Here is a 45180-nt window from a genome sequence, read left to right on the forward strand (position 1 = left end):
GCGATCCGCATCGGTCTCAAAGACGCGGCCCGCCTGGAACTCGGTTATCAGGTACCCGCCGTCGCCAGTGATCTCATGCTTGCCCCTAACGACCGTGCCGAACTCTTCGCCGTCGCGGTCACCGAATACGACCGACGTCGCTCCTTTTGACGGGTCCACTTTCAGGATATTGCCAACCAGCGGGGCATCCAGATCGATCGAGTTATCTGGACGGTAATCCAGCTGATAGGTATTGTTGTTGAATACCGAGAAGGTGCCATCCGCATCGAACTCGGGATCGTGCTGGCGCCGCCACGGACCGGTCTGATGCCATTTCACCTTCCAGGTATCCGGATCGACGACGAACAGAAGGTTGTAGGTCCGAAGCGACAGCAGCAGATCGCCGGCCTCGAACTCCGGAAAACTGTCGGCATACGCTGCGGGAAGTTCTTCAATCTTGTTTACGTGGACGAGCTCGACGTCGCGGCGGGCTCCGTGGCCAAAACTGTAGCCTGTTGCTGTCAGCAGCGCATCGAGCCCGTTCTCGAAGAGGATCTCAGGAACGGACTTCTGGATTACAATCTCTCCGTCATCCGACACTTTCAAAACCAGGTCTTCCAGGAAGTATTTACCCGGACCCGGACGGGTCATAGGCCGGAAGTGATCATATTCCGGGGGTCTTAGATAGTGGCGTCCGGGAACCCAGAATCCGCCCCCTTCGGCCACTTCGATCGAATGATGCGTCGGATGCGCGAGTGCCCACACGACCTCTCCGCAACGCGAGAGTTTGACCGTGCCGCCATAGTCGTAGTTGAAGACGACCGATCCATCCGGAAGGATGAGCGCTCCGTGTGTGTCGATGTTGTGGTCCGTCGCCGGCGGATTCTCGATGTGGGAGGTGTCAGGGAAATGTTCGGAAAACCGAACCGGCCATCGTGCCATCAGCGTTCCGTCGCGCTGTATGAGCCGTAATTCGTTGTCGTCGCCAAAAAAACCGGAAATGAGGATCAGGCTTCCATCATTCGGACGTTCGTTGACGGTAACCTCACTTCCCGGGTTTCGTGCAGGTTGCAGAAAATGAATCGGTCGGCCACCAGGCACCCAGTTCTCGCGCTCATCAAAAACCAGAAACATGTTGTCTTGGAATTGTTTGGCCGATCTGTAGGCGAAGTTCTTTTTCACACCCGAATACATCCCGGCCCCGAAGGCCAGGCCGACGACCAGCAGCGGTAGCGCTACGAAAAACGCGATCTTGTCCAGATGCTTCAACATGGTTTCCTCATCATGCCGGGGCCCAGACGCGGGTACTGGAATTCCTTGATCAGGCTGGCCGTGTCATTGGCGCCGGAAATCGCGTTCCAGACCTTTTTGGTGTAACTGTGGAAGAAATGCATATCGAGCCGCCCGCCAAAGCGGTTGTTCACCCATTCTTCAAAGGCGTCTTTCCGCGGTTTGGGCTGGATCTTCCATTTGATGAAGCTGCCGATAATAACTACGGGAACAATATCTTTTTTCAAATGACTAACATCCGCACTAAAACCACTGCCGTCAGGCTACAGGAGGTTACCTGAGATTCACAACAAAATCATGTTGGCGCGCAGGAAATGGAACCCGGTTCGTCCTCGCTTTTTTCTCTGAATCCATGAATGCGTGTTGGGCCACCGCCCAGAGCGCGCGATTTAATCTGACGCATGAACAGGTATGCAGACCTGGCTTTGCACCCCGGGAAAGAGCCTGAGCCCTGTGGAAAGCCAACCGCTTTCCCCTTTGATGGCAGTGCAAGTTTCGCCCTAAAATTTTGAATAATAGATATATTTCGACGCAATTAAGGGCGTCCTCATGGCTGTCGGACAGCCGAAGGCAAACCCCGGACACTTTCATGGCAGAGGCAAAATATCCGGTCCGCGTTGCCTTGATCTGAACTCTTGCGGGCGGTGTGGCCCGAATGCTCTTTGGGCATGTGCGGACAAGTCAACAATTTCACCTCACAGGGCATATTGTGTACTCTTTGGCACGAGAGCATCGGGAAATCAGGAGCGTCACGACTCGTGGCTTTGTGAATCTTGACAGGGGGCCAACGCTTCCGCCCTATTGCCCTTGAGTGTTTGGAGAAACAGAGCCACGTCAGGTCTAGGTTATAGACCGGCTAATTAGTGGCTGACTTCGTGGTTAACGAGGGAGCAATTTTATGAAGTGCGTTATTCTGGCCGGCGGCTTAGGGACTCGGCTCAGCGAGGAAACCGTACGCATACCCAAACCCATGGTCGAGATCGGCGGAGTGCAGAATAGGGCGCTAAGCTAAGCCAAGGTTTTCGGAGTGGCACGTGACAGCAGTATTGTTTAACAATCTTGATGATTCCGCTCCGGGCATGTTGGTGGTCGATCTTGATGGAACGCTCCTGCGCAGCGACATGCTCCATGAGAGCTTCTGGTCGGCCTTTGGTCGGGACTGGCGCAGCCCGTTCCTCTCCGTTGCGGCGCTGGCTGGTGGCCGGGCATCTCTCAAGCGCCATCTGGCCGCAGCCTCGGCAGTCGAAACCGCTACCCTTCCGTATGACGCCAAGGTGATAGCCTTTGTCGAAGCCTGGCGCGAGGCTGGAGGAAAAACGGCACTCGTCACAGCCAGTGACAGTGATTTTGCCGAAGCAATCGCTGGGCATCTGGGCATCTTTGACGAAGTCCATGGCTCTGATGGCAAACTGAACCTGAAGGGCGACCACAAAGGGCAATTCCTGACAGAGCGGTTCGGGTCGAGGGGCTTCGCCTATATGGGGGATGCCAAAGCCGATCTGCCAGTCTGGGAGCGGGCCGCCAAGGCCATCACCGTGAACGCCCCTGCCGCATTGCGCCGGGAAGCTGAGCGCGTCTGTGAAAACGTCGAACATCTCGTCACCGACGCAAAATCGGTCAAACCCTACATCAAGGCGATGCGGCCCCACCAGTGGCTGAAAAACGTGCTGGTCTTCTTGCCCATGCTGGCAGCGCATCAGCTGGACAGCCAGACCTTCCTCCTTTCATTGCTCGCCTTCGTCTGCTTCAACCTGGTGGCGTCGAGCGTCTATGTGTTGAACGACCTGCTTGATCTCGCTGCAGATCGAGCCCACCCGTACAAGAAGAACCGCCCGTTTGCTTCTGGCAGCATCCCGATTGCCCACGGCACATGGATGGCGGCGGGGCTGCTTATTCTCGGCGGCCTGCTTGCAATCAGCCTCAGCCTGTCATTCCTGCTGGGGATGGCGACCTATTATCTGTTGACCACCGCGTATTCCCTGCATCTCAAACGCAAAATCGTCATCGACATCTTCGTGCTGGCAGGCCTGTACACGACCCGGATTATTGTGGGCGGGGTCGCCACCGGTATTCCGCTGTCAGTCTGGCTACTTGCATTCTCGGTGTTTTTCTTCCTGTCGCTGGCTGCGGTCAAACGCCAAACCGAGCTCATCGACAGCACCGATCCCGGCAGCCTCAAGGCCAGCAGGCGGGGATACCACGTGGACGACCTGCCGATCATATCGATGATCGCGATCGGCTCGGGGTACGTTTCCGTGCTTGTGATGATGCTTTACGTCAATTCGCCCGCTGTGGTCGAACTTTACGCGCATCCCGAAGCCCTGTGGGGCGTCTGCGCCGTCCTGCTTTACTGGATCACCCGGGCAGTGATGGTCGCGCACCGTGGCCATATGCATGACGATCCCGTGGTTTACGCGGCAAAGGACCGCATCAGCCAGATGTGCCTGCTGATCATTCTGGGTTTTGTTGTCGGAGGGGCGCTGGCATGACGCGGCAGACGCTCATCTTGAGATACGCGGCCTTCGCCATTGTGGCGACTATTGCCAATCTTGCCACCCAGCGTTTGGTTCTGCAGTTCGGGGATACTGGTGGCCATTTCGCTGCCGCCGTGGGCGGGGGAACCATCGTTGGCCTCGTAATCAAGTATGTCCTCGACAAGCGCTGGATCTTCTACGACATTGAGACTGGCGTGAAAAATCATGGCCGGAAATTCTCGCTCTATACGTCCATGGGGCTCATCACAACGGCGATCTTCTGGGGCACCGAAACAGCGTTCTGGCTGATCTGGCAGACGGACCTGATACGCGAGTTGGGCGCAATCCTGGGGCTTTCGGTCGGCTATGTCGTGAAGTACAGGCTCGATCGGCGCTTCGTGTTCACCGATCGGCAAATGGCGGCGTCGGCATGAAGCTGTCAGGGTGGGGGCGATATCCTGTGCTGGAGGCAAAGACCCATCGGCCGCGCAGCGTGGACGCACTGCGGAGCCTGGTCCTCTCCGAGCCGACTCTCATCGCCCGTGGCAATGGTCGCGCCTATGGCGACAGCGCCATCAACACGTCCGCCACCATAGAAACGCGGCACATCAACCGAATGATCGCCTTCGATCCCGCCTCCGGTCAGCTGATCGCGGAGGCCGGAGTACTGCTTGGCGACATCATTGCCGCCTTTCTGCCCCGCGGCTGGTTCCCGATGGTCACGCCCGGGACCAAGTTCGTCACGCTGGGCGGTGCCATCGCGGCGGACATCCATGGCAAGAACCACCACAAGGACGGGAGTTTCCGATCCTGCGTCGACTGGATCGATGTTATGGGGCCGGATGGTGGAATCCGCCGTTGCTCTCCACAGGACGATGCAGCAATGTTCGACCACACTTTGGGAGGCATGGGGCTGACCGGCGTCATCCTGCGCGCCGCCATCCGTCTGCGGTCAGTCGAAACCGCCTGGATTCGCCAGACCACCATCGCTGCACCCAATCTTAAGGCTGCCATGGCCGCTTTCGAGGCAACGCAGGACGCGACCTATTCCGTGGCCTGGATCGATTCCCTCGGCACCCGCGGCAATCTCGGTCGATCCCTGGTAATGCTCGGAGAGCATGCAACCCACGGCGATCTGCCGACGGGTAAGGCGCAGGCCCCTTTCCAGACCAAGACCAAACGGAAGCTCTCGGTCCCGGTCGACTTTCCGGCCTTTGCGCTGAACAGCCTGACCGTGCGTGCCTTCAACGCCCTTTACTATTGGGCCGGCGCGCGAAAGACGGCCGAGCATCTCGTAGATTGGGACAGCTACTTCTACCCGCTCGACGCGATCCTGGGCTGGAATCGCATCTATGGCCGCAAAGGCTTTGTCCAGTTTCAATGCGCTTTGCCGCTGGACCAATCCGAGGCCGGGCTGACGGCACTCTTGGCCGAGATCGCAAAGGCCGGTTCCGGATCCTTCCTTGCGGTGTTGAAACGCTTCGGCAAGCAGGACAGCGCTTTCTCCTTTCCGATGGATGGCTACACGCTCGCGCTGGATTTTCCGGTCACGAGGAAAACCCTGGCGCTGCTGGAGCAACTGGACCAGATCACCATTGAGCACGGCGGCCGCTTTTACCTTGCGAAAGATAGTCGGATGCGCGCCGAGACGCTGCGTGCCTCAGACATCCGCGCCGCTGATTTCCGCGCCCACTGCGACAGCCATGGGTACACAAGCCGGTTCAGATCGGCCCAATCCGAAAGGCTGGCCCTATGACAAAACCTCCCGTGCTCATCCTCGGCGCTCGATCCGACATCGGCAAGGCAGTCGCCCACAAGTTTGCCTCGCTTGGCCATCCCGTCCAATTGGCTGCCCGCAACGCCTCTGCCCTCGAAGCCGACAAGACCGATATGGAGTTGCGCCACGAGGTTTCGGTGACCCTGCACGAATTCGATGCACTGGCGACTGAAACCCACGAAGCCTTTGTCGCGGCGCTTCCACAGCTGCCCCAGGTCGCGGTCTGTGTCGTCGGCCTTATGGGCCAACAAGCGGAAAACGAGCGCGATATCCAGGCGGCTTGCCGTGTGATGCGCAGCAATTACGAAGGCCCGGCGAGCATCCTTGCGGTCCTTGCCAACAGCTTCGAGGCGCGCGGCAGCGGCACCCTCGTTGGCATCAGTTCGGTCGCAGGGGACCGTGGTCGGGCGACGAACTACGTTTATGGCTCAGCAAAGGCAGGCTTCACAGCCTTCTTGTCAGGTCTGAGAAATCGTCTCGCCAAACGCGGGGTTCATGTCTTGACGGTCCTTCCGGGCTTTGTCTCGACGCAAATGACCGAAGGTATGGACCTGCCGGCCAAGCTGACCGCTGAACCAGACGAGGTCGCGGATGCCATCGCACGTGCTGTCGCAGGCCGGAAGGACGTGATCTATTTTCGCCCGATCTGGCGGCTGATTATGCTGATCATCCGGAATATTCCCGAGCGGGTTTTCAAGAAGCTGAGGATATGACGATGCGCGAAGAAGCAAGAGCCGAGGCGTTACGCACGTTCCAAAAATTCGTCCCGTGGCTGCTAATTGTTGGGGGTCTATTAATTGCCGCCTTTCGCTCAGCGCGCTTCGGCGGCTATTTCCCGGACGATGCCTACATAACGATCCGCTTTGCCGAACACCTCAGTCAAGGCCTGGGGATCGTTTGGAATGTTGACGGACCTCCAGTGGAAGGCTCCACTTCTTTCCTGCAGACATTGCTCTACGCGGCGGCCTTCAAACTCGGCCTGTCCTTGGCCGCCAGTTTTTATGTCATGAACACCCTTGTCCTCGCGTCCCTGGTCGCCATCCTTTACCTCACGATCAGAAACCTAACCGGCCGCTTTGACGTGGCGGCTGCGCTTCCGCTCGCGATGTTCTTTTCCGGCGTGGCCTTCTCTGTTCACTTGAACTCGGGGATGGAGACGCTGATTTTTCTGACCCTGATTTCCGCCAGCTTCCTGACCAGCTTGATCTTGCTAAATCGCCGGACCTGGACCGCAGCTTTGGGGCTGGCGGTGGTGAATTTCTTTTGTCTCTTGTGCCGACCGGATGCGGCTCTCTTCATCATGGGCCAAGGGCTTGTTTTGGGCATCGTTGCGCTGCGGGCCTGGCTGACGCAGGCGAACACACTCTTCATTCGGCAACTTGCCGTCTCGTTTGTGGTGCTGGTCGCAATGGGGCTGACCTTCCTGGCATGGAAGTACAGCTATTTCGGATATGTCCTGCCCAACTCCTTCTATGTGAAGTCATCGGATCCTCTGGCGTTTAACGGAATTCAACCGGTCGCGAGATTCCTCAACGATATGCTTTGGCGCATAGGGCTGCTGGTCCCGTTGCTGATATTCGTCGATTGGCGTTTTCGGGGCGACCACGGCAATCAAGGGCCCGCTCGCGTCGCGCTGCTCGTCGTTCCTGTTGCAGTCTTTCTGACATACTACACGACCACGCTTCATCTCGTGGGCTTCTTCAATCGGTTCGAATACCCCATGGCCGTGTTCTTCTGGATCGGGCTGGGTTGGCTGCTCTCCTCGGGTCGTTCCACCGAGCGGCTGCAAGAGTTTGCCGGACGAGCATTAGGATCAGCGGGCGGGCGGGTTCTGGTTGCAGGGGTGGCACTCTGTGCTTTGGCGGTTCAATTTGAATTCGACCGCTCGCGTCATCGGAAGTGGTTCAGCGGGATTCAGACACTGCACTATGAGCCGATTGCCGATGCGCTCACGCGCTCCGAGGCGGGGCCCGACGGGACGCTTGTCTTCGATTCGGCCGGTTACATTCCGTATGCTAGCGGGTTCTCGCTGATCGATCCGGTCGGGCTGACGGACAACGTATTGTCCGGGCGCGAGCCGATTACGCCGACGGAGCGTGAACAGTATATCTGGGGGTCCGATCCGGACGTCTATCTCGGCCCGGTGCCGGCGGCTAGCGCGGGTGCGGAGAGTGGCCGCGACGACCCGCTGGTGCAGTCCGAATACGTGCAGAAGATCCTGCTGCAGCCGGTGATCTTTGCCGGATACGACCGCTTCATGGGCAAGATGACCTACGACGAACGGCTCGAGATGTTACACATCCGGATGCGCGAGCTGCGCGATCGCTGGATTGCGGTCGGAGAAATCCCCTATCCTTACCCCTCCCCGGAGGAGTACACGCATTTCCTTTATGTGCGTCGGGACTCTCCTCACGCTGACAGGCTGGTGGACGAACTCAGGCGGGTTACCACCCGTCCGATTGAAAACATCGACTTTGACAACCTTCTGGATGGGCAGCGTCGGCATAACCAGCAAAGTCTGCGGCTGCTTGCGCAAGAGCGTTGATGCTGTGCGCGACGGGTGCAAGCAATGCCCGGCGCAATTTCGCAAATGTCGAAAACCAACACGCTGCCGAATAAGCCCTTCGCCTATTCGGCAGCCCTCAGATAGATAACCTCGCGTCCGGGGAAGGCCGCGATTACGGCTGCGTTCTGTTCTGGCCCCAGATCGCGCAGGAAAATTGGCTGACCTGACGGCAGGAACGGATCGTTGAGATAAAGCGCAGACCCGATTTCCCCTGTCGTAGAGACAAAGACCAGCGCATGGCCCAGACCTGCGGCCTGAGCCTGCCGTCTGATGTCACCGGTATAGCCGCCGTATCCGCTGTATTTCGACACACCCCGCCATGAGGTGAAACTGACAACCGATACCGCACAAAGCAGCAGGACGACGCAGCGCAGGCGGCCCCAGTATTGTTCGGGCAACCGGTTGTTGATCGCCTCAATACCTGCGGCCGAGAGAACCAGGATTGGCAGCAAGGCCGTATGCCAATAGCGCGGCCCGACATAGAACGTGCCCGTGAACCAGTAGAAGAACAGCACCCCCACAAGCGCCACAAAAACCACCAGCATTGCCTGGTCAAACCCGGTCAGCCGTTCGCGCCAGATAAAGACAATCCAGAGCGGCACCAGCGAACCGAATGTCCAGCCCAGAAGCTCAAGATTGAGCGATGCGATACTGTTGAACAGGTTGAGCAGACCTTCGGCGGGGCTGTGACCGACCCAGATGTCAAGCGAACCCCAGCTTTTGGCGGGCGGTCCCACTTGCGCCCCAAATCCGAACGCATTCTTCGTGTCGGGCCACAACCGGCTCAGATAATCGGATTGCGGGGTCAGCAGCGCATCACCGGTGATCCCGTAGTTGAACAGGAACAGAGCTGATCCGGCCAGGATACCGCCCACCGCGCAGGCCAGAACCTGACCAAAGCCAGCGGGCAGTCGCCGCAGCAACCACAGGCCCGTCAATCCGCCTACAATCAGCGCATCCAGCGGCCGGGTGACAAAACTCCACCCCAGCGCCAGTCCGGCGACAAAGGCCAGTATCACCGCGTTGCGGGTTGAACCCCCTCCGGCCCGGATCAGACACCACCAGGCCAGAAGCACCGTAGTCAGCATCGTGGAATGCGTCATCAGCGAGGCCCCTGTGGCCAACATCCAAGGCGAAGTCGCCATGAGCAGAGCAACCAGGTCCGCGCGCTCTCGGCTGACGGCACGACGGACGATGTCATGAGCCAACCAGACAGATATGCCGGTCAGGATTGGGTTAACCAACCAGGGCACCCCGGCCAGAACACCCAGACTCAGAACGACACCCCAACCCTGTGCCGGAACACCAAGCCACCTATCGCCAACGACGTCGAAAAGGTAATATTCCAATGCAGGCTGCGCCGCTTCGGGCGGGGCCGGAGCCCAGAGCGCCCAGGCCGCAAAGGTGCGGGCCTGAAAGAGATAGGCCAGTTCATCCTGAACATGCGGGACTCGGTCAAACGCCGTCCAAGCCAGTACAGCACTGACCAACGCCGCAAACACCGCCAGAGCACCAACCGGAATGCGAGGTACGCGGTCCGGTCCCGCCACAGCGAAAATGGCTACCAGCGTGGCCATTTGGATAAGAGACAGCGCACCCCCCACGCCAATCTGCAGCCCAAAAGCCACATGATGACCATAGGCCACATAAGGCGTCGCCGAGAGACAGAAGACCCCAACCAGAACCATCAGCAGAAACAGGCGAAAAATTCCTGCGCCGGCAACAAGGCCACGGATCATTTCCCGCCCGGCAGGTCGCATCAGGACGAAACCTGTCAACACCGCCTGCGCTGCCAGTATCGCCAGCATGATCAAGTTTTCGGGCGGATCGGGCGAGATCTCAAGCCGTGGAAACCAAAGCGGCTGTGTCAGCCACAACCGGGCCGAGCTGCCCAAAAGAATGGCCGCGCCCAAAAGGCCAAAAAGAAACTTCCCACGCACCCAGAAAATCCCCAGCAAAAGCGCAGCTGAGGCAGACATGATCGCAAACCACACACGCAACTCGGGCAGGGTGGCATTGGTGGCGGATGTATCTGCCGCCCAGACAGAGCTGGCAGACAAAACCAACACAAGCGCAAGACAGCATCGCTGCGCCCGGCCTGAAAGGGTCATCATGCCAGGTGCTCTTCTCGGGTCAGGGCCGGATCCAGCGCGGGGCCTTCGATATTGATGCGTTCCTGTTCGGTCACGATAGGTCCGCCGCGCACCTGATTGTGGATCGAGGTGATGTATTCCCCCAGCATTCCGATGAACAGCATCTGAATACCCGACAGGAAGAACAGGGATACGATGATGGTCGTTGTCCCGCGGGGCGCTTGATCGGGATTGATGAAAAACAGCACCACGGAAAAGAGCGAAAACAGAATACAGGCAATCGCGATCACCAGCCCGCTGATCGTGCAGAAGCGCATCGGAGCCCGCGTAAAGGAAAAGATCGCATTCAATGCCTGATCGATCAGCGCCATCAGGCTGTGTTTTGACAACCCCTTTGCCCGAGCCTTCCAGACATAGGGTTTGATGATCCGGCGAAAGCCACAGCTTGCGATGATGCCGCGGATGTAAGGATAATGATCCTTGTGCGCCAGCACCGCCTTGAGAACCTTACGGTCAATCAGCTGAAACTCTCCGACCGAAGGCTCCAGCCAGACATCCGACAGCCCGTTCACGATCCGATAGAACAGCCCGCGCGCATTGCGCATCACGAAACCTTCTTCGCGGGCACTGCGCGCGCCCGCCACCACGTCATATCCGTTTTCCCATAATTCGACGAATTCCGGGATCAGTTCGGGCGGGTCCTGTAGATCAACCGGCAACATGACGACAACCCCGTCACCGGTCGCATAGCGCAATCCGTTGAAGGTTGACCGGAAAACCCCAAAATTGCGGGCGTTGACCACGACCTTCACGTCCGGATCCTTTTCTGCAATCCCACGGAGGATTTCCACGGTCCGGTCAGTCGAAGCATTGTCGATGAAGATATGCTCGCGCTTGTAGCCCGGCAGTTCCTTGTCGAAAATCGACTTTACGGTCTCATAGCAGTTCGCCACGTTGTCTTCTTCATTGAAGCACGGCGAGACAATGGAAATTGTTTTCATAACTTTATTTAACATCAAAAAGCACCGCTTACCCCACCAACACTCGGGTATAGTCACACCATCCCGCGAAGTCCGGGATTCGCACAACACCTAACCTGCAGAAATATCGCACAATACCCCATGCCAGCCGTCAAACAGACGGCCAAATCCATTCACATCCGGCAACGAAATCTTACAACTATTGTTTCCCATGCAATTACTCCGTTTAGTATGCTTAGGAATTGTAAACCGGCAGCAATTTAGATGAACCGCAAGGCCCGCAACACACTCTTTAAACTGCACACTTGGCTGGGCCTGCATCTGTCGCTGTTTTTTACGTTCATGTTTCTGACAGGCACGTTGCTTGTCGCCGGTTTCGAGCTGGAATCAGTCGGTCGTCCAGAAATCTGGACCACCATCGCCAAAGATGACCGCACCGCCAGCTTCGGCCTGATTTATGACAGCATCAAAGAAACTCACCCCGAGAGCAAAATTTCTCTGACAATCAGACGCCCGGCCCCATGGTTCGCGGACCGCACATTTGTCCGCATGGGCTGGGGGGAAAAGGTAAGCTTGTGGACAGACCCCGAAAACGGCGCGATCGTCGGTGAAACGCGACCCAAGGGGTTTCGCAACATCCTGCGCGATTTGCATGACACATTCCTGACCCAGCAACGGATCGTCTTTCTGCTGATTTGTGCCACGTCGGTCCTGCTGCTGTTTCAGGTTGTCAGTGGGCTCATCACCTATCGCAGGTTCTGGAAAGGATTGTTCCGCTGGCCCAGCAAATCGGGTGGCTACCGGTCCTGGGCTGGCGGCGCGCATCGGCTGACCGCCGTTTGGGCCGCACCACTGCTGATACTGATCTCGGTGACCAGTTTCTACTTTCTACTGGGCGGTCTGGGGCTTGAGGGCACGAAGCCGAAAGCGCAACTGCCTGTCCCACGCGAGTCGGTTCTGCCGGCCAATTTCGATTCAGCCCTCATCGATCGGGCCGAAGCGCGGGCCCGTGATGCTCTGCAGGGGTTCGAACCATCCATTATCATCTTCCCAGACAAAAAGACGGACAGCCTTCGTTTCGAAGGCCCTGTAGAGGGCGTTTCCAAAATCTTCTCGAACGCCAGTGTGGCAATCGATCCGGTGACACTGGAGGTTCTTGGCGCGTTCACGCCGAATGACATCCAGGGCTTTTCTTATTGGAAGCCCCTGATGAACAAGTTGCATTTCGGCACCTGGGGCGGCGGGTTTTCGATGGCGCTCTGGATTGTGCTCGGGCTTACAGCCACCGGTCTTGCGTTTACCGGTGCTCTGATTTTCGCCACCCGGCTGACGTCTGATACCACGCCTCGCGGTCCACTACGGCGGATTTGGCATGGCATGGGATGGACCCGGTGGGGTTATATCCTGCTGCTGGCAGGCATTCTGGTCACTGCTTTTTACCGATTTGGCCCCACGTCTCATGAGAAAACCAGGGCGATTCCGATCGACGCAGCCCCCTTGGAGGTACGGCTGGTCATAAAGACCCCTGTCGGGCATTGACCGCATAGACAGTAAATAGCGATCGCCTTCTATCCCCCGACTTCCCGTGTGCCAGTTTCGCCATGAGGTCGAACCATCGAAAACAGCAGACGCAATCTGTTGCGTTGAAACAAAACGGCCAGAAGGCCATAAACTGCGATTCCGATCACGGTACCGACGAACAGGGTCAAAACCGGTGGCCTCCCGTCGAATTGCCACACGACCCCCTGCACTGCCGCCGCCATACCCGCCGACAACAGAAGCGGCGCAACATGCGGCCACATCAACTTCGGGCCGGGCACCCCCACGATATGCCCCAAATTGGCGAACCTGAATGGCCAGCCAAGCAGAAAAACCGCCACAAAACATGCCGTTGCCAGCGGCAACCCGTAAGGAGCGGCGACTGCGATCACTATCGTTGCCAGCCCTACCTCAATCCAGGTCAGGATCGCCAGACGACCGGGACGGCCAGCAGCCAGACAGAATGTCTGCTGCACCTTTTCAGCACTCAGATACATGCCAAGCACTGACATCAGGCTCAGGACCGGAGCGGCCGGAGACCATTTCTGACCAAACAGAAGCACCAGTACCGGCTCGGACAATACCGCCAGTCCGGCAAAGGCCGGAAAGGCCAGAAACCCGGTCAGGCGCATGACATCCAGCAACAAATCCTTCGCGTGCCCGCCCCCGCGCTCGACCGCACCGAATGCAGGCTGCGCCACCATCCGAAGCGGTGTTATCAACATGAAGAACGCGACTTCGACGACACGCCAGGCAATGGCGTAATACCCCGCCTGTACCGGCCCCATCAGCGCGCCGATGATCACGACCGGCGATTGCACAGCCGTCAGCTCAGCCGCCCGCAATCCGAGGATGCGGTGGCCAAAATGCAGTATCTCCCGGAGATGCTTGCGTGACACGGACAAGCCCGGCCGCCACGAGACCGCCCCCCAAGCCATGACGATATTCGTGGCGGTCAGGGCCAATCGCTGACCGACCAGAGCCCAGACGCCGTATCCCGCCAACGCCATGCCAATGCCGACGACACCGCCAACGACCGCCCCGGCAATAGCCCGCAGGGCCAGCACGCGAAATTCCATTTTGCGCCGCAGGATTGCAACGGGAACAGCGGTTAATGCAATCATCATGACGGTGGGCGACAGCCCGACCAGCAGATCCTGCACCATATCTTCGCGGTAAAATCTCGCCACCGGACCCGCAGCCAGAAACAGCAGGGTCATCAGAACCGCACCCAGCAGCGCCAAAAGCCAGAACACCGAGTTCAGCCGGGCCGGGGTCAGTTCATCACGGATCAGCAGGATATCCGAGATCGACTCGCGCACCAGGAATTCCGAAAACAGAACAAAGGCGGCAGCCATTGCCAGCAGGCCAAAGGCCTCGGCCCCAAGCAACCGTGCAAGGATGGCAATGATAATGAAATTGAATGCCTGTTCGGCCCAGACGCCGATGGACATCCAGGCAATGCCGCTGGTGAAACGCTGCCCCAGAGGCATCACGCTCCTTCCCGCTCTTTGGTTTTTTGACGTGGCTGTTGGTCAGCCTCCATTCTCAGACCCCCTCGGACAAAAGCCCAACCATTTGGCATATCCTGCCAATGTCCCAATACCCCACCAACATCGGCCCTCACTGCAAATCTAAACTTTTTAACCATTTTGAGATCAAACCCGCATCTTTGCCCGCATAAGAGCAAATTTGGAAACATTCGCGGCGCTCTGCCCAAAGTCCAAAATGGCCGAACATATTGGAAAACCTGCCATTGCGCGGATGCACACTCATCAGAGTCGTTGAAATCATCATCCCCTTTCTGGAAAACAAGCAGAGATTATAAACAGTAGGCGCCGTACAAAACATGACGCCAGAAAGATCGAATTTGGTCAAAATTATTGTCTATGTTCAGCCTGTCCGTGTTTGAATACTATGGGTGGCAGAGGGATTTAAGCCCGTCGCACTCTGGCTATCATACATGTCATGCGGACGAGGCCGGGCAGGATAAATATTAAATACGTAAAGGGTTTCCATTTTCATGAACAAGGTTGCCGAGCAGATCACACCGGACGACACCGCAACCGGTGCACCGGACACATCAGGCATGAGCCTGAGTGTGATCATTCCTGCCTATAACGAAGAAAACGCTGTCCGCCACACGGTCGAGGACGTGCGCACTCATCTGGAACCGCTGGGCATTCCCTACGAGATCATCGTCGTGGACGATGCCAGTCAGGATAACACCCGCACCGAGGCCGAGGCCAGCGGGGCCACCGTCACCTTCAACGACGTCAATTCCGGCTATGGCGCCAGCCTCAAGCGCGGGGTGCGGATGGCGCAGCATGAATATGTCGCCATTCTGGATGCCGACAGCACCTATCCCGCACGTTATCTGCCAGGCATGCTGGCCATGTGCCGCGATCAGGACATGGTAGTGGGCGACCGGGGGGCAGCGATGAAAAACGTGCCGCTGTTGCGCAGGCCAGCCAAGAAATTCCTGTTCGCCTTCGCCTCATTCCTGGCCGAGCGTAAGATCAACGACCTGAATTCGGGCCTGCGGGTGTTCCGCAAATCCGAACTGATCCCGTTCCTGCCGCTGCTGCCGCAGAATTTCTCGTTCACCACCACGATCACGCTATGCATGACCTCGAACAGCAAGCGGATGATCTATACGCCGATCGAATACGGCAAGCGGGTGGGCAAATCGAAAATCCGGCCGATCGACTTTCTGAACTTCATCATCCTGATCCTGCGCATCAGCACCCTGTTCAATCCGCTGCGGGTGTTCATCCCGCTGGGGCTGATGTTTTTCACTTTGGGAACGGTGAAATTCATTATCGACATGTTCTATTGGAACCTCAGCGAAACAGCGGTGTTCTCGTTTCTGGCCGCGATCATGATCTGGTCGCTGGGGCTGATTGCCGACATGATCTCGCGGCTGCATCTCAGACCGTGAGATGAGCGGCGACATGCTTTCCGATCCTAGTCAACGGCGCTGGCTGATCCGGGTGGCCGGGTCGGCGCTGGTTCTGGCGGTCCTGTTCTGGATCCTGCCAGCCGACGCGATTTTGGCAGCACTGAAGGCGATCCCGGTCTGGGTCTTTGCCTGCGTTCTGATCCTGTTCCTGCTGGCCCATGTGGCGGCGGCGCTGAAATGGTGGCTGCTGCTGGGGCGCAGCTTTCCGGCCCCGCTGGCCATCCGGGCGCATTTTGCGGGTCTGGCCGCCAACCTGTGCCTGCCCGGTGCGATTGGCGGCGACACGGTGCGCGCCGGTCTGGCGCAAGCAGCAATGAAGGATGGGGCACAGGTCGTCGCGGGCGCGACCGTGGATCGCCTGATCGACATGGTGGCCCTGTTGACCCTGTCCTGTCTGGGCCTGGTGCTGACATGGGAACACGCCGCGGGTGGGCAGACGATCTGGCCGGTGGCGCTGATCCTGCTGGCGGCGCTGGCAGGGATGGTCGCGCTGCCGCGCCTGCTGCCCCTGCCCTGGCGTTATGTCCCATCCTTGCCCGGCAAAGGGTTTGCCCATCGTCTGGCCGATGCGCTGGTCGGGCTGGGGCGCAAACCCGGCACGCTGGCCGTGGCCTTCATCGCCTCGGTGTTGATCCAGCTATTGCTGGTCCTGCTGGCTTGGTGGCTGGCCATCGCGGCGGGTGTCGATGTGGCGGCTGGCCCGTGGATATTCGCCTGGCCGCTGGCCAAGATCATCGCAGTTCTGCCCGTGTCCCTGAACGGGCTGGGTCTGCGCGAAGCAACGCTGGCCGGTTTTCTGGCCCCCTTCGGCGCCAGCGCCCCTGCGGTCGTGGCCGCCGGGCTGGTCTGGCAAGTTGTTCTGTTTACAGCGGGCGGGTTAGGCGCGCTGGTTCTGACCATGTCCGGGATGCGGTTCAGCGCTCCGGCAAATTCCCAAAAGGAAGAGTGCAAGTGACGGATGTTTCCCGACTCGATGGCGACGATAAGCCTGAAATCATCATACTGGGGGCCGGCCCCGCCGGGCTGGCCGCAGCCCACGCGCTGACCAAACAGGCCCGCGTGACCGTGATCGAGCGCGCGGCTGTTGCGGGCGGGAACTCGGCCTCATTCCCCGTCGAAGGGGTGATCTGCGACTATGGCTCGCACCGGTTTCACCCAGCCGCCGAGCCCGAGGTTCTGGAAGATGTGAAAACCCTGCTGGGCGATGACCTGCTGCTGCGTCCACGCCACGGGCGCATCCGGCTGGGCGGCAAGTGGATTCACTTCCCGCTGAAACTGACAGATGCGCTGCTGCGCCTGCCCAAACCCTTTGCCGCATCACTGATCGGGGATATGGCGCTGAAACCCTTCCGCAAGAAAAGCACAGGCCCCGAGACATTCTCGACCGTGCTTTATGATGGGTTGGGGCCGACAATCTCGGACAATTTCTACTTCCCTTACGTGCGCAAGCTTTGGGGTCTGGACCCGGACAAGCTGGCGGTGAAACTGGCCGAGCGCCGGGTTGGCAGCGGTTCGGTCGGGAAAATCCTGATGAAAATGCTGCGCCTGTTGCCGGGATTGCGCAGTGAGACGGCGGGGCGGTTCTTCTATCCGCGCAAAGGGTTCGGGCAGATCTCGGACGCGATGCGGAACAGTGCCGAAACCAATGGGACCACCTTCCTGTTCAACACCGAGATCACCGCCATCGAACGGGACGGCAACCGCATCACCGGGCTGACGATCCGCGAAGGCGATGGTGAGCGGCACCTGACCGGCGATCTGATCCTGTCGACCATCCCGCTGACCGGGCTGACGCGCCTGATTGGCGACGCTCCGGCCGAGGTGGTCGAAGCCGCCCGCGCGATCCGGTTCCGGGGCATGATCCTTCTCTATCTGGTGCTGGAGACCGACCAGTTCACCGAGTTTGATGCCCATTACTTCCCGGAACTGTCGATCCCGATCAGCCGCATGTCCGAGCCCAAGAACTATAACGCCAGTGGCGAACCCAAAGGCGTCACCGTGCTGTGCGCCGAACTGCCCTGCGACCCGGATGAAAAATGGTGGTCGATGTCAGATGAGGAACTGGGACAAGAATTCACCAAATGGCTGGGCCAGTTGGGTCTGCCGGTCACCGTGCCTGTGCGCCGTTGCGAAACCCGGCGGCTGAGCCATGCCTATCCGGTCTACGATGTGGGGTACGAGGACCGGTTCGACACGGTTGATCAGTGGCTATCGGGTATGGACGGATTGCTGGTCTTCGGGCGTCAGGGCTTGTTTGCCCACGACAATACGCACCATGCCTTCGCGATGGCCTATGGCGCGGCGGATTGCATCGACGGCAAAGGCAATGTCGACCGCGCGAAGTGGAACCGGTATCGCGAGGTCTTTGCCACCCATGTGGTGGAAGACTAAACCATGCCCGCCTGGCAGGCCGATATCCTGATGTACCACTCGATCTCGGACGCGCCGGGACCGACCTCGATCGCGCCGGATATCTTTGCCGCGCAGATGCAGGCGCTGGCTGATGCGAACTTGCCGGTGGTCACGCCCGATGCGCTGCCGAACCCGCCTGCACCCCGTGTGGTCATCATCAGTTTCGATGACGGGTTTGCCGATTTTGCCGACACCGCCTGGCCGATCCTGCGCGATCACGGGTTTTGCCCGATCGTCTACCTGCCCTCAGGTCGGATGGGGGGCACCGATAGCTGGGCCGGAGGTCATGTTCCCCCCCGTCCCCTGATGGGCTGGGACAAGGTCGAGGCACTGGCCGGTGAAGGCGTTCAATTTGGCGCGCACAGCATCACGCATCCCGACCTCACCACGCTGGAGCCCGAGGCGCTTGAGGACGAAGTAACCGGACCCGGTCAGGATATCTCGGCCCGGCTGGACCAACCCATTCGCCATTTCGCACCACCTTATGGGGCCTCAAATCCGACCGTGCGTACGCAGATCGCACAGCATTATGACACATCGGTCGGTACCCGTCTGGGCGTCGCCACAGCAGGGGATGACCCGCACGACCTGCCCCGGCTCGAGATGTTCTATTTCACCGACATTGCCCGCTGGAAGGCGCATCTGGCCGGTCGCGGCAAACCCTATCTGGCCGCACGCAAAATGCTGCGCGGCGTGCGGGCGGCCATACGGGGGAAGCCTTGGTGAACAGGTCTTTTTTCTCCCGCGGCTATAGCCGGAGGCACGCGGCGGGTTGTACACTCCGGCACAGTGGTTCTCAACAAGTGACAGGTACGAACATATGCATATTCTGATTACCGGAGGCGCCGGGTTTATCGGCTCTCATCTGACGGAAAGACTGATAGCGGTTGGTCATGCCGTCACGGTTCTGGACGACCTGTCGACCGGGTTGATGTCGAACCTGACCAGTGTTGCAGACCACCCGGATTTCACCTTCGTCAAAGGCAGTATCCTGGATCGCCAGCAGGTCGCCGATCTGGTTGGCCCGGCGGATGTGGTGTTTCACCTGGCGGCGGCTGTCGGGGTGAAACTGATCATGGACGAGCCCAGCCGGTCGATCCTGACCAATGTCGCAGGCACCGAGAACGTGCTGGACGCAGCGCTGGTGGACAAGACGCATACCTTCATCGCCTCAAGCTCTGAGGTCTATGGCAAAAGCACAACGTTCCCGTTTCAGGAAGAGGGCGACCTGACCATTGGTGCCACCCGCAACCTGCGCTGGTCCTATGCTTGCGCCAAGACGCTGGACGAGTTTCTGGCACTGGCCCATGCACGGGAATCCAACCTGCCAGTCACGGTTCTGCGGTTCTTCAACACCACCGGGCCCCGACAGACCGGGCGCTACGGCATGGTGCTGCCGAATTTCGTGAAATCCGCGCTGGAAGGCGCGCCGCTGATGGTGCATGGCACGGGTGAGCAATCGCGCTGTTTTGGTCATGTGGCGGATGTGGTCGAGGCCATGTGCAGGCTCATGACCCTGCCTGAAGCGCGCGGTGATGTCTTCAATGTCGGCACCGATCAAGAGGTCACGATCCGCGCACTGGCCGAACAGGTGATCCGCACGACGGGGTCCAGTTCAGAAATCCAATGCGTTCCCTATGACACGGTCTATCCCGAAGGGTTCGAGGATATGCAGCGCCGCCTGCCCGATGTTTCAAAGCTGCAGCGTGTCACCGGGTTCCGCCCGATGAGGACGCTGCAGCAGATCATTGATGACATCGTTGCCGAGATGAAACGCCCGGTCCCGGCATGAGGCCAAATTCCGGGCAATGGACAGGTCGCGCCCCGTGACCGATCTGGTGATCGGATCGGGACCGTCAGGCGTATCCGTGGCCAAGGCCCTGTTGGATCGGGGTCGTCAGGTTCTGATGCTGGATGGCGGGCGCGGGTTGGAATCTGCGGCGCAGGACCGTCGCGATCACCTGGCCTCTGGTGATCCTGACAGTTGGTCCGTCGATGACGTGAAGACCTGGCAAGCGCCACAATTCGACACGCCACCCGGGCAAGTGCGCCGGTTCGGATCGGATTTCGCCATGGTCCCCGGGGCCCAGACGCTGACTGCGCCAGATCAGATCGGGCTGCGCGCCTCGCACGCGATGGGTGGGTTGTCCAACCTGTGGGGCTCGGCGGTTTTGCCCAACCGTGCCGCTGACATCACGGACTGGCCAATCGGGATGGATGATCTGTCGCCACACTACCGGGCGGTTGCAGAATTCCTGCCGATCAGCGGCCGGGTGGATGACTTGCAGGCTCTGTTCCCCGATTTTTCAATGCAGGACCGGACCCCGCTGACCCCATCCCCTCAGGCCGAACGATTGCTATCAAGTCTGGAGCGTCGCAAGGCCGAGCTTTCGAAACTTGGCGCCCATACCGGGACCGCGCGGCTGGCCGTTGCGGCGGGCTGCCGGTATTGTGGCCAATGCCTGCATGGCTGCCCCTGGGGTCTGATTTACGCCTCTGGGCAAACGCTGGAAACGTTGCGCTTGCATGCTGGCTTTCGCCATCGCGCAGGCCTGGTGCGCCAGTTCAAAGAGCAGGCCGATCAAGTCCTTGTCACGCTGCAGGATGGCGAGACTCTGCAGGCCGACCGCATCTTTGTCGCCGCCGGAGTTCTGGAAACGGCCCGTTTGCTTTTGACCTCGTCCCCGGACCCTGCGGGCCGTCTGCAATTGCAGGACAGTCAACATTTCTTTCTGCCCAGCCTGCACCGCTGGCGTGCGCCGCGACGTCCGGATCGAAAACCCTATCACACCCTGCCGCAGCTTTTCATCGAACTGGATGATCCCGAAGTCTCACCCCATCTGGTCCATGCGCAGGTCTATACCTGGAACGAGTTTTACGCACATGACCTGATCAGCAGCTATGGCGCGAAACTGCCGGGGTCAGCCCCTTTGTGGCGCATGTTGGCAAAACGCCTGGTCGTGGCTCAGGCCTTTCTGCATTCCGCCCATTCCGCTCGGATCGACCTGACGCTGGCCGCTGACGGTCGGCTTGTTCCGGCAGTGCAAACCAATGACGAAACCAAGCAGGTCATGTCACGCGCCACTGCACGTCTGGCTCAGGTTCTGAAACTTGGGGGCCTCGCGCCCCTCAGCTTTGCTCGCCGCCCGGGCGACGTAGGATCCAGCTTTCATGTGGGCGGATCAGTCCCCATGGCGAAAGCGCCGGGGTCAGGGCAATGTGATAGCCTGGGTCGGCCAAACGGCTTGTCGCGGGTGCATCTGGTCGATGCCTCAAGCCTGCCCAGCATTGCCGCCACGACCATCACATTCTCGGTCATGGCCAACGCCCATCGGATTGGTACGCTGGCCCCCTGACAATTGGCCTGATGGGTTAGCCCAGTTCCCGGACCAGACGAATGACATGCCCATGGCCCCGATTGTAGTGATGTGGGCCAACACGAAACGCAGAACGGTTCTGCCATGCCGGAACACCCGCGCCACCACCGCGAATTGTCCGGAACTCACACTCTTCATCTTCAACATAAGGAGAACCGTCGGTTTTCCCTGAATCATGATCGTCCTTATGACAATCCTCGACCCATTCGAAACCATTACCGTGCATGTCATAAAGCCCAAATCCATTGGGAGGGTGCAGCCCCACAGGCCCCGGTTCCTGCTCAGGCCACAGGAATGAACAACTGAGGCAAACTGCATTGTTTATTCCGATATCATTGCCCCATGGAAACCGTGTTACCGTCCCGGCCCGTGCGGCATATTCCCATTCCGCATCCGTGGGCAGGCGATAGGTGTGCCCTGTCTTGGCGCTCAGATAAGATGCATAGGCTTTGGCATCGCTCCATTCGGTCGGTGTCATGGGCTGATCGTCGCGATAATCTGCCTCCAGATCGGGAAAATACGGCTCGCGCCCGGTTATGGCCGTCCAGTCCGGGTCTTCTTGCGCCTGCCGCCATTGCCCATAGGTGATCTCATGCTGGGAAAACGCCAGCGCGCGCGGAATGCGCACAAGACGTCTCGGGCCTTCGCGATTGGCAAATTTCAACTGCTTTCGAAGCGGCGTGTAACTAAACACATGCGTATACCTGCCCTCTTCAAAAATTGGGGACCCAAGCAGGAAATACCCTTTGGGAATTTCGACCATGTCCGGGCAACCCTCACAATCCCGGAAGACGCGGCCAGGCATGGTCATCTGATGCCCCGGTTGGTGCAGCGGAAGAACCTGAGCCGTTACAAAAAGTGCTGCCTGTTGAAGGCTGGACAGATTGGGTTCAGGCAATTGGTCCTGTTCGGTGGTCGCGCGCATCTTGAACTCAAGATCGCGCAGCGCCGTATTGGCAATCACGACCAGCATGAGAACACCGGCCAGCAGCACAAAAACCATCAATACTCCGGACAACGTGACCCAGAACAGCCGCAGCACCCATCGAAGCAGTCCTCCGACAAAAGAACCCTTTTCTGGTCTCGTCGAAGTTCTACCGAACGCCATCTGAAATTCCCTCTTGCTTGCCCGGAAGCCCGCTGGGCATTTGATTCATGACCCCATGCTCGAACGCCCCGGCCTCCAGCGCCTGGGCCAATGCGCGGTCGCCTTTTTCATGCGCCGCACGCGCCAATGCCGCGCCATAGGATTCGAGAACCGAGGTCTCGTGCCAGATATCCCTGAAGGCTTTGCGCGCAGCGCCACCCTGTACCTCGCGCTGGTCCGGCTGATGCTGCAGATCGCGCATGGCCGCGATCAGTTCGTCTTCGGTCTCGAACAGCGACCCGCCCCCGGCCCGCTCGACAATTTCGGGGAAGGGGCCCAGCCGCCGGGCAATGACGGGCGTGCCCAGCCGGAAGCTTTCGATCAGGATGATGCCGAAAGTCTCGTAACACACGGACGGTACGATCAGACCGATGGCACCCCGGTAATAGGCGTTGAGTTCCTCAAGCGTTTTGCGGCCCAGGAATTTGATCCGATCATTGCCCGCTGCCTGTTGTTTCAACTCATCCGCATAATCCCCATCCCCGAGGATCAGCAAATCAGCATCCGGATAGCGGTCAAAGGCCGGGAACACGTCCTGCAGCCCCTTGATCTTTTCCAGCCGCCCGACAAACAGGAAATAGGGGCGGTCGTGCGCTGCCGGTTCCGGCAATGCATCCTGATCCAGGTCGGGCAGGAAATAGGGCAGCACCTGCATGTCCTGGCGCAAGCCGAATTCGCGGTGCTTGGCGCGGCTGAATTCGCTTTTGGCGATGATCAGATCCATGTGATCCAGCGCCCGGTCCAGCGCGCCGGTATAGCGCCACAGCTGCGGCGGGCGCTTGTAGTTCAGCACACAGCGCAGGCATTGGCGGTCGTCGCACAGCTCGCGCCCATGCCGCCACAGAACATGGGTCGGACAGACCAGCCAGTGTTCGTGTGCTTCATAGACTTTCAGCCCCTCGCCCATCGGCAACAGGCCCGGCCCGCCGATCAGAGAGGTGTTGTTGTGCCAGATGATATCCGGTTTTCGTTCATCCAGAATCTGGCGGATGCGCGCGGCGTGCATCACCGGACGACCAAGCTGCTGGGTCAGCAGGTTCGACATCATGCCATTGCGGCTGCGCAGCCCGATCCGCCGCACCCCATCGGGATCGCCCTCGGGCTGGGGTTTGCCGCCGAGGATCAGATAGCTGTCTTCGTCATGGACCACCGTCACGTCATGGCCGCGCGCCACCAGCGCCCGGGCCATGCGCTGAATGCCCACGGCATCGCCACCAAAGGAATAGGGCGGGTAAAATGTGGTGAACATCAAAATGCGCAAAGACTGCATGCGAATTGTACCGAGTTACCAATAACTATCCGGTATGAAACACGATCCCTGCGACAATCGAAAGGCACAAGTCACGCGGCCACCCGGTTGGCGACCGGTGTTGCGGGCTTGCTGCAGATAATTGCAAGCTGCACCGGTCCGCCATCATGACATGGGCAAATACCATGCGCGTGGTATGATCGCGCGATTGTTAAGGAATTCGGTTCAGACCTACAGAAGATGCAAACGGCCCCCCCTTCAAATCCCCTTCATGTCGTCGAAATGGGTTCCCAGTTTGGCATGGGCGGCATCACCCGGCATATCCTCGGGCTGAGCGACTGGCTGGAGGCCAGAAACCACCGCATCACGCTGGCGGGCACTGCTGATATCTGGGCCGGTCCCAACCGTGGGGACGGATTTCTGGATCTGCCTACGCGCTATGTTGCAGGCGAAGGGGGCAACATGGTTAACCGGTTGCGCCACACGGCCAGCGCAGCCTGGCATTTGCGACGCTGGTTGGCGCGCAACCCCGTCGATCTGATCCATTGCCACGAATCCGCACCCGCTCTGGTCGCCAATCTGGCACGCACCGGTCACCGCGTTCCGGTCGCCGTCACCTATCACGGGTCTGAACCGGAACGTATTGCCGCCTTTGGCCGGATTGCCGCCAAATGTGACCTGGTGATTACACCCAGTCATCGCTCGGCCGAAGATCTGGCCACGATCGGCAATGTGCCAAAGGACAAGTTGAAAGTGATCGGTCTGGGCGTGTCCCCTCCGCCCGAAGACAGCGCCGAAGAGGTGGCCGAACTCAGGGCAAAGCTGCTTGGAGATGGCGAGCGGGTGATCCTGACACTGGCCCGCCTGCAGCCGCAGAAAGGGATCGACATTCTGATCGATTGCGTCACTCGGATGAAGCACACCCACCCCGGTTACCGCTTCGTCGTTGCCGGCGACGGGCCGGACGAGGCAAAGCTGCATGCCTTGGCGCAGGAAAAAGGGGTCGGCAAGCATCTGCAGTTCATCGGTCGGACAGATAAACCGATCCGCCATCTGCGTGCCGCTGACCTGTTCCTGCTGACCTCACGCTGGGAGGCGTTGCCATTTACGATCGCCGAGGCGTTTCAGGCCGGAACGCCCGCCGTTGCCACCGCTTGTTCCGGCGTGGTTGAACTGATCGATGACAGCGTGGGCGCAGTGGTTCCAATCGGTGATATCGATGCGATCTGCACCGCCGTGGCAAATGTCCTGTCAGATGAAGGCCGTCGGAAAACGCTTGCGGACAATGCCCTGAAGCGCAGCCGCGAAGACCGGTTCGACCCGGATTGGGTGCACCGTCAGTTTGAAAAAACCTACTACGATCTGGTCAAACAGCACCGCATCTGACGCGTCAGATGCCGCGCTCCCGTTCTGCGGTGACTTTTTCGGCGATCCGCGCGCCTGCGCGGGCGGACAGGGCCATGATGGTCAGGCCTGGGTTCTGAAACGGATTGGTCGGAAACGACGCCGAGTCCGTGACATGGACATTGGGGCAGTCATAGACCTCGAGATCCCCGTTCAGCACATGCCGGTTGGGATCGTCACCCATGCATGCCCCTCCGGTTTCGTGGATGGATGATCCCGGCTGCAAGGCGCCGTCCGGGGTATAGACCAACGGTCCGGCCATTTTATACGCCAGTTTCGAGATCAGGCTTTCGCGCCCCAGCAGATCATCCGGCAGATTGAACGTCTGCGATACGTCCTTCAGCGTCTCCTTCATATCCTGCACCATCGCGCGTTCATTCTCGGAATGGCGCAGCGTGACCTTTGGCGCGGGAATACCCCAGGCATCGCGTTTGCCGGGGTCAAGCTCGATCCTGTTTTCGGCACGCGGCAGAACTTCTCCGATCGCCATGAAGAACCAACCCGGCTCGATCCGCCCGACAGATCCCAACAAAGAATAGCTGCGCAGGAACCCGCAATCGTCACGCACGCCACGATTGCGGAAGCCGGGGATGTAGATGCCGGACTGGGCCCCGAAATCATAAGGGTCGTGATCGGGCCCCAGCCCTTCGACCTCGGGCAGGGTCCCTGCGCGAAAGACCATCAGGTGGTCCGACAGATAGCGCCCCAGATTGCCCGATGAATTGCCCAACCCCCGCGCATGTTGCGGCCCGTGAGAGTTCAGCAGAAGTCGCACGGATTCAATGGTCGAGGCGCAAACCGCAATCACCCGTGCCGTCACAATGTGTTCCTGCCCGCTGGCCGCGTCGATATAGCGAACGCCGGTCGCCAGACCCGTTTCGGGATCGGTTTCGATCCTTGACACCACCGCCCCGCTGCGCAGCTCGAAATTCCCGCTTGCCTGCGCGGCGGTCAGGGGCAGCGGCGTTCGCGCCGGCACATGGCGAATGATCCGGCAGGTGGTGGCCGGGCGATCGGGCCATTTCTGCGCCAGCTCGTCCATAAGCGCGCGTTCGGCCTTGGTCAGCGGATGCGGGGCGTCGTAGATGCCGTCAGGCAGGTTTTCGATTTGCGCTTTCTCGCCCGCGACCCCCAGAAACCGTTCAACCCGGCCATACCAAGGATCGAGATCGGCATAGGAAATTGGCCAGCTGTCACCGAACCCGTCCTGTTCGGCCGCCTTGAATTCCTGATCCGAAAGGCGCAGCGCGTTGCGGCCCCACAGATGCAGCCGCCCGCCCACCTGACGGGACCGGAACCAGTTGAAATGCGCCCCTTTCGCCGTGGTGTAGGGGTTTTGCCGGTCATTGACGAACAGATGCCCGGTCAGCGGTGTGAAGGACATGCAGCGCGCCTGCACATGCTGTCCCCGCAGGATCGCCATGACACGGGCAAGGATGCTGACCCGAGACCCGCCTGCGCGGTCGCTGTCGGGGAAATCATCTTTGGAATCCAGCGCGCGCCCCGCTTCCAGCATCAATGTCCGGCAGCCGCGTTCACTTGTTTCCTTCGCAACCCACCCCCCGGCAGCGCCGGAGCCTATGACGATGACATCGTATTCTGGTCCGGTTGCCTGCATCGTTCAGGGCCTGCGCGTGATGTAGCCCCAGACCTCGCCACAGGTCCAGGCAATGGTCAGGATGATGATATAAGGCAGCGCGGTCAGGTACCGCAAAAGCCGCCCCTTGCCCGCCTGCGTCAGACCGTGACGCACCCACAGAACCGGAGGGATCAGCGGGCTCGACAGGATATAGGCCATCCGCTTCGCGCCGCTCATGTGCATGGCGCGGATATGGCCGAACAGACGCCCCCAGTGAAACCGTTCCGGCAGCAACCGACCCAGCGTGGCCGGAGGGCGCACATGATCGACAACCAGTTCATTCGACAGCAACAGTTCTTCGCCCTGTTCAATCAGAAACCAGTGCACGACCGGTTCGCGGAACCGCTCTTTCCACAGGTGGCGGGTCGCCTCCAGCGCCTTCCGGCTATAGGTCACGTTCACGTCCGAGACCCACTCGGCCGGGCCGCTGTCAAACGGCAGACCATAGCGGCCAAAGTCTGTCACATAGAAAGCCCAGTTCAACAACGAGACCGGTTCCTTGCAGTCGATGGCGCCGCCGATGACATTCTTGCCGGTTTCCGCATGCAGGCGCATGACGGTACAGGCCCAGTCTGCATGCGGATGCCCGCGATCTTCGAGGATCGCGATCACGTCGCCGGTGGCTGCGGCCAGACCGGCGGCGCGGCGGCGGTCAAACAGCTCGTGCTGGCCCGCCTCAGATGTGATCGGACGGGCAGGTGTGATGGGGCCGAGGTCCAGAAAATTCACATCCGGGAACTCTGCCGCATAATCAGCGGCGTCCGCGACGCTTGCATCATAGGGCACGATGATGTCCAGCGGCGGCGGGTTTTCGAACGCGGCAACCGACACCAGAAAGTCGCGCAGGTAAGAGCCGCCATCGACAATGGTCACAACAATGGAAAGCGTTGGATGATCTGTCACCGCAAGCTCCTGAAACTGAAAAAATCCTGCCTCTTCGAGGCAAATACTGACAAGGCCCGGTCGGGATGCCAAGCGTCGTCTGGAAACCGATCAGAGCTCATGCCGCCATGTCCCCCAGCGCCTCAAGCGTGACCGGCTGGCCGGACGCACTGCTTGCGCGCACCGCATCCGCAACCTCGATCGCGCGCAGGGCCGCATGGCCATCGGAAATACGCAAACCAGTCTGACCCGCGCACAGGCCGACAAATTCCCGCAACTCATCAGCAAAGGACAAAAGCGCCGTGGTCTTCCACGATTTCAGCTTTTCCCGCAGCATGATCCCGGGATAGCGGCGATGCTGACGGGTGGGCTTGCCGCCCGGACGGTCCATGGTGATCAGCAACGTCTCCATCGGCGCATAGGCCCCGCGCACCATGCCTTTGCTGCCATAGACCTCGATCTGGCTTTTGTAGCCCTTCCAGTCTGTCCAGGTGGCCTGATAGATCGCAGGGATACCTTCGGGGCTTTTGAAGATCGCCATCGCGTTGTCCTCAGAACCCGGCTCTTTCCAGACCTTCTCGGTGGCAACGCCGTAAACGCTGGTGATTTCGCCCAGCATGTGGCGAGCCATGTCGGTCATGTGAATGCCCACATCCCACAGCGCGCCACCGCCTGAAATCTCGGCCTTGTATTCCCAGTCATATACGAATTTCGTCAGACCCTCATGCCCGCCATAGATGCGCACATGGTCAACCTCTCCGATCTGGCCGGATCCGATCACATCCTTCACGTAGGAAAAGGCCGGGTAATACCGCATGTTGAACCCGCCACCCAGGGCCCTGCCCGCCGCTTGGGCCGCGGCAACAATCCTGCGACTGGCCTCGACCGTGGTGGCCAGCGGCTTTTCCGACAGCACATGCAGCCCCCGGTCAAACGCCATCAGGCACAAAGGTTCGCGCACATGCGCCGGGGTCGAAATCACGACCGCATCCATATCGACATCAAAGAACCGGTCCGCATCGGTAAAGGCCGGTGCACCGTTGGCCACGGCCTCGGCGCGGTGCATGTCCATATCCATAACTGCGGCAAGTGTCGTATCAGGGTTGTCGATAATGGTCTGCACGCGCATCTGCCCGATCTTGCCGGCTGCGCCGATCACACCGATCCTCATAAAATTCCTCACTCAAAACCATGGGGTGTTACACCCCGGACATCTATAACAGCAGATCATCTGTTAGCGGAGTAGCATGCGCAACCACCCTGCGCTAGGCTTCTGAGGCGCAACGATTTCATGCCTTGATTTGAATTGAAGAAGGATTGGCAACAGTGAACTTCACCGGCTCGGAAAAACTGCAGGGGCAGGCGGTCTTCGTCACCGGCGCAACGGGATTCCTTGGGGCGCGTCTGGTTCCGGCCCTTCTGAAAAACGGGGCGCGGGTCACCGCCCTGCTGCGCAGCCGCCACGGCGCAAAAGACCTTGAGACACAGGGCGTCACGGTTGTCACCGCAGCACTTGGTGATCGGGCAGCGGTGGCAGAGGCCCTGCGGGGTCACGATATATTGGTGCATCTGGCTTATGATGTGCGGGCCACGTCCGGGCAGAACCTGTCGGATTTTGCCGCGCTGTTCAGTGCCGCGCAGGATGCTGGTGTTGGCAGGATCATCCACACCAGTTCCATCGTGGTTCATGATCTGTGGCCCAACGAAGATCTGGATGAAACCAGCCCCATGCAACGCCCTGGCGGCAGCCCATATCGTCAGGCCAAGATCGAGATGGAAAAGCAGTTGATGGCCGGACCGATCCCGGCCGCCATCCTGCAACCCACCTTGATTTACGGGCCCGGCAGCGCCCTGTGGACCGACGGGCTGACGGAAAACCTTGCCGCAGGCGCGCAGATTCTGCCGCAGCCCGAAGGCCTGTGTAATGCCGTATTCGTCGATGATGTGGTACAGGCCATTCTCAGGGCGGCCGTGCTGGAAAATCTGCGCCAGGAACGCTTTGTCATTTCGGGGCCTGAACCGGCGGCCTGGTCTGACTTGTTGTCAGGCTATTCCCGGATCATCGGCAAGGGCGAATTGCGGTTTGAACCTTATCAGACCCTCTCGGACCGATTGGGGCCTGAACCCGATCACGATGCGGGCCCCGAGGCCCTCTCGGTTGCGGCCCGGATCAGCGCGCTTGGTCGCACACTGCTGGGGCGGGACCGGTTCGAGGCACTGGTGCGCGCCATCAAACGGCGTGTGGCCTCGGGCGATGGGGCCGCTTATCCCGACCGGCATCTGCTGGAGCTTTTTGCCGCCAAGGGCGTGTGCAGCATCGCACATGCGCAGGCCCGGCTGGGCTATCAGCCCGACTATCCGCTTGAAAAAGGCCTGGCGGCAACAGCAGACTATTTGCGGGGCCGGTTTGGCTGACGTCACGCCCATCATTTGAAACGCAACCGCATGGCCCGGATTTCAGGGCCGCTATCAAGGCAAAAGCATGCTGCATATCGGCGTAGACGCCAGTTCCTGGGAAAATGAACGTGGCTTTGGGCGGTTCACCCGCAATCTGATTCCCGCGCTGGCGGCCCGGCAATCCGGGTTCCGCTATACGCTGCTGTTCGATCAGGAACCGACGCGGCCCGTGCCCGAAGGCGTCGATATCCGGATCGCCGGGTCCGACAGGTCGATGTCCGAGGCCTCCTCGGGCGCTTCGGCACGCGGCGGGGCCGACCTGATAACCATGGCCAGATCCGCGCAACGGATGGACTGTGATCTGTTCTTCTACCCGGCGGTCTATTCCTATTTTCTGCAACTGACCCGGCGGCCCTCGGTCGTGTGTTTTCATGACACCATTCCCGAACGCTTCCCCGATCTCATTTTCCCCAAAAAGCTGAACTTCCGCCTGTGGCAGGCAAAGTGCTGGCTGGCCAAGAAACAGGCCACTCGGATCATGACGATCTCGCAGGCGTCCGCCGACGATCTGAGCCGCATCCTGCGCATCCCCGCTGCGCGCACCGATATCATCACCGAAGGGGCCGAGCCGATCTTTCGGCACATCCCCGACACGCAGCTTCTGGCGCAGACGCGCCAAGCATATGGCATTCCGGCGGATGCCCCTTTGCTGGTCTATGTGGGCGGGTTCAACCGGCACAAGAACGTGCTGCGTCTGATCGAGGCGATGCCCGAGATCCTGACACGCGTCCCCAATGCTCGGCTGGCCATTGTCGGGCGCACCACCGGCGCGCGGTTCTGGGACAATGTCGAGGACCTAAAGGCCAGCGCCGCCGCGGATGCGGAACGGTCGGAAAGCATCGTCTTTACCGGCGAAATCGATGACCCGGAACTGGCTGCCCTGCTCAATGCCGCTGATGCGCTGGTCTTCCCCTCGCTCTGGGAAGGGTTCGGCCTGCCCGCGCTTGAGGCGATGTCCTGCGGCACGCCCGTTCTGTCCTCGGATCGCGGCAGCCTTCCGGAAGTGGTGGGCGATGGCGGGCTTTATTTCGATCCTCTGTCCAGCCAGGCTCTGGCCGATCAAGCCATCCGCCTGCTGAGTGAGCCTGGCCTGCAAAACGATCTGTCCCAAAAGGCGTTGACGCAGGCCTCGCGGTTTAGCTGGGACAAAGGTGCGGAACTGGCCGAGAAGTCTTTTCGGCGCGCGCTTCGGGCGGACTAGAATTTTCTCAACAATTTCCTCAAGAGACCAAAATTAAATCGCCTTGGGAAACACAATACTGTGGTGTCTCTCCATGCCGACAAATATGTTGGATTCGCCCCCGTTCCACCCTATCCGTGAAGAGGGCCGGAATTTTCGGCAGCCGTGAGGCCAATTGATTTCAGTGTAACTTTGTACGATCAGGGTAGATTATGAATTACGAAACCTCGCATCACCAGTCCCTCAAACAGCTTATTGCGGCGCGTAACGCACGGGTTGCTGTGGTTGGATTGGGCTATGTCGGCCTGCCGCTGGCGCTGACCGCCTATGACGAGGGATTCGATACCACCGGCGTGGACCTCAACCCTGATCGGGTGGGGCGGATCAATCAGGGGGATCAGGTGATATCCTACCTGGAACCTGATCGGATCGCGCAGGCCGTCGATAGCGGCAAATTCCGCGCCACACAGGATGCCAGCGCGCTGGCCGAGGCCGATGTGATCCTGATCTGCGTGCCGACCCCGCTGACGGACGCACAAGACCCGGACATGCGCTTTGTCGCCGCCGCAGCCCAGACCATCGCGCAGCATTTGCGTCCCGGTCAGATGGTCGTGTTGGAAAGCAGCGTCTGGCCCGGTGCCACGACCACACTGGTGCAACCGATCCTCGAAGCAGGCGGTCTGCGCGCAGGCAGCGATTTCTTCCTGGCGTTTTCGCCCGAGCGTGAAGACCCGGGCAATGACAAGTTCGACACGCACAGCATCCCCAAAGTGGTTGGGGCCGACGACCCGCTGTCACGGCAATTGGTCGAGGATTTCTATCGCTCTATCGTCACCAGCGCGGTGCCGGTCAGCTCGGCCGCCACGGCCGAGGCCGTCAAGCTGGTCGAAAACAGCTTTCGCACCGTCAATATCGCTCTGGTCAACGAGCTGAAGACCGCGCTTGAAGCCATGGATGTGGATGTCTGGGAAGTGATCGAGGCCGCGGCAACCAAGCCCTTTGGTTTCATGCCGTTCTATCCCGGCCCAGGCATCGGCGGCGCCTGTATCCCGGTGTCACCTGCCTATCTGGCCTGGCGTGCCGCAGATGCGGGATCGGATACACCGCTCATCAACCTGGCACGCTCCAGCAACGACGCCGTACCATCGATGCTGGCCGCGCGGATGGCCGCGGAACTGGCCGCGCGCAACGGCTCGGCGCTGGCGGAAACCGGGCAGCCGCTGACCGGACAACGCATTCTGCTGATGGGCATCGCCTATAAGCGCGATGTCGAGGATACCCGCCGCAGCCCGGCCCTGGTGCTGCTGGACGAGTTGGAGAAACTGGGGGCCGAGGCCGACTATCATGACCCGTACTTCCCCAGCCTGCCCGAAGGCGGTGAATTCCCGCGGCTTGCGGGCCGGACATCTGTGCCGCTGACGGCGGGCAACCTGGAACCCTATGCGGCCGTGGCCGTCATCACAGACCACAGCGCCCCCGATTACGATCTGGTCGCGCGCGAGGCGGCTCTGGTGTTCGACACGCGCAATGTCTTTGAAAAACGGGAAATAAAGGTGGCGGGCGGGCGACTGGTCAAGATGTGATCAACCCGGACGTGCCGCGACGACCCCGGCCACCACAAGACCGCAATGCCGCAGAGAAACCTCTGTCTCGAACCTTGCAAAGCTATGCAGGCAGGCAAAGCTCCGCGCGTCTTTGAGGTGCCCCATTGCCATGTATCACCGTCATATTATATTTTGCCCAGCAACAGGTGCGCGCATTCCAAAAGCACATGGTACCAAACGAGTAATGGGGCAAAGCCCCGTCAGGTAAAAATAACCAAATTTTAACCCAAGGCGGTTCAAAGTTTTGCCATGATTTCGGAGCGAAATCAGAATGGACATCTGTTCATGGCATACGACATAGTCTACTTTGGGTTGTACTCGGACCAAGGCCAAAACCGGAGGACCGGAAAACATGCTGGGAATTATCGGAATTGCTGTCCTTGTCGGCTTGGGCGCTGGCGGGATCGCTTTATACTCCGGTGCTTCCATCCTGATGGCCTTGGGGACCTATATGCTGGTCGGCTGGATGTTCATTCTGGCAGCACTTATTACCACCTGTTCGGTAAATGCGATAAAGATACGGGTCCGGAGACAACGCCACGCCTATTCCGGCTGACCCGTCAGTCCCGACCGGCCACCCGCTTGGCCACATATCCCATAAACGCCCGCTGCGGGTTTCTGATCTGCGGACGACCTGACGCGGCCCAATAGGCCAGCCAGTCCGCTTCCAGCGCATAGACATCATGACCCGGTGCCATCGCCCGGGCCTCTTCCAGGGCTTCCGAGGGCAGGATCGGCTTGTCCGGCCCCTCGACCACTTGGCCGCGGCGGGTAAAGCGGATCAGATCGCCGGGTTCTTCGGTCATCTCATAATCGGGCAGATGATCGGCCGCAATCATGTCGCGGATCATCTTGCGGAACACCCGCCGGGGTGAAGCCGAGCCCGATTTCTTCAAAAGCACCTCGACCGAGATTCGCCATTCGGCCTGGCGACCGCAATGTTTGCGCGCCAGTTCGTAGATCCTCCGCTCCAGCGGTTTGCGCAGGCGGAAGTAATCGCGGCTGAGGGTCAGCACCGATTTCGCCAGCACCGCGCGGAACAGCCAGTCCGACAGTTTCACGCTGACGCTGACCATTCGCCCTGCCCGGGTGTGGCGCACGATTTCCCAGCTTTCGATCAAACCGAAACCGGTTGTGGTCTCTTTCTCGCCAGTGACGATGTTGGTGGTGATGCGGGTCCCGGCCAGCCGCTCGAACGCCTCGCGCAGGCGCTTGTAGCCATCGCCGCTGGTTTCACGATTGGTCGCCACCATCAGATCATGCGCCGTCAGATGCAGCACCTGACTGACCGTCCGACCCGCATTGATCGCCGCCATCAGCTGACTAACGCAAAAGATCAGGATGTCCTTGTCATGGATCGTTGCCAGACCGCGCACCGAAGGCGTCACCGTGATCTCGACCCCGTTATGTTCGTAATTCAGGATCCGCCGGTCCGGCCGGGTCGAGAGCGAGAACATCGGATGCTCCATCGACCCCATATCTGTCTTGGGCAGCGCATCGAAGATATCGCATACAAAAAAATCGCCCGTAGGGTGCCGGTCAGGCAACAACGCCCCTGACCCGCTCATACTGCCCTGCCCATATGTTCCTGCCCGAATCTTTGTTCGTGGTTTTATTGACGCCCACCGTAGAGTTATCCACAGGGGGCGTAAAGCCGCCGGAACGTGGGTTCAGAGTCAGTACAACGTGGGTTCAGAGTCACTCTATCGTGGGATCAGATTCACTTAGGGTTCAAAAAGATGTGAAAAGTCATTCTTTTTCTAATACTTAGATGGGAAAGCCAAACCCTGTAACTAATAAAATAACAGAATTCTAACAGAACATTTTTTTGCGACGCATTAAAAATCAGCCTTTCCGAGAGCCCTTAGGCCTTATTTTTCTTAGAAAATTAGCTTTTATGCGCGCAATACTTCCATATGCCGCCTTTTGTGGTATATTGAGAAAAACATAGCATACAGGCGATAATTCCATGCGAGCAGGCACGCCGGAGAGCACCCCTCCGTATTTCAATATCGATCCGGATCTGGCACATGAAGAGCTTGGAGCGCCAACTGGAACTCATGACTTTTCTGAGATCGCAGATGCCTGTGCCCGGGGTCGGGCCGATCTTGCAAACCGGGGGCTGGAAGAAGACGGGCAGAAAAAGCTGCGGCTGTTTTCGACCTGGGAAATTACCAAATATCTGATCCCCGTGGCCCCCGCCCATTTCCGCCGGGTCCTGAAGGGCAACCCGGATCTGCCGCAGGGACAGTCCGAAACCGAAGGTGGCGCCAAATGGTTCACGCTGGATGAGGTGCTGCGCCTGCGCCTGCATTTCGCCTCGGAAGGGTCCAAAGCGAAAGAGTACCGCCCCTACCGCCCCAAGGGGCTGCCCGCCAAGATCGTCTCGGTGGCGAATTTCAAGGGCGGCGTGGGCAAGACGTCGACCTGCGCCCATCTGGCCATGTCCGCAGCGCTGGATGGCTACAAGGTGCTGGTCATCGATCTGGACAGTCAGGGGTCGATGACGTCGATCTTCGGCGGGAAGGTGAACGATGAATGGCAGACGGTGTTTCCTCTGCTCGCCCGTCATTACGCCACCCATCTGCGTCGCGACAATCAGGGGCGGCTGGACCGGGGTGAAGCCCCGCATCCGATCGACGATACCTTGTCGGATGCGCTGAAAGTGCGCAGCGGCGACCTGATCCAGTCCACCCACTGGCCCAATATCGATCTGATCGGGGCGCAGTTGAACCTTTACTGGGCCGAGTTCCAGATTCCGGTCTGGCGCATGCAGGGCCGCAGTTGGAAGCTGTGGGACGCGCTGACCGAGACTTTGGACGAAGATGGGGTGCTGGATGACTATGACATCATCTTCATCGATACTCCGCCCGCGCTGGGGTATCTGACAATCAACGGGTTGGCCGCGTCCGATATCCTGCTGGTGCCCATGGGGGCGTCGTTCCTGGAGTTTGATTCCACCGGTCGCTTTTTCGACATGCTTCATTCCACCTTCCAGTCCATCGAAGACGGAGAGAACATGGCCGCCCGTGCGCTGGGGCGGCCCGAGATGGCGTTTCAGTGGGATGCGGTGCGCACGGTCATTACCCGCTATGACGGCAGCCAGCAGGCGGAACTGGCCGGTTTGATGCAGGCCTATCTGGGCCGGACCTTGTCGCCGCATTGGCAGGGCTATACCGCGCTAATTGGACAGGCCGGAGAACAGGTCAATGGCATCTACGAGGCCGATTACCGCGATTTCAACCGCGAGACCTATGTGCGCGGACGGGAAACCTTTGATGCCACCTATGCCTCGTTCAAAAAGCTGCTGATCGGGATATGGCGAGGCGAAGAACGAGCCCAGCAAAACGAAGAGGCAGGCACGCCGGAACTGATGCTCTGATGGGAATGTTTCGCGCGCGAAACACATCTGTCATGTCCCGAAAAAAGTCTGGTCGGCGCCGCAGAAGGAGAAACCGATGGCAAAACGCAAACGACTGACCCCTGCCCGGCCGGACTATCTGGACGACACCCGCCCTGCCCAGGGAGTGAATTCCATGTTTCCGGCGGATACGCCCCGGTCCACACCTCCGGTTGCGCAGGTGGCTGGCGCCACGGCCGCTCAGGCCGCGCTGGAGGAGGTGTCTGAAGAATTGCGTGCTGCCCGCGCTGAGGGGCGGTTGGTGCAGGATCTGCCGCTGGATGCCATCGAGGAAACCCATCTGGTCCGCGATCGGATGGCTGCCGACGACGCCGAGATGGACGCGCTGAAGGAAAGCTTGAAAGCGCGCGGGCAGCAAACCCCGATTGAAGTCGTGGAACTGGAAGGCGGACAATACGGCCTGATCTCGGGCTGGCGGCGGATGACGGCGCTGCGGGCGCTGGCGCAGGAAACCGGCGAGGCACGCTTTGACACTGTACGCGCGTTCCTCAGGCAGCCGCAGAGCGCCTCGGATGCTTATGTGGCTATGGTTGAAGAAAACGAGATTCGCGTCGGGCTGAGTTACTACGAACGCGCCCGGATCGTGGCCCGTGCGGCGGAGCAGGGAGTTTACCCGGATGAGACTGCGGCCCTGCGCGGGCTGTTTGCGTCGGCCAGCCGGGCAAAGCGATCCAAGATCGGGTCTTTCGTAGCAATCTATCACGCACTGGACGATCATCTGCGCTTTGCCTCGGCTATTCCCGAACGGCTGGGGTTGTCGGTTGCAAGGCTTGTGAAAGACGACCCCAAAGCGGCGGCGTCGATTGCCCAAACACTGGCCGATGCCGCGTCTGTCACATCCGAGGCCGAAATCTCGGTTCTGACACGTGCGGCGAATGAAATAGGGTCTAACTCGCTAAAAACGTCCGATTCAGACTATGTTTCGCCGCCAGCGGAAACGATTGGCGATATTCAGGTGAAACAGAAACGAAACGGGAAGCAGCTTATGCTGTCCGGCCGCGGAGTGTCGGAGGCATTCCTTACGGACTTGCGAGATTGGCTGCACGCCCGTGGCACCTGATGTTTCGCGCGCGAAACATTTAGAATTTCACTCTGCTGGCAGCGCCTTGCGGTTGATCAGTCCGATCCATCAGCAGGATTGTTCTCATTGCGCTCAAGAAGGACGAAACGATCATTGCTGAAGATCGGGGCATAGTTGTCCATGAGATAATTCCCAACAAGCCGGCGCCAGCGCGTCCGCATTTGCATCGCTTCAAGCGGGACAGCAGGTACGTGAACCGAAGCCAGCATTGCCCGCAACGCGCCGTATTTGCCACGGCTGACCCAATGATTTCCGGGCAGAGGCGGAGCATCGTCGGGGGTCGATGACATCCAGTCATAGGATTCCCGATCGATAATCACGAGAACATCCGGGTTTTCGTTGAGCGTCTTGCGCAACGACTGGCCACGTTCATCGCCATAGATATAGTTATCGGTCAAAAAGCCGACTTTTGAGACCCCTAACCTTGCTGGCAAAGACCACAGGCGGTCATAGGCAAAAACGGGCTTACCTCTTTGTGGCGGTTCTGACAGGAAGCGCGACAGTTCTACAATGTTTTCGTCCGGATCGCTCTTTTCACGTAGAAGGTTCTGTTGCACAGAGTTGACTATGGTGTCGGGCCGCGCCAACTGACCGGAAATCATGGCTTGATAGTTGGCCAATAATCCGTCGCGGAAAACATATCGGGCGATCGTGAACTGACCAAAAGTGTATGTCAGTGCCAGGATAAGAGTCAGGGCAATCCCTAAACCCCGCAATGAGTTGGCGATAGGGGCGTAGGATGCGCGTAGAGGCAGTATAAGGCAGAACGCAATAGGCAGAACACTGGGGACAAGGTGCCATTGATCGGCACGGCTAAGACCGCTTTTAAGCAGGATTACTGCATAAGCCAAAGCACCGATGATCAACAGATCAGAAGGTCCCGGCGTATCTATCCAGTTGCGGCTTAGCGTTGATCCGGTCAGCCAGATGGCGATCAGGACCAGCGCAAAGACTGCAAGGCCCGACGCGGTCCAGTAAAAGCGGAAAGCTGCCTCACCCGCATCAAACTGACCAGTCAGATAGCGGACGACGGAAAAGTAGTCCCCGATGGCGGGACCCAGAAGAAACCACAGGCACCCCACCCAAACGACGAATGATACCCCCGCCGTCAGCAAAAGTGCGGTGATTGCGCGCCTGTCCCGGCGTTTGGCGAAGATGGATGCGTAGATTGCAAAAATGCCAATGGCGGTGGCAGCGCCGAAGTCCTGAGAGTAGCTGAGCAACAACCCAAGAGCGACACCATGCAGCACACAGAGTCTGGTGTGGAAAGGGCGATGGGCCACACTGATCAGGATCAGCACACCTGCCAGTTTGCGCAGACCGTTCTGGTTCGGTCCGAGCATGGTGTTGAAATACAGGCTGGACAGTAGCAGGAACGCCCCTAATCGGGCCCAGAAAGACGAAATGTAGGTCTGGATGGGGATGAGCAGCGCCAGCATCACCAGCAGTTCCAAAATCATCACGTAGGTATAAAATGGAACCAGGGAAAACGAAGTCAGCTTGGTCCACCAATATGCGGGATAGAGCATAAGAGGCCCGTACAAAAATTCGAAATCCTGATAAGGGACGTCCCCCCCCAGCATTCGATGCAGTGCTGTCAGGTGGATGGATTCTTCGAAAAACGGCCCACTTGGTGCAAGTGCCGGAGGGAAGTAAGCAAATACGATCGCGATAAATACAAGAAACGGCAACAGCAGGGTCGTCGCCCACCCGGATTTTGAAGCAGATTGGGCCGGGGGGCGTGGAGAGGATTCCGCCCCGCGTGACAACACCCAGACACCTGTTACGGTGAAGAATATCCACAGCACGGTCGTGATATGTGCAATTCGGTTATTATATCCTTCGGCCTGCGCAGTGCTGATGACACCCGGCGCGTGCCCGAATGCTTGCGGAAGCCACACTATCAATGGCAGGATCAGAATGAACGAGGCCAGCGTAAAAACGACGCTTCGCCAGTTGGGGTTGGTGTTCTTTTGCATCTCCGCTCTCGTCATAGGTCAGCAGTTCGTATTGGCGGGGGATCCTGAATTGCTTTGATATATCAGGCATGTCTGCCCTCAGGACCACTTCAGGTGTTTAGTTTTTGGGGTGGTATCTCCTTGTTACAGCCCCAAATAATTCTCCAAGCAAATCCAGTTTCCCTCTGAACCCATTGATTTTGGTCGGTACGGCGCCGCTGTCGGGATAGGTGCGGGTCACGCCAACCTCGGTCACTTTGTAGCCAAGCTGCGAGGCCCTGACAGACAGGTAAAACAGCAGGTTGTACTTCAGGAATATGTTTCGGAACGGGCGGACATCTGGGTCGGTCAGAAAGGCGCTGGAGTAGCCTCGAAACCCGTTGGTGGTGTCGGTGAACCAATGTCGCGCGGCAAGGCTGACAAGCGGAGCGTGGATGAAGCGGCCGGCAATCCAGCGTGACAGAGGGGTGTTGATTGCGCAGCCTCCGTGCGCGTAGCGCGACCCCTGAACGTACCCATATCCGGCTTCAAGCTTGTCGAGGATGCGTTGAATGCCATCGACGCCATCCTTTCCGTTCCCGTCCATGGTGATAATCGCCTCATAGCCCTGTTCCAGTGCCCAGGCGTAGGCCATTCGTAATTGCGCGCTCAGCTTGCCGGGACCGGTCTTTGTCAGGCAGGCCCGAACCTGTCTGCGCTCAAGCTGGGCCGCTTGTGTTGAACCGTCATTGGACCCGCCATCCGCGATGACGATATCCACCGGTGGTTCCAGGGCGGCTATTGCATCCAACTGGCCCAGCAATCGCTCGCCTTCGTTGATGACCGGGATGACAAGCGCTACTGCGTAATTACGGGGCTGAAAGCTCTTGCTTTCATACGCGGGAACCTGTCGGTCTGGTTCGATCTCGGTCAATTGGCCCCCTCTCACTCTTGCCCAAAACAGACAGAAAGGGTTTCGGACAGTGCATCAAGCCCACCACGCATTTCGATTGAAACCCAGTTTTGCCAGGCTGCGGCTTCAAGAGCTTCGGATACAGACTGAACAATTTGTGCTTGCGTTGACAGCGGGGCCAACTCCGGGGCGCTGAGATGAACATGCTGCGAAACATCCAAAGCGTTGGAGAGCCAGCTTTCGAATGTTTCGACCTCGCCCGTCAGGATGGCCGCCCCAAGATCCAAATTCATGCGGATTGCCGGGTGATCGACCGATCTGACAACCGCCAGGGTGTCGGCAATGCTGGTCATGAAATTCGTGCCATACTGCACCGGATTGGGTTCCAGTGCGACGACCACACCTTTGGCGGCCGCCGTATCGCCCATCCTGAGAAAGCTGTCGCGCCAGATCGCTTCTGCCTGTGTGACGGCCATATCATCCGGGATCACCCTGTTTTGGGGGGAGCCGAAGACAAGGTTCCGGCAGTTCAGGTGCGCTGCAAGCCCGATTGCGCCTTTCATGGTCTCTTGCAGGGTCTCTTGGGCCATGGATGAGCCAAAAAGATGGGCCTCGGGGACACCAAACAGAAGGGATTGCATCGAAGACGGGTGCAGCCCGAATTCGGCAAGCTCGGCAAGCACCCGGTCGCATTCCTGTGCGGTCGCCTCAAGCGGTGCATCGAGGTCGGGAAACAGCAGCCCCGGCGCGAATTCAAGGCCACTCACCCCATGATCGCGCAGCAGCGCATAAGCTTCGAGCTTATGTTCAGGGGACCAGGCGATATTCGAGACCGAGAGCTTCATTGACCCAACCCGGTCAGCGTTCGGATACCTGACAGGATTGTGTCTCGCCCAAGCAGATAGCCGTCTTCACTCCCCCAGAGGTTCGCGTGTTGGCTGCGCATATCCTGCGAGACTTTCGGTGCTTCGCGATATGGGAATGCGTTGCCCGTCAGGTTTTCGTAGATGTCGCCCGCCCGCAGTGGCCGGGTTGCGAGGTTCAGGACCGATAGGTCGTTTTTGCGCGCTGTTGTGATGTCATCCCATAATCTGGACAGGCCGTAGAACTGAAACATGCTGTCCGCGTGTGTAAAGGCCAAGGCCGTCACCCCGGCATCCTCACAGATATCGCGCAGGCGTACGCTTGTGTCCGTACCTGCAATCTCTTCGCGGTTGCAGCGCCACATTTTAGCGCCCTCATCCCAGCTGAAGCCGCGTTCGATAACCTGTTTGTCGACCGAGTTGGCAGTAGCATGCAGGGCGTCGTATTTTTCGGGCTTCAGAAAGGACGGCACCGGGTTCATGCAGTCGAACAGGAAGTTCTTTTTCAGATTATGCCCGAACAGAGCCGGCAGCCGCAGCACAAGGTGGCTTGGGAAACGATCTGCGATCAGGGTCTCAAACTCGCGGCGATGGCGGCCATAGGCAAGTTCGGCTTCAAAATCATGACTGTCTTCTGCCACCGGCCTGGACGGGTCGCGGTAAACCGCGATTGTTGAAATCAAAACCACATGGTTTGCCCGCACTTGCCGCAGCTTTTCGAACAACCCCAGAATATTGGCCCGATCCGCGTTCGGGTTCTGATTGGCCAGCCACATCGTGGCGGGGACGGCGGAAACCACAAGCGTGTCGCAGTCATGCCCGACCACCTGATCAATGTTTGACGAATTGAACAGGCCCGAAAAGCTATGTTGGCGGGTCAGATTACCGCCAACAAATCCTGTGTACCCGACAAGACAGTCCATTACTCATTCCTTTGAAACTCTTTGACGCACAATTCAGGTTCACAATTCCTCCGGCGGCAATTCTTGCATATTCCGACCGAATACAACGCGGGAATTTATAATAAAGTTTACAGTAAGTGACACGCCTGCACCCGCCAGCAGGATTAAAGCATCCCGTAGCCAGTTGGCTGTCATCACAACGTCAACAAAAGACTCAAGGATCACGATTGTCGCGATGCGTGCACATCCGGCAAAAGTAGCACTCAGCAAAACTCCGGCCAGACGCCGCATCGAAACCGCACTGGTGTCAGAACGAAACAGCCAGAATTCGAAGATCAGATAGTTGCATGCGCCGATAACCAAAAAGCTCAGCGTTGCCGACAGCCACAGCGGAAATCCGACAACCCGATGCAGAAAAAGGGCTGCTGCAATATCGATGACAAGGCCGATCCCACTGACAGCTGTGAACTTAAGAAAACGCATCAGGTCTGGGTCACCAAATGTGATGACAGACCGGCCCAGTCCGGTCGTCTGGCCTGTAGAAATTCGAACAGGTCAAAAATATTGTCAATTTTTCCCCCCAGAATTGAGAACAGGCCCGGCAATTGCTCGTGTTCGTCCATTAAAATTGGTCGGCCATCGTCAAATTCGTTGCGCAGCAGCACCGTCTTTACGTCAAAGAGGGACTTCTGCAATTCGATATTGGCTAGGCAGGGCATATAGCGGGCCGCGTCATTGACCATATGCCGCCAGCGGCTGTGACGTTGAAGCTGTTCAAACTGCTCATATGCGGACGGGCCAGCAGGTGTATCGATCCACGACGCCTGTGGAGTATATCGGACATGGGACAACGAGTAGGCTTCTTCGGCCGGAAAGGGCATGATCGAAAAGAATGGCCCATCCATCACAGTGACGGCAAGATCGTTCAGTTCAGCGGGTTGTTTGACAAGCGCAATCTCGACCATCTCATGTTTGAGGGGATACAGGTTAAGGCCACTGTTTCTGAGCAGCGTATTGAGTTGAGCATAACCAACGTTGAAAACGGTTTTCGCACCAATTGTAGCGCCATTCGACAGATCGACTTCAAGATGCCCGCTTACGGTCTTACGAACCCGTTGTGCTTCGGTTTCGAACCAGACAGGGACTTCGTGTGTGGACATTCTTGTTTGCAGATGTTGGCGCAGCTTGGACCAATCAAACGCGTATTCCTGACAGGTAAACACCGCCTCGACTTCTTTTGTGTCGAACAAGGCGCACTGCGATGGGCTGGCCCGCTCAATGGGCGCTCCCATAAGTTTGTACATCGCCTCGAACCGGTTGGCCTGTACATGCGACTTGCGCTTTGAGATGGCATAAAGCATTTCGAAATCGTCCTGAATGCAATTTCGGAACGCGTTCGTGAAAATGGGGAAATTCTTCAGGGACCGCTGCGCGGTGACAAAATTTCGGGGATAATGCAGCCCTGAATGAACCCGTGCCTGGTTGACCGCCGAAGCGCGGGTCATCAGTTCCGTGCTGCGTTCGACCACCAAAACCCGATCTGTCATGCTGCGAAACAGCAGGCTGAGCGCGCAGCCAAAGAACCCGCCGCCAATTATGACAACGTCGAAATCCGAGCGGTCCGTGGGTGCTGTAGTTTCAGAATTGTTCATCACGGTAGATCGGGCAATCAATCCGGGGCCATGGTTTCGACATTGACCCTCTGAAAATTTTTGAAAAAATCGGTGTTGTTCAATTCCCGGATAACTTCGTCACCCGTATTGTCCTGAAGTCGGCTGAGAATCTGATAAAGGGCTGTTGAAATGGCACCGAATAAAAGGCCCGCCAGTGCAGTTGAGCCGCTGATTGCGATGCTGGTCGTAAACCAGCCGGGTTGCAGCGCGGCACCGAAGACAAACAGGCAGATCGCGTAGAAGAAAAACAAAACAGAGCAGAATGATACGAAAAAGCTTAGCATTGCGAGAAAGCGCAGAATGCTGGGGGGGGAGTTGGACAGAATTTCTATGGCCATCCCAAGTTTGAGGTAGATCGAGCGCCTGTTACGAAAGCTCGGGCCCGGTTCGACGTCCAGCGTAGTGACATCATCAGAGTGCCCACCATTGCGCGGCATAAAGCGCAAGGCGATTTCCCGGTCGGCCCTCGAGGCGATCCATCCAATATGAGAGCGGTGAAATGCTGCCGACCGCAGAATCTGGGGGTCGACTTCATAGCTTGAAATCAGGCTCAACAGTCGGGCTGCAATGCGTGCTGGAAGACTGGCTCTATTTGTGTTTCGCAACCTGACAGAGGCACCGGTACGAGTCATGGTGTCGTAGATTTTGTGCAGGTCGATAAGATTACGCTCATCCGGGGAAACAATGATTGCAAAATCGCCAATTGTTTCCGTCGCGGCGATTACAGCCGCACGATATTCGCCTGTTCCCTCGCGTAGGATAAGGCTGCGCAGATTGCGCAGGTTGAACAGGCGATCAAAAACCGTCCGGTTGCGCTCGTAATCTGTTGTTGCGACAAGCAGCAGGATTTCAAAAAATTCAGTCGTGTTCTCCAGAAACTCCAGCGCCTCGAGCGTTGTCTTCTCGATATCTGCGATATCGCCCTTCGCCAGAATGGCAATGCTGATCAGATATTCACCGCGCAATTGTGGAGAGGCCGGTTTCATTTGAGACGAGACGGCTGATGAAACCTGCAATTATCACTCCTGAACCATCAAAGGGTCTTCCCGGAAAGTGTCCTTATGCGGGGAATATCTGTCAACAAATATCGGTATTCAGTCAGTTGCCGACGGGAACAGGCCTCTGACCGCCGAGGGTCATATCTTCATTCGGTGTCGGACCGATACTTTGCCCCGTGATTTCCAAATCGTTGTGTGTGCCGGGCACCAGAACCAGCTCGTATGCAGCCAAGTCGTAATCCGCGGTGCCTTAGTAACTGATGGCGGCCACCACCATCACTGTTAAGTTCTCACCCCAATAGATTCGTGACCGGATTTTCTGCGATATCGACGTCATCATAGTATTTCTGCGCCTGGGCCATGGAGCGGTGCAGCGAGAGG

At 58.7% G+C, this 45180-nt stretch carries 38 protein-coding genes and 1 pseudogene (1 of these 39 cut by a window edge); 20 read left to right on the forward strand and 19 right to left on the reverse strand.

From position 1 onward, the window contains the following. Together ACR0CR_RS18140 and ACR0CR_RS18145 are read right to left on the reverse strand one after the other, a co-directional pair. Window positions 1-1251 carry the 5' portion of an arylsulfotransferase family protein gene (locus ACR0CR_RS18140; RefSeq protein ID WP_480601861.1) on the reverse strand. It extends 114 nt beyond the left edge of the window, so only the first 1251 of its 1365 coding nucleotides appear in the window; it begins with the start codon at window positions 1249-1251; its stop codon lies off the left edge, out of view. Then, window positions 1245-1496, reverse strand: a complete 252-nt coding sequence (locus tag ACR0CR_RS18145; protein WP_480601862.1) for a hypothetical protein — start codon at window positions 1494-1496, stop codon at window positions 1245-1247. Before ACR0CR_RS18145 ends, ACR0CR_RS18140 begins: the two co-directional genes overlap by 7 nt. Window positions 1497-2167: 671 nt before the next feature. Between ACR0CR_RS18145 and ACR0CR_RS18150 the strand changes: the two are divergent. From ACR0CR_RS18150 to ACR0CR_RS18175, 6 genes and pseudogenes are all read left to right on the forward strand, one after another. Further along, window positions 2168-2257 (forward strand): annotated as a pseudogene (locus ACR0CR_RS18150) (sugar phosphate nucleotidyltransferase); the annotation flags it as partial. A 46-nt stretch (window positions 2258-2303) separates the two neighbouring features. Next, entirely contained in the window at window positions 2304-3758 is a 1455-nt protein-coding gene (locus ACR0CR_RS18155) for a UbiA family prenyltransferase (RefSeq protein WP_480601864.1), read from the forward strand. Beyond that, a complete protein-coding gene (locus tag ACR0CR_RS18160) occupies window positions 3755-4177 on the forward strand; it encodes a GtrA family protein (protein WP_480601865.1) in 423 nt (140 codons plus the stop codon). The genes ACR0CR_RS18155 and ACR0CR_RS18160 overlap by 4 nt, the downstream gene beginning before the upstream one ends. Then, entirely contained in the window at window positions 4174-5499 is a 1326-nt protein-coding gene (locus ACR0CR_RS18165) for an FAD-binding oxidoreductase (RefSeq protein ID WP_480601866.1), read from the forward strand. Before ACR0CR_RS18160 ends, ACR0CR_RS18165 begins: the two co-directional genes overlap by 4 nt. Further along, window positions 5496-6233, forward strand: a complete 738-nt coding sequence (locus ACR0CR_RS18170; RefSeq protein WP_480601868.1) for an SDR family oxidoreductase — start codon at window positions 5496-5498, stop codon at window positions 6231-6233. The genes ACR0CR_RS18165 and ACR0CR_RS18170 overlap by 4 nt, the downstream gene beginning before the upstream one ends. A 2-nt stretch (window positions 6234-6235) precedes the next feature. After that, window positions 6236-8065: a hypothetical protein gene (locus ACR0CR_RS18175; protein ID WP_480601871.1), complete on the forward strand. Its 1830-nt coding sequence runs from the start codon at window positions 6236-6238 to the stop codon at window positions 8063-8065. An 83-nt stretch (window positions 8066-8148) separates the two neighbouring features. Here ACR0CR_RS18175 and ACR0CR_RS18180 read toward each other — a convergent pair whose 3' ends face one another. After that, window positions 8149-10200 carry a hypothetical protein gene (locus ACR0CR_RS18180; protein ID WP_480601872.1) on the reverse strand — a complete coding sequence of 684 codons (2052 nt, stop codon included), beginning with the start codon at window positions 10198-10200 and terminating at the stop codon, window positions 8149-8151. Further along, entirely contained in the window at window positions 10197-11195 is a 999-nt protein-coding gene (locus tag ACR0CR_RS18185) for a glycosyltransferase family 2 protein (RefSeq protein WP_480601873.1), read from the reverse strand. Before ACR0CR_RS18185 ends, ACR0CR_RS18180 begins: the two co-directional genes overlap by 4 nt. Window positions 11196-11423: 228 nt before the next feature. Here ACR0CR_RS18185 and ACR0CR_RS18190 point away from each other — a divergent pair, with 228 nt between their 5' ends. Then, window positions 11424-12698: a PepSY-associated TM helix domain-containing protein gene (locus ACR0CR_RS18190; RefSeq protein WP_480601875.1), complete on the forward strand. Its 1275-nt coding sequence runs from the start codon at window positions 11424-11426 to the stop codon at window positions 12696-12698. A 29-nt stretch (window positions 12699-12727) separates the two neighbouring features. On the opposite strand, the gene ACR0CR_RS18195 is transcribed toward ACR0CR_RS18190, so the two are convergent. After that, window positions 12728-14191, reverse strand: coding sequence for a lipopolysaccharide biosynthesis protein (locus tag ACR0CR_RS18195; RefSeq protein WP_480601877.1), 1464 nt, complete (start codon window positions 14189-14191; stop codon window positions 12728-12730). A gap of 130 nt (window positions 14192-14321) precedes the next feature. Further along, window positions 14322-14576, reverse strand: a complete 255-nt coding sequence (locus ACR0CR_RS18200) for a hypothetical protein (RefSeq protein ID WP_480601879.1) — start codon at window positions 14574-14576, stop codon at window positions 14322-14324. A 145-nt stretch (window positions 14577-14721) separates the two neighbouring features. Between ACR0CR_RS18200 and ACR0CR_RS18205 the strand changes: the two genes are divergently transcribed. From ACR0CR_RS18205 to ACR0CR_RS18230, 6 genes are all read left to right on the forward strand, one after another. Continuing rightward, window positions 14722-15639, forward strand: a complete 918-nt coding sequence (locus ACR0CR_RS18205) for a glycosyltransferase family 2 protein (RefSeq protein WP_480601880.1) — start codon at window positions 14722-14724, stop codon at window positions 15637-15639. A 13-nt stretch (window positions 15640-15652) separates the two neighbouring features. Beyond that, entirely contained in the window at window positions 15653-16615 is a 963-nt protein-coding gene (locus tag ACR0CR_RS18210) for a lysylphosphatidylglycerol synthase transmembrane domain-containing protein (protein WP_480601883.1), read from the forward strand. Beyond that, entirely contained in the window at window positions 16612-18051 is a 1440-nt protein-coding gene (locus ACR0CR_RS18215; RefSeq protein WP_480601886.1) for a protoporphyrinogen/coproporphyrinogen oxidase, read from the forward strand. The genes ACR0CR_RS18210 and ACR0CR_RS18215 overlap by 4 nt, the downstream gene beginning before the upstream one ends. Window positions 18052-18054: 3 nt before the next feature. Further along, window positions 18055-18798, forward strand: coding sequence for a polysaccharide deacetylase family protein (locus ACR0CR_RS18220; protein ID WP_480601888.1), 744 nt, complete (start codon window positions 18055-18057; stop codon window positions 18796-18798). Window positions 18799-18892: 94 nt separating this feature from the next. Beyond that, complete coding sequence (locus ACR0CR_RS18225) at window positions 18893-19864, forward strand: NAD-dependent epimerase/dehydratase family protein (protein WP_480601889.1); 972 nt, start codon at window positions 18893-18895, stop codon at window positions 19862-19864. 16 nt (window positions 19865-19880) lie between these two features. Then, window positions 19881-21428 (forward strand): GMC oxidoreductase, encoded by a 1548-nt coding sequence (locus ACR0CR_RS18230; protein ID WP_480601891.1) that lies wholly within the window; start codon window positions 19881-19883, stop codon window positions 21426-21428. Between the two features lie 16 nt (window positions 21429-21444). Here ACR0CR_RS18230 and ACR0CR_RS18235 read toward each other — a convergent pair whose 3' ends face one another. Together ACR0CR_RS18235 and ACR0CR_RS18240 are read right to left on the reverse strand one after the other, a co-directional pair. Beyond that, window positions 21445-22557, reverse strand: a complete 1113-nt coding sequence (locus ACR0CR_RS18235; RefSeq protein WP_480601892.1) for a formylglycine-generating enzyme family protein — start codon at window positions 22555-22557, stop codon at window positions 21445-21447. Further along, window positions 22544-23845 (reverse strand): glycosyltransferase family 4 protein, encoded by a 1302-nt coding sequence (locus ACR0CR_RS18240; RefSeq protein ID WP_480601894.1) that lies wholly within the window; start codon window positions 23843-23845, stop codon window positions 22544-22546. Before ACR0CR_RS18240 ends, ACR0CR_RS18235 begins: the two co-directional genes overlap by 14 nt. A gap of 282 nt (window positions 23846-24127) precedes the next feature. On the opposite strand from ACR0CR_RS18240, the gene ACR0CR_RS18245 reads away from it, so the two are divergent. Continuing rightward, complete coding sequence (locus tag ACR0CR_RS18245; RefSeq protein WP_480601897.1) at window positions 24128-25231, forward strand: glycosyltransferase family 4 protein; 1104 nt, start codon at window positions 24128-24130, stop codon at window positions 25229-25231. Between the two features lie 4 nt (window positions 25232-25235). Here ACR0CR_RS18245 and ACR0CR_RS18250 read toward each other — a convergent pair whose 3' ends face one another. From ACR0CR_RS18250 to ACR0CR_RS18260, 3 genes are all read right to left on the reverse strand, one after another. After that, window positions 25236-26867, reverse strand: a complete 1632-nt coding sequence (locus ACR0CR_RS18250) for a GMC oxidoreductase (protein WP_480601900.1) — start codon at window positions 26865-26867, stop codon at window positions 25236-25238. Window positions 26868-26870: 3 nt separating this feature from the next. After that, window positions 26871-27791: a hypothetical protein gene (locus ACR0CR_RS18255; RefSeq protein ID WP_480601901.1), complete on the reverse strand. Its 921-nt coding sequence runs from the start codon at window positions 27789-27791 to the stop codon at window positions 26871-26873. Window positions 27792-27888: 97 nt separating this feature from the next. Beyond that, entirely contained in the window at window positions 27889-28929 is a 1041-nt protein-coding gene (locus tag ACR0CR_RS18260; protein ID WP_480601903.1) for a Gfo/Idh/MocA family protein, read from the reverse strand. A gap of 167 nt (window positions 28930-29096) precedes the next feature. On the opposite strand from ACR0CR_RS18260, the gene ACR0CR_RS18265 reads away from it, so the two are divergent. The 4 genes from ACR0CR_RS18265 to ACR0CR_RS18280 all read left to right on the forward strand — a co-directional run bounded on the left by ACR0CR_RS18265 (window position 29097) and on the right by ACR0CR_RS18280 (window position 33567). Continuing rightward, window positions 29097-30185 carry an NAD-dependent epimerase/dehydratase family protein gene (locus ACR0CR_RS18265; RefSeq protein ID WP_480601935.1) on the forward strand — a complete coding sequence of 363 codons (1089 nt, stop codon included), beginning with the start codon at window positions 29097-29099 and terminating at the stop codon, window positions 30183-30185. A 67-nt stretch (window positions 30186-30252) separates the two neighbouring features. Continuing rightward, the gene (locus ACR0CR_RS18270) at window positions 30253-31428 is read left to right on the forward strand and encodes a glycosyltransferase family 4 protein (RefSeq protein ID WP_480601906.1); all 1176 of its coding nucleotides are present in this window, start codon (window positions 30253-30255) and stop codon (window positions 31426-31428) included. 191 nt (window positions 31429-31619) lie between these two features. Then, the gene (locus ACR0CR_RS18275) at window positions 31620-32990 is read left to right on the forward strand and encodes a nucleotide sugar dehydrogenase (RefSeq protein ID WP_480601907.1); all 1371 of its coding nucleotides are present in this window, start codon (window positions 31620-31622) and stop codon (window positions 32988-32990) included. Between the two features lie 373 nt (window positions 32991-33363). Beyond that, the gene (locus tag ACR0CR_RS18280) at window positions 33364-33567 is read left to right on the forward strand and encodes a hypothetical protein (RefSeq protein ID WP_480601910.1); all 204 of its coding nucleotides are present in this window, start codon (window positions 33364-33366) and stop codon (window positions 33565-33567) included. 4 nt (window positions 33568-33571) lie between these two features. Here the strand turns inward: ACR0CR_RS18280 and ACR0CR_RS18285 are convergent, their stop codons facing one another. Continuing rightward, on the reverse strand, window positions 33572-34579 hold the full coding sequence (locus ACR0CR_RS18285) for a replication initiator protein A (protein ID WP_480601912.1): 1008 nt from the start codon (window positions 34577-34579) through the stop codon (window positions 33572-33574). Window positions 34580-34980: 401 nt separating this feature from the next. Between ACR0CR_RS18285 and ACR0CR_RS18290 the strand changes: the two genes are divergently transcribed. Together ACR0CR_RS18290 and ACR0CR_RS18295 are read left to right on the forward strand one after the other, a co-directional pair. Beyond that, window positions 34981-36393 carry an AAA family ATPase gene (locus ACR0CR_RS18290; RefSeq protein WP_480601914.1) on the forward strand — a complete coding sequence of 471 codons (1413 nt, stop codon included), beginning with the start codon at window positions 34981-34983 and terminating at the stop codon, window positions 36391-36393. 76 nt (window positions 36394-36469) lie between these two features. Next, window positions 36470-37492, forward strand: a complete 1023-nt coding sequence (locus ACR0CR_RS18295; protein ID WP_480601916.1) for a ParB/RepB/Spo0J family partition protein — start codon at window positions 36470-36472, stop codon at window positions 37490-37492. A 56-nt stretch (window positions 37493-37548) separates the two neighbouring features. Here ACR0CR_RS18295 and ACR0CR_RS18300 read toward each other — a convergent pair whose 3' ends face one another. The 7 genes from ACR0CR_RS18300 to ACR0CR_RS18330 all read right to left on the reverse strand — a co-directional run bounded on the left by ACR0CR_RS18300 (window position 37549) and on the right by ACR0CR_RS18330 (window position 44817). Next, window positions 37549-39492: a hypothetical protein gene (locus tag ACR0CR_RS18300; protein WP_480601918.1), complete on the reverse strand. Its 1944-nt coding sequence runs from the start codon at window positions 39490-39492 to the stop codon at window positions 37549-37551. A 97-nt stretch (window positions 39493-39589) separates the two neighbouring features. Then, window positions 39590-40384, reverse strand: coding sequence for a glycosyltransferase family 2 protein (locus tag ACR0CR_RS18305; RefSeq protein ID WP_480601920.1), 795 nt, complete (start codon window positions 40382-40384; stop codon window positions 39590-39592). A gap of 11 nt (window positions 40385-40395) precedes the next feature. Beyond that, on the reverse strand, window positions 40396-41208 hold the full coding sequence (locus ACR0CR_RS18310) for a sugar phosphate isomerase/epimerase family protein (RefSeq protein ID WP_480601922.1): 813 nt from the start codon (window positions 41206-41208) through the stop codon (window positions 40396-40398). Further along, the gene (locus tag ACR0CR_RS18315) at window positions 41205-42149 is read right to left on the reverse strand and encodes an NAD-dependent epimerase/dehydratase family protein (protein ID WP_480601924.1); all 945 of its coding nucleotides are present in this window, start codon (window positions 42147-42149) and stop codon (window positions 41205-41207) included. The genes ACR0CR_RS18310 and ACR0CR_RS18315 overlap by 4 nt, the downstream gene beginning before the upstream one ends. Window positions 42150-42188: 39 nt before the next feature. Beyond that, window positions 42189-42611 carry a GtrA family protein gene (locus tag ACR0CR_RS18320; RefSeq protein WP_480601927.1) on the reverse strand — a complete coding sequence of 141 codons (423 nt, stop codon included), beginning with the start codon at window positions 42609-42611 and terminating at the stop codon, window positions 42189-42191. Continuing rightward, complete coding sequence (locus ACR0CR_RS18325) at window positions 42611-43780, reverse strand: FAD-dependent oxidoreductase (RefSeq protein WP_480601929.1); 1170 nt, start codon at window positions 43778-43780, stop codon at window positions 42611-42613. Before ACR0CR_RS18325 ends, ACR0CR_RS18320 begins: the two co-directional genes overlap by 1 nt. A gap of 17 nt (window positions 43781-43797) precedes the next feature. Further along, entirely contained in the window at window positions 43798-44817 is a 1020-nt protein-coding gene (locus ACR0CR_RS18330; RefSeq protein ID WP_480601932.1) for a hypothetical protein, read from the reverse strand. Window positions 44818-45180: the final 363 nt, after the last annotated feature.

This window comes from Ruegeria sp. AM2 (assembly GCF_056540685.1).

What these genes read in the sequence shown, in the direction of transcription:
- ACR0CR_RS18160 (WP_480601865.1), top strand. Translation starts at nt 3,755, where the DNA reads ATGACGCGGCAGACGCTCATCTTGAGATACGCGGCCTTCGCCATTGTG.
- ACR0CR_RS18165 (WP_480601866.1), top strand. Translation starts at nt 4,174, where the DNA reads ATGAAGCTGTCAGGGTGGGGGCGATATCCTGTGCTGGAGGCAAAGACC.
- ACR0CR_RS18170 (WP_480601868.1), top strand. Translation starts at nt 5,496, where the DNA reads ATGACAAAACCTCCCGTGCTCATCCTCGGCGCTCGATCCGACATCGGC.
- ACR0CR_RS18175 (WP_480601871.1), top strand. Translation starts at nt 6,236, where the DNA reads ATGCGCGAAGAAGCAAGAGCCGAGGCGTTACGCACGTTCCAAAAATTC.
- ACR0CR_RS18180 (WP_480601872.1), bottom strand. Translation starts at nt 10,200, where the DNA reads ATGATGACCCTTTCAGGCCGGGCGCAGCGATGCTGTCTTGCGCTTGTG.
- ACR0CR_RS18185 (WP_480601873.1), bottom strand. Translation starts at nt 11,195, where the DNA reads ATGTTAAATAAAGTTATGAAAACAATTTCCATTGTCTCGCCGTGCTTC.
- ACR0CR_RS18190 (WP_480601875.1), top strand. Translation starts at nt 11,424, where the DNA reads ATGAACCGCAAGGCCCGCAACACACTCTTTAAACTGCACACTTGGCTG.
- ACR0CR_RS18195 (WP_480601877.1), bottom strand. Translation starts at nt 14,191, where the DNA reads ATGCCTCTGGGGCAGCGTTTCACCAGCGGCATTGCCTGGATGTCCATC.
- ACR0CR_RS18205 (WP_480601880.1), top strand. Translation starts at nt 14,722, where the DNA reads ATGAACAAGGTTGCCGAGCAGATCACACCGGACGACACCGCAACCGGT.
- ACR0CR_RS18210 (WP_480601883.1), top strand. Translation starts at nt 15,653, where the DNA reads ATGCTTTCCGATCCTAGTCAACGGCGCTGGCTGATCCGGGTGGCCGGG.
- ACR0CR_RS18220 (WP_480601888.1), top strand. Translation starts at nt 18,055, where the DNA reads ATGCCCGCCTGGCAGGCCGATATCCTGATGTACCACTCGATCTCGGAC.
- ACR0CR_RS18225 (WP_480601889.1), top strand. Translation starts at nt 18,893, where the DNA reads ATGCATATTCTGATTACCGGAGGCGCCGGGTTTATCGGCTCTCATCTG.
- ACR0CR_RS18230 (WP_480601891.1), top strand. Translation starts at nt 19,881, where the DNA reads ATGGACAGGTCGCGCCCCGTGACCGATCTGGTGATCGGATCGGGACCG.
- ACR0CR_RS18235 (WP_480601892.1), bottom strand. Translation starts at nt 22,557, where the DNA reads ATGGCGTTCGGTAGAACTTCGACGAGACCAGAAAAGGGTTCTTTTGTC.
- ACR0CR_RS18240 (WP_480601894.1), bottom strand. Translation starts at nt 23,845, where the DNA reads ATGTTCACCACATTTTACCCGCCCTATTCCTTTGGTGGCGATGCCGTG.
- ACR0CR_RS18245 (WP_480601897.1), top strand. Translation starts at nt 24,128, where the DNA reads ATGGGTTCCCAGTTTGGCATGGGCGGCATCACCCGGCATATCCTCGGG.
- ACR0CR_RS18250 (WP_480601900.1), bottom strand. Translation starts at nt 26,867, where the DNA reads ATGCAGGCAACCGGACCAGAATACGATGTCATCGTCATAGGCTCCGGC.
- ACR0CR_RS18270 (WP_480601906.1), top strand. Translation starts at nt 30,253, where the DNA reads ATGCTGCATATCGGCGTAGACGCCAGTTCCTGGGAAAATGAACGTGGC.
- ACR0CR_RS18275 (WP_480601907.1), top strand. Translation starts at nt 31,620, where the DNA reads ATGAATTACGAAACCTCGCATCACCAGTCCCTCAAACAGCTTATTGCG.
- ACR0CR_RS18280 (WP_480601910.1), top strand. Translation starts at nt 33,364, where the DNA reads ATGCTGGGAATTATCGGAATTGCTGTCCTTGTCGGCTTGGGCGCTGGC.
- ACR0CR_RS18285 (WP_480601912.1), bottom strand. Translation starts at nt 34,579, where the DNA reads ATGAGCGGGTCAGGGGCGTTGTTGCCTGACCGGCACCCTACGGGCGAT.
- ACR0CR_RS18290 (WP_480601914.1), top strand. Translation starts at nt 34,981, where the DNA reads ATGCGAGCAGGCACGCCGGAGAGCACCCCTCCGTATTTCAATATCGAT.
- ACR0CR_RS18295 (WP_480601916.1), top strand. Translation starts at nt 36,470, where the DNA reads ATGGCAAAACGCAAACGACTGACCCCTGCCCGGCCGGACTATCTGGAC.
- ACR0CR_RS18300 (WP_480601918.1), bottom strand. Translation starts at nt 39,492, where the DNA reads ATGCAAAAGAACACCAACCCCAACTGGCGAAGCGTCGTTTTTACGCTG.
- ACR0CR_RS18310 (WP_480601922.1), bottom strand. Translation starts at nt 41,208, where the DNA reads ATGAAGCTCTCGGTCTCGAATATCGCCTGGTCCCCTGAACATAAGCTC.
- ACR0CR_RS18315 (WP_480601924.1), bottom strand. Translation starts at nt 42,149, where the DNA reads ATGGACTGTCTTGTCGGGTACACAGGATTTGTTGGCGGTAATCTGACC.
- ACR0CR_RS18320 (WP_480601927.1), bottom strand. Translation starts at nt 42,611, where the DNA reads ATGCGTTTTCTTAAGTTCACAGCTGTCAGTGGGATCGGCCTTGTCATC.
- ACR0CR_RS18325 (WP_480601929.1), bottom strand. Translation starts at nt 43,780, where the DNA reads ATGAACAATTCTGAAACTACAGCACCCACGGACCGCTCGGATTTCGAC.